This is a genomic window from Rhizobium tropici CIAT 899 (genome assembly GCF_000330885.1).
GTDB lineage: Bacteria > Pseudomonadota > Alphaproteobacteria > Rhizobiales > Rhizobiaceae > Rhizobium > Rhizobium tropici.
Genome location: NC_020060.1, coordinates 169,206 through 216,610, shown reverse-complemented (window position 1 = coordinate 216,610; position 47,405 = coordinate 169,206). Strand labels below are relative to the sequence as shown.

48 protein-coding genes and 1 pseudogene (1 of these 49 only partly in view) are annotated in these 47,405 nt (G+C 61.1%); 21 read left to right on the top strand and 28 right to left on the bottom strand.

Translation table 11 applies throughout. The annotated features are described in order from the left end of the window. From repC to repA, 3 genes are all read right to left on the bottom strand, one after another. Entirely contained in the window at positions 1 to 1,212 is a 1,212-nt protein-coding gene (gene repC, locus RTCIAT899_RS19645; protein WP_013984791.1) for a plasmid replication protein RepC, read from the bottom strand. Between the two features lie 155 nt (positions 1,213 to 1,367). Next, a complete protein-coding gene (repB, locus tag RTCIAT899_RS19640; protein WP_013984790.1) occupies positions 1,368 to 2,393 on the bottom strand; it encodes a plasmid partitioning protein RepB in 1,026 nt (341 codons plus the stop codon). Continuing rightward, the gene (gene repA, locus RTCIAT899_RS19635) at positions 2,390 to 3,604 is read right to left on the bottom strand and encodes a plasmid partitioning protein RepA (RefSeq protein ID WP_013984789.1); all 1,215 of its coding nucleotides are present in this window, start codon (positions 3,602 to 3,604) and stop codon (positions 2,390 to 2,392) included. Before repA ends, repB begins: the two co-directional genes overlap by 4 nt. Before the next feature lie 388 nt (positions 3,605 to 3,992). On the opposite strand from repA, the gene traI reads away from it, so the two are divergent. The 13 genes from traI to RTCIAT899_RS19570 all read left to right on the top strand — a co-directional run bounded on the left by traI (position 3,993) and on the right by RTCIAT899_RS19570 (position 15,177). Then, positions 3,993 to 4,619, top strand: a complete 627-nt coding sequence (gene traI / locus RTCIAT899_RS19630; RefSeq protein WP_015341958.1) for an acyl-homoserine-lactone synthase — start codon at positions 3,993 to 3,995, stop codon at positions 4,617 to 4,619. A 10-nt stretch (positions 4,620 to 4,629) separates the two neighbouring features. Continuing rightward, positions 4,630 to 5,607: a P-type conjugative transfer ATPase TrbB gene (trbB, locus tag RTCIAT899_RS19625; protein ID WP_015341957.1), complete on the top strand. Its 978-nt coding sequence runs from the start codon at positions 4,630 to 4,632 to the stop codon at positions 5,605 to 5,607. Beyond that, on the top strand, positions 5,597 to 5,980 hold the full coding sequence (locus tag RTCIAT899_RS19620) for a TrbC/VirB2 family protein (RefSeq protein WP_013984786.1): 384 nt from the start codon (positions 5,597 to 5,599) through the stop codon (positions 5,978 to 5,980). Before trbB ends, RTCIAT899_RS19620 begins: the two co-directional genes overlap by 11 nt. Then, complete coding sequence (locus RTCIAT899_RS19615) at positions 5,973 to 6,272, top strand: conjugal transfer protein TrbD (protein WP_013984785.1); 300 nt, start codon at positions 5,973 to 5,975, stop codon at positions 6,270 to 6,272. Before RTCIAT899_RS19620 ends, RTCIAT899_RS19615 begins: the two co-directional genes overlap by 8 nt. 9 nt (positions 6,273 to 6,281) lie before the next feature. Continuing rightward, positions 6,282 to 8,738, top strand: coding sequence for a conjugal transfer protein TrbE (locus RTCIAT899_RS19610; RefSeq protein WP_015341956.1), 2,457 nt, complete (start codon positions 6,282 to 6,284; stop codon positions 8,736 to 8,738). Beyond that, complete coding sequence (trbJ, locus tag RTCIAT899_RS19605) at positions 8,710 to 9,513, top strand: P-type conjugative transfer protein TrbJ (protein ID WP_015341955.1); 804 nt, start codon at positions 8,710 to 8,712, stop codon at positions 9,511 to 9,513. The genes RTCIAT899_RS19610 and trbJ overlap by 29 nt, the downstream gene beginning before the upstream one ends. Further along, a complete protein-coding gene (gene trbK, locus RTCIAT899_RS19600; protein WP_013984782.1) occupies positions 9,507 to 9,683 on the top strand; it encodes an entry exclusion protein TrbK in 177 nt (58 codons plus the stop codon). The genes trbJ and trbK overlap by 7 nt, the downstream gene beginning before the upstream one ends. A gap of 4 nt (positions 9,684 to 9,687) precedes the next feature. Then, complete coding sequence (gene trbL, locus RTCIAT899_RS19595; protein WP_013984781.1) at positions 9,688 to 10,866, top strand: P-type conjugative transfer protein TrbL; 1,179 nt, start codon at positions 9,688 to 9,690, stop codon at positions 10,864 to 10,866. Between the two features lie 24 nt (positions 10,867 to 10,890). Then, positions 10,891 to 11,553: a conjugal transfer protein TrbF gene (locus tag RTCIAT899_RS19590; RefSeq protein WP_013984780.1), complete on the top strand. Its 663-nt coding sequence runs from the start codon at positions 10,891 to 10,893 to the stop codon at positions 11,551 to 11,553. 17 nt (positions 11,554 to 11,570) lie between these two features. Continuing rightward, entirely contained in the window at positions 11,571 to 12,383 is an 813-nt protein-coding gene (trbG, locus tag RTCIAT899_RS19585; protein WP_015341954.1) for a P-type conjugative transfer protein TrbG, read from the top strand. A gap of 3 nt (positions 12,384 to 12,386) precedes the next feature. After that, positions 12,387 to 12,827: a conjugal transfer protein TrbH gene (trbH, locus tag RTCIAT899_RS19580; RefSeq protein ID WP_013984778.1), complete on the top strand. Its 441-nt coding sequence runs from the start codon at positions 12,387 to 12,389 to the stop codon at positions 12,825 to 12,827. 17 nt (positions 12,828 to 12,844) lie between these two features. Continuing rightward, the gene (gene trbI / locus RTCIAT899_RS19575) at positions 12,845 to 14,140 is read left to right on the top strand and encodes an IncP-type conjugal transfer protein TrbI (protein ID WP_013984777.1); all 1,296 of its coding nucleotides are present in this window, start codon (positions 12,845 to 12,847) and stop codon (positions 14,138 to 14,140) included. A gap of 323 nt (positions 14,141 to 14,463) precedes the next feature. Then, positions 14,464 to 15,177: an autoinducer binding domain-containing protein gene (locus tag RTCIAT899_RS19570; protein ID WP_041678075.1), complete on the top strand. Its 714-nt coding sequence runs from the start codon at positions 14,464 to 14,466 to the stop codon at positions 15,175 to 15,177. Here RTCIAT899_RS19570 and RTCIAT899_RS19565 read toward each other — a convergent pair. Continuing rightward, a complete protein-coding gene (locus tag RTCIAT899_RS19565; protein ID WP_013984775.1) occupies positions 15,174 to 15,494 on the bottom strand; it encodes a transcriptional repressor TraM in 321 nt (106 codons plus the stop codon). The two genes, RTCIAT899_RS19570 and RTCIAT899_RS19565, sit on opposite strands and share 4 nt — an antisense overlap. Positions 15,495 to 15,679: 185 nt before the next feature. Here RTCIAT899_RS19565 and RTCIAT899_RS19560 point away from each other — a divergent pair, with 185 nt between their 5' ends. After that, complete coding sequence (locus RTCIAT899_RS19560) at positions 15,680 to 15,898, top strand: helix-turn-helix domain-containing protein (protein WP_015341952.1); 219 nt, start codon at positions 15,680 to 15,682, stop codon at positions 15,896 to 15,898. 65 nt (positions 15,899 to 15,963) lie between these two features. On the opposite strand, the gene RTCIAT899_RS19555 is transcribed toward RTCIAT899_RS19560, so the two are convergent. From RTCIAT899_RS19555 to traA, 6 genes are all read right to left on the bottom strand, one after another. Further along, positions 15,964 to 16,875: a nucleotidyl transferase AbiEii/AbiGii toxin family protein gene (locus RTCIAT899_RS19555; protein WP_244441486.1), complete on the bottom strand. Its 912-nt coding sequence runs from the start codon at positions 16,873 to 16,875 to the stop codon at positions 15,964 to 15,966. Continuing rightward, on the bottom strand, positions 16,865 to 17,281 hold the full coding sequence (locus RTCIAT899_RS19550; protein WP_013984772.1) for a DUF6088 family protein: 417 nt from the start codon (positions 17,279 to 17,281) through the stop codon (positions 16,865 to 16,867). The genes RTCIAT899_RS19555 and RTCIAT899_RS19550 overlap by 11 nt, the downstream gene beginning before the upstream one ends. Before the next feature lie 130 nt (positions 17,282 to 17,411). Then, positions 17,412 to 18,023: a TraH family protein gene (locus RTCIAT899_RS19545; RefSeq protein WP_015341950.1), complete on the bottom strand. Its 612-nt coding sequence runs from the start codon at positions 18,021 to 18,023 to the stop codon at positions 17,412 to 17,414. A 17-nt stretch (positions 18,024 to 18,040) separates the two neighbouring features. Then, entirely contained in the window at positions 18,041 to 19,204 is a 1,164-nt protein-coding gene (locus RTCIAT899_RS19540) for a conjugal transfer protein TraB (RefSeq protein ID WP_015341949.1), read from the bottom strand. Beyond that, on the bottom strand, positions 19,194 to 19,760 hold the full coding sequence (gene traF / locus RTCIAT899_RS19535; protein WP_081598417.1) for a conjugative transfer signal peptidase TraF: 567 nt from the start codon (positions 19,758 to 19,760) through the stop codon (positions 19,194 to 19,196). The genes RTCIAT899_RS19540 and traF overlap by 11 nt, the downstream gene beginning before the upstream one ends. Then, positions 19,757 to 23,068 (bottom strand): Ti-type conjugative transfer relaxase TraA, encoded by a 3,312-nt coding sequence (traA, locus tag RTCIAT899_RS19530; RefSeq protein WP_015341947.1) that lies wholly within the window; start codon positions 23,066 to 23,068, stop codon positions 19,757 to 19,759. The genes traF and traA overlap by 4 nt, the downstream gene beginning before the upstream one ends. A 256-nt stretch (positions 23,069 to 23,324) precedes the next feature. Here traA and traC point away from each other — a divergent pair, with 256 nt between their 5' ends. The 5 genes from traC (at position 23,325) to RTCIAT899_RS19505 (ending at position 27,091) form a co-directional block, all read left to right on the top strand. Then, entirely contained in the window at positions 23,325 to 23,621 is a 297-nt protein-coding gene (traC, locus tag RTCIAT899_RS19525) for a conjugal transfer protein TraC (RefSeq protein WP_015341946.1), read from the top strand. Positions 23,622 to 23,625: 4 nt separating this feature from the next. Next, entirely contained in the window at positions 23,626 to 23,841 is a 216-nt protein-coding gene (traD, locus tag RTCIAT899_RS19520; RefSeq protein WP_013984766.1) for a type IV conjugative transfer system coupling protein TraD, read from the top strand. After that, positions 23,834 to 25,807, top strand: coding sequence for a Ti-type conjugative transfer system protein TraG (gene traG, locus RTCIAT899_RS19515; RefSeq protein WP_015341945.1), 1,974 nt, complete (start codon positions 23,834 to 23,836; stop codon positions 25,805 to 25,807). The genes traD and traG overlap by 8 nt, the downstream gene beginning before the upstream one ends. A gap of 364 nt (positions 25,808 to 26,171) precedes the next feature. Then, positions 26,172 to 26,630 (top strand): thermonuclease family protein, encoded by a 459-nt coding sequence (locus RTCIAT899_RS19510; RefSeq protein ID WP_210273583.1) that lies wholly within the window; start codon positions 26,172 to 26,174, stop codon positions 26,628 to 26,630. Between the two features lie 203 nt (positions 26,631 to 26,833). After that, positions 26,834 to 27,091: a WGR domain-containing protein gene (locus RTCIAT899_RS19505; protein ID WP_015341943.1), complete on the top strand. Its 258-nt coding sequence runs from the start codon at positions 26,834 to 26,836 to the stop codon at positions 27,089 to 27,091. 32 nt (positions 27,092 to 27,123) lie between these two features. Here the strand turns inward: RTCIAT899_RS19505 and RTCIAT899_RS33840 are convergent, their stop codons facing one another. The 4 genes from RTCIAT899_RS33840 to RTCIAT899_RS19490 all read right to left on the bottom strand — a co-directional run bounded on the left by RTCIAT899_RS33840 (position 27,124) and on the right by RTCIAT899_RS19490 (position 29,227). Beyond that, the gene (locus RTCIAT899_RS33840; protein WP_167540210.1) at positions 27,124 to 27,297 is read right to left on the bottom strand and encodes a hypothetical protein; all 174 of its coding nucleotides are present in this window, start codon (positions 27,295 to 27,297) and stop codon (positions 27,124 to 27,126) included. Positions 27,298 to 27,614: 317 nt separating this feature from the next. Further along, positions 27,615 to 28,106: a hypothetical protein gene (locus tag RTCIAT899_RS19495; RefSeq protein ID WP_015341941.1), complete on the bottom strand. Its 492-nt coding sequence runs from the start codon at positions 28,104 to 28,106 to the stop codon at positions 27,615 to 27,617. 323 nt (positions 28,107 to 28,429) lie between these two features. Next, positions 28,430 to 28,594 (bottom strand): hypothetical protein, encoded by a 165-nt coding sequence (locus RTCIAT899_RS33835; RefSeq protein WP_015341940.1) that lies wholly within the window; start codon positions 28,592 to 28,594, stop codon positions 28,430 to 28,432. 324 nt (positions 28,595 to 28,918) lie between these two features. After that, positions 28,919 to 29,227: a DUF736 domain-containing protein gene (locus RTCIAT899_RS19490; RefSeq protein WP_015341939.1), complete on the bottom strand. Its 309-nt coding sequence runs from the start codon at positions 29,225 to 29,227 to the stop codon at positions 28,919 to 28,921. A gap of 445 nt (positions 29,228 to 29,672) precedes the next feature. Here RTCIAT899_RS19490 and RTCIAT899_RS33955 point away from each other — a divergent pair, with 445 nt between their 5' ends. After that, a complete protein-coding gene (locus tag RTCIAT899_RS33955; RefSeq protein ID WP_015341937.1) occupies positions 29,673 to 29,849 on the top strand; it encodes a hypothetical protein in 177 nt (58 codons plus the stop codon). Between the two features lie 7 nt (positions 29,850 to 29,856). Here RTCIAT899_RS33955 and RTCIAT899_RS19485 read toward each other — a convergent pair whose 3' ends face one another. From RTCIAT899_RS19485 to RTCIAT899_RS19425, 14 genes and pseudogenes are all read right to left on the bottom strand, one after another. Next, positions 29,857 to 30,783 carry an ArdC family protein gene (locus RTCIAT899_RS19485; RefSeq protein WP_015341936.1) on the bottom strand — a complete coding sequence of 309 codons (927 nt, stop codon included), beginning with the start codon at positions 30,781 to 30,783 and terminating at the stop codon, positions 29,857 to 29,859. 300 nt (positions 30,784 to 31,083) lie between these two features. Then, positions 31,084 to 31,671 carry a hypothetical protein gene (locus RTCIAT899_RS34490; protein ID WP_028753474.1) on the bottom strand — a complete coding sequence of 196 codons (588 nt, stop codon included), beginning with the start codon at positions 31,669 to 31,671 and terminating at the stop codon, positions 31,084 to 31,086. 364 nt (positions 31,672 to 32,035) lie between these two features. After that, positions 32,036 to 32,443 carry a hypothetical protein gene (locus RTCIAT899_RS33950; RefSeq protein WP_028753475.1) on the bottom strand — a complete coding sequence of 136 codons (408 nt, stop codon included), beginning with the start codon at positions 32,441 to 32,443 and terminating at the stop codon, positions 32,036 to 32,038. After that, positions 32,440 to 32,749, bottom strand: a pseudogene (locus tag RTCIAT899_RS34105) (hypothetical protein). The gene RTCIAT899_RS33950 and the pseudogene RTCIAT899_RS34105 overlap by 4 nt, the downstream one beginning before the upstream one ends. A gap of 38 nt (positions 32,750 to 32,787) precedes the next feature. Next, positions 32,788 to 33,672 carry a DUF7007 domain-containing protein gene (locus tag RTCIAT899_RS19470; protein WP_015341933.1) on the bottom strand — a complete coding sequence of 295 codons (885 nt, stop codon included), beginning with the start codon at positions 33,670 to 33,672 and terminating at the stop codon, positions 32,788 to 32,790. Continuing rightward, a complete protein-coding gene (locus tag RTCIAT899_RS19465; protein WP_015341932.1) occupies positions 33,669 to 34,145 on the bottom strand; it encodes a hypothetical protein in 477 nt (158 codons plus the stop codon). Before RTCIAT899_RS19465 ends, RTCIAT899_RS19470 begins: the two co-directional genes overlap by 4 nt. A gap of 92 nt (positions 34,146 to 34,237) precedes the next feature. Continuing rightward, positions 34,238 to 36,022: a ParB/RepB/Spo0J family partition protein gene (locus RTCIAT899_RS19460; RefSeq protein ID WP_015341931.1), complete on the bottom strand. Its 1,785-nt coding sequence runs from the start codon at positions 36,020 to 36,022 to the stop codon at positions 34,238 to 34,240. Between the two features lie 552 nt (positions 36,023 to 36,574). Next, on the bottom strand, positions 36,575 to 41,668 hold the full coding sequence (locus RTCIAT899_RS19455) for a DEAD/DEAH box helicase family protein (RefSeq protein WP_041678072.1): 5,094 nt from the start codon (positions 41,666 to 41,668) through the stop codon (positions 36,575 to 36,577). A gap of 145 nt (positions 41,669 to 41,813) precedes the next feature. Continuing rightward, positions 41,814 to 42,416 carry a DUF1419 domain-containing protein gene (locus RTCIAT899_RS19450; RefSeq protein WP_015341928.1) on the bottom strand — a complete coding sequence of 201 codons (603 nt, stop codon included), beginning with the start codon at positions 42,414 to 42,416 and terminating at the stop codon, positions 41,814 to 41,816. Between the two features lie 72 nt (positions 42,417 to 42,488). Then, the gene (locus tag RTCIAT899_RS19445) at positions 42,489 to 43,511 is read right to left on the bottom strand and encodes a DUF3991 and toprim domain-containing protein (protein WP_015341927.1); all 1,023 of its coding nucleotides are present in this window, start codon (positions 43,509 to 43,511) and stop codon (positions 42,489 to 42,491) included. A 199-nt stretch (positions 43,512 to 43,710) separates the two neighbouring features. Beyond that, positions 43,711 to 43,887: a hypothetical protein gene (locus tag RTCIAT899_RS33820; RefSeq protein ID WP_015341926.1), complete on the bottom strand. Its 177-nt coding sequence runs from the start codon at positions 43,885 to 43,887 to the stop codon at positions 43,711 to 43,713. Between the two features lie 655 nt (positions 43,888 to 44,542). Beyond that, positions 44,543 to 45,184: a dihydroxyacetone kinase subunit DhaL gene (gene dhaL, locus RTCIAT899_RS19435; RefSeq protein WP_013984746.1), complete on the bottom strand. Its 642-nt coding sequence runs from the start codon at positions 45,182 to 45,184 to the stop codon at positions 44,543 to 44,545. A 10-nt stretch (positions 45,185 to 45,194) separates the two neighbouring features. Continuing rightward, a complete protein-coding gene (locus RTCIAT899_RS19430) occupies positions 45,195 to 46,187 on the bottom strand; it encodes a dihydroxyacetone kinase subunit DhaK (RefSeq protein ID WP_015341924.1) in 993 nt (330 codons plus the stop codon). 21 nt (positions 46,188 to 46,208) lie between these two features. Further along, positions 46,209 to 47,060: a sugar phosphate isomerase/epimerase family protein gene (locus RTCIAT899_RS19425; RefSeq protein ID WP_015341923.1), complete on the bottom strand. Its 852-nt coding sequence runs from the start codon at positions 47,058 to 47,060 to the stop codon at positions 46,209 to 46,211. Between the two features lie 229 nt (positions 47,061 to 47,289). Between RTCIAT899_RS19425 and RTCIAT899_RS19420 the strand changes: the two genes are divergently transcribed. Further along, positions 47,290 to 47,405, top strand: the 5' end (the start) of a protein-coding gene (locus RTCIAT899_RS19420; RefSeq protein WP_004130046.1) for a LysR substrate-binding domain-containing protein. The gene runs 814 nt beyond the window's last position; the window shows 116 of its 930 coding nt (coding positions 1-116); its start codon is at positions 47,290 to 47,292; the stop codon falls past the right edge of the window.

Sequence of the window (47,405 nt, the reverse complement as noted above, 5' to 3'; positions counted from 1 at the left end):
TTATCCGGCTTTCAGATCCCCCTGCCCGTTGGCCCTCAACAGTGACATTATCATCGGCCCAAGCGAGAATTCCCCCCGCTCACTGCGCCGCGTCAAATCACGCAGATAACCTCCCGCCGAGTTGATGAAAGTCGCTCTCTCCAGGATGCACGCAACCGCCACCGCCGCATTTTCCGGGCCCAGCCCCTCGCAGGCATCCTGATAGGCGGAAGGGCTAACCCCCAGCACAGATCGAACAACCACCGCAGCAGACATCAGATCACGCCAGCTCGCGATGCCCCCCGGCGCATAGTCCACGATCGTCGGGCATGCCTTGAGCACCAACCCTAATGGGAAAGCCCTTTGCTGTTCATTCTTCGGTTGGCGACCCGCACTCGACTTTGCCCCCTGCTCCTTTCTAGAGCTAGGTTCAAATTCAATGAAGGATTCGGATTTTGAATTCTGTATGTGCTGCTCGCTATGAGCATCATTGGTGCTACTATTTTGAGAATTTTCGAGCATTTCCAATCGATTGAGGACTTCCTCGCGAAGCATCTCCATTTCATCGAGAATAGCCGTCGTGCCGGCAAGGGTCGGGACGCGCGGAATCCGCCCTACAAGCGCCACGTAGACGTCCTCGACCGATTGCCAATCTCCATCGGCGCCCTCTTCCATTGCTGCAGTGATGAGCTTACGGACATCGCGCCGGCAAATGGTTAGGCTTTCCTTGGCTCGCCTCAATGCCGCTCTATCGGCCGTCACTCGCTGCGCTAGCACGGCCAACTCTTCCGCCCGAGCAAGCAGCGGCGACAAGTCGAAGCCGAAGGCGCTCTCGATCTCGCCACCACCGTTCTTACGGGCGTAGCGCTTGCCATTGGCGCTATCCTTCCGAACGATGAGACCCGCTTCCACCAGTATGGCGATGTGTCTGCGTAAAGTCGCGCCCGCCATTGCATGCGCGCGAAGTGAAAGCTGAGCATTCGAGGGGAAGACGATCAGTTGCGCGTCCTGGCGCAACTCAGTCTCGGGATAGAAACTCAACAGTGCGTCAAGAACCGCGAGGCTATTGGACTGAACTCCCAGCAGCTCCATGGCCGTGGAGGCATCTCTGAAGACCTTCCACTTGTCCGCTGTCTTACCTTGCTTTATTTCAGCCAAGGCCGCTTGGCGCCGCACGAGCGCAAGCGTCATCGGCCGCCGCCCGAATGGCGTCGTCACACTTCCCGTCTGCATCGTCTTTCACCTTTCAGCAGGCAAAAGAAATCCGCTCACCAAAACGGCGCCAAAGACTCTTGACGAAGATTCGAGGAAATGCGATTCTGTTCGTGCTAAAGAGACAGAAGGGCTTCCACGACGGCAACGTTGAGGGGGCTCTTTTCTTTTGCGGGTTACTCTCCCTGTTTCTGTTGATGCTTGGCACGGTGCTCTTGATAGAGCGCCGGCAAATGTTCGAGTACAAAGGCGGCAAACTCAGGCGTCTCCTTCCTGTCGATCGTGATCTCCAGCTTGCTCTTGCTCTGTGTCACCTGCGCAAGTCTGTCCCCATCCGGGGTCGACATGACCTCCGGCAGACCGCGCGCAATACGACGCGGCTTCAGGTGTCCGATCACCGCCTTGAACCGGTCCGCTGATGGCAGCGTCTGAGCCTCTGCCGAACTCGCAAATTTGACGACGTCCGCTGGCGACCCTGCTTTCTCGACCAATTCGGCGAGTTGTTGCCAGCTGGGGCGACCGACTCCTGGGGCGGCGCCAATGGCGTCGATCAGCTCAGAGGGGAGGGCGTCGATAAGTAGGAGCATCTTCGACAGATTGCTTTTGTCGATCGACATGGCAGCAATGACGATTTCTCGCGAGAACTGCTTGTTCAGCTGATGCGCGAAACGCGCCTTTTCAATAAATGTGAGGTCTTCACGTTCGTTGTTTTCCTGACCCTGGGCCACGACCAATTGCTCGTCGGTCAAGTCGCGAACGACCGCCTTGACCGGCAGTCCGAGCTCTGACACGGCGCGCAGGCGGCGATGGCCGAAGGCAACCTGGTATCGGCCACCTCCTTCCGGATGAGGCCTCACAAGGATTGGGACCTGCTGTCCTTGCTCCCGGATCGACATAAGGAGACCGTCGATATCACCTTGCATACGATCTTGAACGAACGACGGCTCGATTGATGATGGGTCCAGTTCAACGACGGCCTGACCTTCCGCGAGCCGCCGTTCAATCTCCTCGGCACGGCCAAGACGATCATTTTGCTCACGCAGTGCGTTGCCGATGTTTGCCGTCAGCTTGGTCGCAGGATCACGTTCTTTTCTCGCCACGCCGAGAAGCGGCATCGACCGAGTCTTGGCCGCTCTGTTGTCAGCGACTGATGTAGTGTCGGGCGCGTCTGTGGAGACGCCGAGAAGGTGCTTCCGACTCATGCGGTTCTACCCCAGGCTTTTTTGATCAGAGTCTCGATCTCGTCGTTGACAGCGTTCATCGCCTCCAGGGCGCGATCGTAGGTCGAGCGCGTAAACTGACCACGCTCAACCTCGAAGAGCGTCTGGTTTGTCAGGCCAGCGTCAGAAACAGCAGTTGTCTTGAGCATCGGAAAGTTGAGCACGTTTTCGCCGAAGATCGAACGAAGATAGCCAACCATCTGGTTTTGGGGCCCGTCACTCGGTTCAAAGCGTGTGATGAGATAGCGCATCCAATTAAATTTGAACTGTGCGCCCGCATTCTCGATCTCGCGGAGGAGATTCGAGGTCATCGCCAGGAACTGGTTCATCGACATCACGTCCAACATCTGCGGATGGACAGTGACCAGGATCGACGTCGCGGCGGTCAAAGCCGAAAGCGTGAGATAGCCCAGTTGAGGAGGGCAGTCGATGACCACGACATCGTAGTTGTCCGCGATGTCTTCGATGACTTGACTGATACGACCGTAAAAAAGCGTGTCGCCTTCCTTCCGGCTCATCAGGGCGCGCGGGGTGTCGTGCTCGAACTCCATCAGTTCAAGATTACCCGGAATGAGATGGAGGTCCGGAATGTAGGTTCCTCGCACAACCTGCTCGATCGGAACCTGCTCGTCATCGTACCTGATGGCGCCATAAAGAGTCTCATTCGGACCGACGTCCGTTTCTGGCTGACTGCCGAAGAGTGCGGAAAGGCTTGCCTGGGGATCGAGATCGATTGCCAGGACGCGGTAGCCACGCATCGCCAGATATTGCGCCAGATGCGCGGCTGTCGTCGTCTTGCCCGAGCCACCCTTGAAATTCATCACCGAGATAACTTGAAGCTGCTCACCCTCGCGACGATGGGGCAGGTAGCGCCGGTTCCCGCGGCCGATCTGGTCCAGGTGCTTGCGGATTGCATGGATATCTTCGATCGTGAACGTGCGTCGACCGCCGGGGCTCATGCTCACGTGCAATTCTGGCATTTCCGACGCAGTCTGCCTAAGATAAGACTCACCGATGCCGAGCAGTTTTGAGACCTCTGACGGAGCAAAGGATCGAATGCCTTTTTCAGCCGTGGGCGGGAATACCTTGAGATGATGCGCCTGAAGTTGGCTGGAGAGGGCGTCGGCGTGACGCTCCATCAATGCGGTCAATCCTTCAACGACTGGCGCTGTTTTTGCGGCGGTCTTCGCCATCTCAAAACCCATTTCCTGCAAGTGGCGGTATTTTTCGCGAAACCGGTAAAGTTCCGCCACTAACCATTAGAGCCGATTCTGAATTTTGAGCAAGCGGTTTTAGGTTAACGAAAGGTTAACGCCGCTGCGCCAGAAAAATTGATAGCCGCCGATTTTCCGTTAATATTCGCGGAGTTAACATGCCCGACCTTCGGCTATGTTCTCGATCTGTTTATCTGTGAATCCTGCAAACCTAACTAGCCGCGTTGGGCGTGATTGGACCTGATTTCATCAAACTCCGCGGCCACTGCGGCGCGACTCACGCGCAAAACATTGCAGGATCCTCCAACTACCGCGCAATACCGTTCCATGCTGACTTCTCCGCCGATCAACGACGACGGAGAAATTGATGCAGGTTTTCGCGCTCAACAAACCGCGGAATGTTCACGAAGCTCGGCTCATCCAGCAACATCACCAGCTACGCGCTCGCGTCTTCTCGGAGCGGCTGGGCTGGGAGGTCAACGTCGTAGATGGTGAGGAATCGGACGGCTTCGATTCCCTTGACCCCACCTACATCCTGGCCGTTTCCGACCTCGGCAACGTTAGCGGTTGCGCCCGGCTCCTGCCGGCCGCTGGCTCGACCATGGTGACCAACGTCTTTCCGTCGCTTCTACCGGAGGACGGGCTGCACGCACACCCCGCGATGGTCGAGAGCTCCCGCTTCTGCGTGGATACGACCCTTGAAGAGGGCAGGGGATCGGGATCGGTGCATGAGGCAACGCTGACGATGTTTGCCGGCATCATCGAGTGGTGCCTCGCAAACGGCATCACCGAGATCGTGACGGTGACCGACCTGCGGTTCGAACGCATTCTCGGTCGTGTCGGCTGGCCGCTTAAGCGCATCGGCGATCCGAGCCGTATCGGCGTGACTACAGCTGTCGCAGGGATGCTCCCGGCGAACGTGGAAACATTTCTGAGGCTCCGCCCGTCCAGCTATCGCTCGCAATTCAATGGTCCGCTGGGTCAGGCAGCATAAGGAGAAAACCGTGAACCAGCTTCGCTCTCATCCTCGACTCGTCCGCAAGCTTCAGGAGGCGCTCGGCGATCAGCTCTGCGTCGCGCTCGACGATTCGACTGTTGTCGAAATCATGCTCAATCCGGACGGCAAACTGTTCATCGAACGACTCGGCCATGGCGTTGTACCCGCCGGAGAAATGTCGTCCGCAAGTGCTGAAATGATTATCGGAACCGTGGCGCATTCGCTCCAGTCCGAGGTCGATACCGAGCAGCCGATCGTCTCCGGCGAACTGCCCATCGGCGGCCATCGCTTCGAAGGACTGTTGCCTCCTGTGGTCTCCAAGCCGGCCTTCACCATTCGCCGTCGCGCCTCACGCTTAATCCCGCTTGAGGATTACGTGCGCTCGGGCGTGATGAGCGAGCAGCAAGCGTTGACGATCCGCAGCGCGATTTCGTCTCGGCTCAACATCATCATCTCCGGCGGCACCGGCTCGGGCAAGACGACGCTTGCGAACGCCGTCCTCAACGAAATCGTCAAGTCGGCGCCGGACGACCGCCTCGTTATCCTCGAGGATACCGCAGAGATCCAGTGCACAGCCGAGAACGCCGTCCTTCTCCACACAAGCGATACTGTCGATATGGCGCGGCTCTTAAAGAGCACGATGCGGCTGCGTCCCGACCGGATCGTCGTCGGCGAAGTCCGTGATGGGGCCGCGCTCACCTTGCTCAAGGCGTGGAATACCGGCCACCCGGGTGGCGTCGCGACCATCCATTCCAACACTGCAATGTCGGCGCTCCGCCGCCTTGAGCAACTGACCGCCGAAGCCAGCCAACAGCCGATGCAGGAGGTGATCGGCGAGGCGGTCGATCTAATCATCTCGATCGAACGGACGGCAAGGGGCCGGCGCGTCCGCGACGTTATTCAGGTCGAGCGCCATGCACACGGCCAATACGAAATCGAGTCAGATGAGCTCACGGAAGAACAGGAGGCGCGCTATGTCGCGTAAGAACGCTGCTATCGCCGTCGCGCTCCTTGCAGCGCCCATCGTCCTGGCGTCGTTTGCCCCTGCGCTCGCGAGTTCCGGCGGCAGCCTCCCATGGGAAGGGCCGCTGCAACAAATCCAGGAGTCGATCACCGGCCCGGTTGCCGGTGCCATCGCGCTTGCAGCAGTGGCGATCGCCGGCGGCATGCTGATCTTCGGGGGCGAACTCAACGATTTCGCGCGGCGGCTCGTCTATGTCGTGCTCGTCGCCGGCATCCTGCTCGGCGCGACCAACATCGTAGGCCTTTTCGGTGCCACCGGCGCCACGATCGGCGTGCCGGACGAGCGAGCCACGACCATCGATCCAAGCGGAGCGGGGGAGGGGGCCCATGGCTGAGTCCCTGTCCGGGCTGCAACGCAACCGCATTCACCGTGCCCTTTCGCGCCCGAACCTGTTGATGGGCGCGGACCGGGAGCTCGTGCTGCTCACCGGGCTTGCTGCCGTCATCCTCATTTTCGTAGTGCTGACGGCATACTCCGCCCTTTTCGGCATTGCCATCTGGATCGTCCTCGTCGGCGTCTTGAGGATGATGGCAAAGGCAGACCCGCTCATGCGGCAGGTCTATGTCCGCCACATCTCGTACCGCCATTACTACAAGGCGACCTCCTCGCCGTGGCGTCGGTATTGAGGAGGAGACATGGTCGCTCTTAAACGCTTCCGGGCCACTGGCCCATCCTTCGCGGATCTCGTTCCCTATGCCGGTCTGGTCGACAATGGCGTGCTCCTGTTGAAAGACGGGAGCCTGATGGGCGGCTGGTACTTTGCCGGCCCGGATTCCGAAAGCGCGACGGATCTGGAGCGCAACGAACTGTCGCGCCAGATCAATACAATCCTGTCGAGGCTCGGAAGCGGCTGGATGATCCAGGTCGAAGCGGTCCGCATTCCGACATTCGACTATCCGGCGGATGATCGTTGCCACTTTCCCGACACGGTCACGCGCGCGATCGACGCCGAACGGCGGGCGCATTTCGCGCGCGAGCAGGGACATTTCGAAAGCAAGCACGCGCTCGTCCTCACATATCGGCCGCTCGAGTCCAAAAAGACGGCCCTCAGCAAATACATCTACTCGGATGAGGAGAGCCGCAAGAAGAGCTATGCGGACACGGTGCTGTTCGTCTTCAAGAACGCTGTGCGCGAGATCGAGCAGTATCTTGCCAACACCCTGTCTATACGCCGGATGGAAACCCGCGAAGTCGTCGAGAGGGGAGGGGAGCGGGTCGCCCGCTACGACGAGCTGCTGCAATTCGTTCGCTTCTGCATCACCGGCGAGAATCATCCGATCCGTCTTCCGGATGCGCCGATGTATCTCGACTGGATCGCCACCGCTGAGCTTGAGCATGGGCTGACACCAAAGGTCGAAAGCCGCTTTCTCGGCGTCGTTTCGATCGACGGTCTGCCGGCCGAGAGTTGGCCAGGAATTCTCAATAGCCTTGACCTCATGCCCCTCACATATCGCTGGTCGTCGCGCTTCATCTTTCTCGACGCGCAAGAGGCTCGCCAAAAGCTGGAAAGGACCCGCAAGAAGTGGCAGCAGAAGGTAAGGCCGTTCTTCGATCAGCTGTTCCAGACGCAGAGCCGTTCCATTGACCAGGATGCCATGAGCATGGTGGCCGAGACAGAGGACGCAATCGCCCAGGCTTCCTCGCAATTGGTGGCATATGGCTACTATACGCCGGTCATTGTTCTCTTCGATCACGATCGCGAAGCCTTGCAGGAAAAGGCAGAGGCTATCCGCCGGCTGGTCCAGGCCGAAGGCTTCGGGGCGCGGATCGAAACGCTGAATGCCACTGACGCCTTTCTCGGCAGCCTGCCGGGCAACTGGTACTGTAATATCCGCGAACCGCTGATCAACACCAGCAACCTCGCAGATCTTATTCCGCTCAACTCTGTCTGGTCGGGCAGCCCTGTCGCACCGTGCCCATTCTACCCGCCGAACTCTCCGCCGCTGATGCAGGTGGCCAGCGGGTCCACGCCGTTCCGCTTGAACCTCCATGTCGACGACGTCGGTCACACGCTGATTTTTGGGCCGACCGGTTCGGGCAAGTCGACGCTACTGGCACTGATCGCAGCGCAGTTCCGGCGCTATGAACGCGCCCAGATCTTCGCCTTTGACAAGGGGAACTCGCTCCTGCCGTTGACGCTCGCCACAGGCGGCGATCACTACGAGATCGGGGGCGATGCGCATGAGGAGGGGAGGGCGCTGGCCTTCTGCCCACTCTCGGAGCTCGCGAGCGACGGTGATCGCGCATGGGCGACGGAATGGATAGAAATGCTGGTTGCGCTGCAGGGCGTTGCCATCACTCCAGATCACCGCAACGCTATCTCGCGTCAGATTGGTTTGATGGCGAGCGCAGCCGGCCGATCGCTTTCGGACTTTGTGAGCGGCGTTCAGATGCGCGAGATCAAGGACGCGCTCCATCATTACACGGTCGATGGACCGATGGGTCAGTTGCTCGACGCCGAACAGGACGGTTTGACCCTCCGCGCCTTCCAGACCTTCGAGATCGAACAGCTGATGAATATGGGCGAGCGCAATCTCGTGCCCGTTCTCACCTACCTTTTCCGTCGGATCGAGAAGCGTCTCGATGGCTCGCCTAGCCTGATTATCCTCGATGAGGCCTGGTTGATGCTCGGCCATCCGGTGTTTCGAGCCAAAATCCGCGAATGGCTGAAGGTGCTGCGCAAGGCCAACTGCGCCGTCGTGCTCGCCACGCAATCGATCTCAGACGCCGAGCGCTCCGGGATCATCGATGTCCTGAAGGAATCCTGCCCGACAAAGATATGCCTTCCGAACGGCGCCGCTCGGGAACCTGGAACCCGCGAGTTCTATGAGCGGATCGGCTTTAACGAGAGGCAGATCGAGATTGTCTCAAACGCCACTCCCAAGCGCGAGTATTACGTCGTCACACCTGAAGGCCGCCGGCTATTCGATATGGCGCTCGGCCCTGTGGCGCTCAGTTTTGTCGGGGCCTCCGGCAAGGAAGAACTGAAGCGCATCGGCGCGCTCACCGTCGAACACGGCCGCGAGTGGCCGATCCACTGGCTTCAAACGAGAGGAGTTCACGATGCCGCATCGCTGCTTAACGTCGAATAAACTGCTTGCTGGACTGGCGGCCGTCGCGTTGGCGGCCGGCGCTGCCGTGCCCGCAAATGCCGGAACTGCCACGGGTGCCGCCACCGAATGGACGCAGGTCCTGAACAACGGCGAACTCGTTGCGCTGGTCGGGAAATCGGGCGAGCAAATCCAGAATCAGCTCACCCAGATCAGCCAGCTGGCGCAACAGATCGAAACCCAGCTCAATATCTACCAGAACCTGCTGCAGAACACCGCGACGCTTCCATCACATATGTGGGGGCAGGTCGAAAGCGATCTCAACCAGATTCGCAGCATCGTCGACCAGGGCCAGAGCATCTCGTTTTCAATGGGCAATGCCGACGATGTGCTGCAGCAGCGGTTCCAAAGCTATTCTAGCCTCAGAACCAACCTGCCAGACAATTCGTCGTTTTCTACCACCTATCAGTCCTGGTCAGATACGAACCGGGACACGATCGCCAGCACGCTGAAGGCTGCGAGCCTGACAGCGGAGCAGTTCGATAGCGAGGAGGGTACGATGTCCTCGCTGCGGTCCATGTCCGAAACCGCCGACGGACAGATGAAAGCCCTGCAGGTCGGACACGAGATCGCCGCGCAGCAGGTCGCACAGTTGCAGAAGCTTCGCGGCCTGATATCCCAGCAGATGACCATGATGGGCACCTGGCTCCAGACTGAACAGACCGACAAGGACCTCGCGCAGGCGCGTCGCGAGAAATTCTTCAGCGGAACGGCACCGTCCACCTCCGGCGGCGAAAAAATGAAGGTGGAATGGTGAGAACGAAATTGATCCTCCTCGCGATCGCAGCCCTCGTGTCGGCCGCCAGCGCCGGCATCTGGCTGCTCATCTCCGTAAAGCAGGTTGCTCAGGAGCGTCGTGACCAGTTCTTCGGCACTTCGAAGAAATATCCGACCTCTGGCGGCGAAAAGATGAAAGTCGAGTGGTGAGGAGATGACGGCAATATCTCTTCAACGGCTGAGGGCAGCGATTCTGCTCACCACCTTATGCGTGCTGGCGGCTCAGCCAGCCCTCGCCCAGGAAGGCTCGGTGCTAACCTCGTTGCAAAGCCAGATCACAACGGCCGCGAAGGGTTGGGAAACAACCGTCATGGATGCGGCAAAATCCCTGTTCTGGATTCTGGCAACGATCGAGATCGGCATCGCGGCCGTCTGGCTCGCGATCCAAGCTGCATCGCTCGATAGTTGGTTTGCCGAGCTCGTCCGACGAATCATGTTCGTCGGCTTCTTTGCGTTCGTACTGGCGCAGGGACCGACCTTCGCCAAGGCAGTAGTTGATAGCCTGTTTCAGATCGGCGCCGGAGGCGGCACCGCTTCGCCGGCCGATGTCTTCAATGCCGGACTCGCCGTCGCCACCAAGATGTCGGAAAAGATCCAGTTTGGGCTTTTCGAGGACAATGCGCTGGCGATCTCCGCCGCTTTTGCGATGGTCGTCGTTGTAATCTCGTTCTCGCTCGTCGCCGCGATTTTCGTGTCTGTCATGGTCGAGATGTATATCGGCCTGCTCGCCGGCATGATCATGCTCGGCCTGGGCGGTTCGTCCTATACCAAAGACTTCGCTGTCCGATATTTGATCTATGCTTTCTCGGTCGGAATGAAGCTCATGGCACTGGTCATGATCTCGCGGATCGGATCGGAGGTTCTGATCGGATTGGCAAACCAACCCGACATTGGCGAACAATTCCAGACCGCGCTTGCGATTGCCGGCATTGCCGTCGTCGTTTTCATTGTCGCGATTTATGTGCCGAACATCATGCAGGGCGTTGTCCAGGGCGCCTCGGTTTCGGGCGGAATGGAGGCGATCCGCCACGGCGGCCAAGCGGCATCCTTCGCCACGGGCGCCGGGTTCCTTGCAGCGGGTGCGGCGGGCGCAGGCTTTGCGGCTGCCCAGGCTGCTCGCGCTGCTGGGTCATCCGTTGCAGGTGCAGCTCTTCGTGGTTTCGGTGCAGGAATCGGGTCCGCGGGAAAAGTGGCGGGGTCCGCTGCCAAGGAAAAGGCCATCGGTTCTCCCGGAGCCTATGCCGGATCGATCCTCGGTCTGGCTAACGCCAAGCTCGACCAAGCGCGCAGCGGGCATAGCGGGCCGAAGCCACCTCCCGAACGCAAAGACTAACAGCAATCAGAAAGTGATCGATCGATGGCAGCGAACCGCGCTCCCGAAAACCCCTATCTTGCCGCGCGCCAGGAATGGAACGAGCGATACGGTTCCTATGTGCAGTCCGCCGCCGCTTGGCGCATCGTCGGCATCCTCGGTTTGACCATGGCCGTGATTGGATTCGCATATGCGATGTATCTTAGCACCCAGGTCAAGCTGGTTCCCTATATCGTCGAGGTCGACAAACTCGGGACCGCGGTGACATCAGGCTATCCTCAACAGATCGAATATGCCGATGTTCGGGTGGTGCGCGCGACGCTCGGGAATTTCGTCACCAGCTTCCGTTCGATCACGCCTGATGCTGTCGTACAGAAGCAATATATCGATCGGACCTACGCGCTCCTTCGCACATCCGATCCCTCGACCGAGAAGATCAACGCCTGGTTCCGGGGTAACTCGCCGTTCGAAAAGGCGAAGGCTTCGACCGTTGCAATCGAAGTCAACAATATCGTGGCGCTCTCGAACCAGACCTATCAGATCGACTGGACCGAATACGAACGCGACCGCAAGGGCAAGGAAATCGGCACGCGCCGGTTTCGCGGGATCGCAACGGTGACGCTTACCGCACCGCAGGATGAGGCGACCATCCGCCTCAATCCGATCGGCCTCTATGTCCGGGATTTCGACTGGACAGCACAGCTTTAAGGGCAGGGGATTTCTCAATGCACATAACAAAAATATTCGCGGCCGTCGGCTGCCTGGCCGGACTCGTCTTCGTGAGCGATGCGCAAGCACAGAGCATGTCAAACAACGAGGTGAAGGGTACGAACATTTCCAGGAAATGGCGTGGCACATCGGGACTGGTGACGACTGGCCCCGATGGCAAAGTCATCTTTCTCTTCGGCGAGACGCAGCCGTCGGTCGTCTGCTCGCCGCTGCAGGTCTGCGATATCGAATTGCAAGGCGGCGAGATCGTTCGCGATGTTCTGGTTGGCGATACCGTTCGCTGGAAGGTGGAGCCCGCGACCTCCGGCGCCACCGGCGGACAGGCGATCCACCTGATCGTCAAGCCGTCGGAGGCGGGCCTCGTCACGTCAATGGTGGTCACGACCTCGCGGCGCACCTATCACATCCAGCTGAAATCACATCCGAGCCAGTATATGGCACGCGTCGGCTTCGAATACCCCGAGGACGTGTCAACCAAACTTGCCGATATCAACTCCCGGCTGGAGACCGGAGGCATTCCTGGATCCGCGCCCGACAAGCTGAACTTTTCTTACTCCATCAGTGGGAGCGCGCCCTGGAAGCCGAAGCGAGTCTATTCGGATGGCACCAAGACCTACATCCAGTTCTCGAAATCAGTTTCGAGCCAGGATGCGCCGATTCTTTTCGTCGTCAGCGGTGGCCAGAACCGCATCGTCAATTATCGGATGAAGAACGAGATGATGATCGTCGACTACGCGGTCGACAAAGCAATACTCGTCTCCGGGGTCGGCTGGCGCCAGCAGAAGATCACCATCCGGCGGGGAGGCTGAACCATGCGCAAGCCTCTCATCACTCTCTCCATCGCCGCCGCCATTCTTTCCGGCTGCCAGACCGCCGAGGACGGACTGACCACCGGCACAACCCCAACCACCCTCACAGGTCCGGCCGCAAGTGCGATTGCCGGCGACATGGCAAGCCGGCTTGCCGAGCAGATCGCTCCCGCTGGCACGACGACCATCAAGATGGAGAAGGACTCATCAGACTTTGCAACAGCGCTCGAGGCCGCGCTGAAGGGTTGGGGTTATACGGTCGTAACCGATGGCAAGGTTGGCAAGGACATCAAACCCGTGGAACTCGCCTATTCGATCGACGGCGTCGACGGCCAGATACTTGCAAGGCTGTCGACGCCATCGATCGCGCTTGGTCGGGCCTATACGGCAACGGCCGCGGGCGCTGTGCCGGCAAGCCCGCTGTCGATCATGCAGCGCAAGTGAGGGGAGGCGAGCATAGCATGGTCCAATCTCTGCAACTGGGCACCTCCAGCCAGGCCGACGATCAAAAGGGCATGCGCCGTCTGAACCGGCTGCCGATCATCCTGGCCATCATCATCGTCGCGCTGTTCGTCGGCGTCGTTGTCATCGGCTTGTCTTGGCGCGGGCTCCCTTTCAATCGGAGCTCCGATCTCGACAGCGCTTCGAATGCTCCCGCAACCAACTTCGGCGACCAGCTCAAGCGTGGTGTCACCGACGGCATCATTGGCGATCCGGAACAACGCGAAGTCTTCCAACCGACCCCCGCCGTCGAACAGAAGGTCACGAAGGAAACCGCCGTCGTCGACCGCACGCCCATCCAGCGAGAGGAGCGGCGCCCGAGACTGGAATCAGAAGCGGAATGGAAAGCGCGCCTGAAACGGGAGCAGGATGAACAGTATATCCGTGAAGCGCAACGACAGCGCATGGCCCGGCTGCAGGCACGGGCGACGGCGTTGGACTCGCCGTTGAAGGTGGATATTTCCGACGTCGAGAAGGCCGCCAAGACCACCGCAGATACGGACGCGCAGACAACCACTGCCAACAGCGCCTCGGACCTTTACGCCGCAGCCATGAAGTCCGGTCTGATGGGGCATAATGTCGATCCCAACGCGCAGACGTCGAAGGAGGATTTCTTCAACCAGGACATCAAGGACCTTGGCTACCTGCCGAACCGGGTGGTGCCGCAGATGTCGGCCTATGAGCTCAAGCGCGGCTCCGTCATTCCCGCCACCTTGATCACGGGTCTCAACTCCGACCTTCCCGGCCGGATCACCGCGCAGGTCAGTCAAAACGTCTATGACAGTGCCACCGGCTACCGGTTGCTGATCCCGCAGGGGGCAAAACTGTTCGGCCGTTACGATTCCAAGGTCTCTTTCGGCCAGGAACGTGTCCTCGTCGTCTGGACCGACCTCATCTTCCCGAACGGAGCGACGCTGCAGATCGGCGGCATGGCCGGCACGGATGCCGAAGGCTATGGCGGCTTCAAGGACAAGGTCGATCGGCATCTCTGGCGCACCTGGAGTTCTGCGGCACTCATCGCGCTTATCGGAACAGGGATCGACATGTCGATGCCGCAAAGCTCGACGCTCGCGACGCAGGAGACCGCATCGGATGCGGCCCGCCGCAACTTTGCGGAATCGTTTGGCAGGGTCGCCGAGCAGACCATTTCAAAGAACCTGAATGTGCAGCCGACCATCCAGATCCGCCCCGGCTACAAGTTCAACGTGCTCGTGGACCAGGATATTATATTTCCGTCGACCTACAGCAGAAACTGACGAACATCCTCCGACAGCTTCGCCGCCACTTCAGCCGCTGGCATGGCGCGCTCGCCAGTGCAACATTGCAATCCCCGCAATAACTTTCCTGACTTTGTCATCTTTTTAGTTCAAGGGGACTTGAAACTTGTCTTTTCGCAGGTAGTGCTAGACCTACACGGTTAGAGGGACTGCTCCGCGCTACTCTGGCACCGTGGGTTGCGTCGAGATGCCTGTGGCTGATTGTGGCTATGGCTTGGCCGCCGGGCGGTGAGGCCTGTTCGAGTGTCTCGATGTGCCAGATCATGACCGACCTACAGGTCGATAAGACAGGAGAAACGCTGGTGGATGGAGAATTTCGCTCGCTCGTCGACATGTTGGAAGCTGCGCAGGATGAGCTTACGATCAAGGGTGCCATGAAACGCTTCGCGCGTTCCTGCGGCTACGAGCGGTTTGCCTATCTGCAAAAGGAAGGCGCCCAAATCAAGACCTTCAACACCTATCCAAAGCCGTGGGAACGCACCTATCTCTCGGCCGATTACTCCAATATCGATCCGGTCGTGACGCAAGCCAAACGGAAAGGCGATATTTTCTTCTGGACGGCGGACGATTGGAGACCGCGCGGCTCGTCTGAGCTCAGAAAGTTTCGCAACGAGTCGATCGAGCACGGAATCCGTTGTGGCATGACCATTCCCGTGGAAGGCAGCTACGGAACATCGATGATGCTGACCTTCGCATCCTCCGAAAGGAATGTGGAACTGCCGGTCGCTTTTGACCCGAAACGGGCAGTGCAATTGGTGATGATGATCCATTATCGCTTGAAGATGATCGGCGGCAAGACCACCCTCAATCCAAAGCAGGCGCTGTCGCCGCGTGAAATGGACTGCTTGATCTGGGCGGCAAAAGGAAAGAGTACGCTTACAACCGCCAATTTGGTCGGCATCGCGTTCCGGACTGTGCAGCACCATCTCGATAAGGCGCGTGGCAAGCTCGGCGCCGAGTCGGTGCCGCATCTTGTGGCGATCGCCAAGGATCGGGGTTTGCTGCCTCCCAGCTAGCTGACATCGTCATCGACCGGTACTTCCGGCACGAAGCCGAGTGCGTCGAGCATATCCGAAAGCTCGTCCTGCTGAGCTGCGGCCCTTGTTTGGCGCGCAAAATGCTCTTCCTGGAGCGTCTCCAGAACCGAACTGACGATCGTAGGATCCTCGCTCGCGCGTATCCACTCCTCGTAGACGGCCTGATCGGCGGCGAGCAGACGGCGATGTTCGCGAATGGCGGCCACTGTCAGCGTCTCCAATTCCGCCTTGTCCATCAAATCATATCGAGGTTTCCTCTGGTCTCCTCCGGCTTGCGAGGAACCCGCATCTTGCATTTCTTTTCCTTCCCAGATCGATGGATTGGCGCGACTGCGCCGTATTCGCGCACGCCTCTCGGCTCCTATGTCAGACGATCCTCTTGGAAGAGTAAACATCTGATCACCCGGCAATATCACAGGCTTTGTCGAATCGGAACTATAGTTCCTAGAACAATAGTTCCGATTCTGTTTCCGCTGATGTCATGGATCTCAACGAGGTCATGGCGAGGAATTTGCGTCGTATCCGCCATGGCCAGAAACTGACGCAGGAAGAATTGGCCCATCGCACAGGCCTGAGTGCGCGCCATATCGGTGCCATTGAGCGTGCAGAGATGTCTGCAACGCTAACGGTCCTTGGCCAGATTTCCAAAGCACTGGCTGTCGATCCAAGAGAATTCCTGACGGAAACAAGCTCGACCTGATCGTGCGAAAGCGTCGTGAGGTTCGGTGCTGGAAGCAAGCGTTCTGAATTGCTGCTGATCGACAACTACGCGTCGCGCATCCGGTCAGCGAATTTTTGCACCTTCTCAAAAGCTGAAGCGAAGTCAAGTCTTTCCCCATAGACCATGTCCCCGAGCAACTTCGCATACCCTTCTGCGAACTTCTCGTCTTCAGACATCATCTCGTATGCCCGGAGCGTCTCAGTCTTTGGGTCGGCCTTATAAGCGGGGTATTCTTCGCCCCGGCTTTCGGCGTCCGCCTTCATAGTATCGAAAGCGATCGCCGCGGCCTCATCCAAATCATAGTGGCCGTCCATGCGTGACAGGTCGTAGACATGACGAACAAGCGTGTGGTCGAGATCTCCCAGGCCTGCAAAAGCAAAACCGGCGCGGCGCCCGAGCGCAACGAATTTGTCCGCCGCGGTTTCAACGACACGCACGCAGGCGACGTTTGTTGCTTCCGCCGCAGCGCCGGTGGCTTCGGCGACAAAGGAAGACACCGAGCGCCTTTCGGGACCAGTGCAAATCGGAAATGTCGCCAGCTCTATTTTGATTTCCGGGCGCAGGACGCCTTCGCCTTTTGCGATAGGCTCGTAAGGCAAGTCGTAGCGAACATAAGTACCGTCATGCAGTACGCGGACGTGACCCTCTACGACAAAACCCGCCGCTTCAAGCCGAGCTGTCACCTGTCTCCGTAAACGCTTGAGGGCGCCGCGAGACGGCTTTTCCTGGCCGATGATGCGAAGGTCTATGTCTTCAGACATCCGCTCAAGCAGGCGATAGGCGCGACCAAGCGCCGTTCCCCCGCCGAACGCCAGCGTCAGACCCTCGACCTCCACGTCATGAATGGCAGCCAGTGCACGAACGACAAACCAGTCCTTCTCCACCAGCGCTGCTGAAGGGAGGTTGAAATATTCCTGGACTTCAAGAAGCGTTTTCTCGTCCGGCTTACCGTTCAACGCGAAGCTCCGTGCGGCCATCGGAGAGCCGCCGATTGAAGCGCGCCTTGACCTTGACCGTCGGGTTCACCGGGATCTGGGTGGAGCGGCCTTCGTTGTAAGCTTTCGTGCTCTCGCTCTGCTCCCAGGGCACACCAAGCTTGTTGAGCGCCTGAAGCGCTGCGCTGTGGAAGCCGTTAGCGCTAGAGACCATAAGCCGGCCGGTGATGCGTGATCGTATGGCACGGGCGTAGACACCATAACCCAGCCGCAAAAGGGTGCCATCGTGGACCAAAGACCTGAGCGCGCGCAGAATCTGGTCCTCGCCACTGAGGTCAGCAAAATCCCGTGGAAGAAAGACATCGGTCTTCTTCGTTCTCGCTACTCGGGTTTTTATCTTCTGCTTCAATGTCTTCTGCTGGTGCATGCTCGGTCATTTCTCTTCAAACACCCGACACGCAATATATGCAAAAAACCGACACGGAGCAAGAGCGAATAGACGCAGAAAGCGACCGTTCGAGCGACTGCTGCCTTGAACATGTCCAGCGTCAGTAGGATCATTTTCCCCCAATCCTCGACAGGTCGATCCGCATTTCCGCAGATCCGACACCCTCTTCTTTTTCCGGTCCTTGCGTCGCTAAATCCGTCGCATTGGCGCCTTCCGTCGGATTGGCTTCATCTGGCAACGCTTGCTCGATAGGCGCAGCGGCACCCGGATCTTCGGCCCGAAACACGTTCGTGCCCTCGAACTCTCCGGTCTTCCAGGCATAGACAGCGTCCTCAAAGATTTGCGGGAAAACTTCATGGCTCTTCGGATTGCCGTACCACCTGGCAACGATCCTGAGCACCTTAGCGAACATCGCCGTTCCCTTGCGTAGGTTTTCGCAAGGGTCGACGAGATCGGGCTTCAGATCGGCGACATCCTTGATCCCGACGCCGGCGGGAAACTGGGTCAGGCCGACGCGAACCACCGCCTGGCCGACATACTGCCGCACGATCGCCATCGCCTCGTCAGGGGACGTCGCCTTGGGATTGAGGATCAAGCGACCACCGGATTTGACGGTGACGGACAATGGATCGTTCGAGCCCGCAGCAGTCACGAACTGTTCGACGATCGCAGGTTTCAAAGAAGGGTCGGCGCATTTCTGAATGAGGGCCGCGTCGAGCATGACGTCTCCTTGGGCAATCAGGTGTTGAAGGAAAAAACAATTGGCTTGGCAAAGAGCCGTGCCCAGGCTTTGACGCTGGCGCGCTGAATGGCGACGATGGATGTCCCTTGCGTCCACCAGCCATTGCCGACCGCGACGATGAGATCAGGATCCTCGAGCATGGAGTGCAGGACCGGCCAGACGATCAGTTGCTCGTAGCAGATCAGCGGCGCTATCCGATGGCCAGCGGCAGTCGCAACCGGATTTTCGAAAAAATGCGCCCGCGCACCGCCGCTCTGACCGAGCAACGCGCGCCACGGCTGCCACATCGAACCTGGAACGGGCATGCGCTCGCGATAGACGATCCGCGCGCCGTCGCCGGAGATCGCGACCAGAACATTATCGTATCCGCCCGCATCGATGACGGCAGCGCCGGCGATGACGATGGCGTCAGTTTCTCTCAAAGCTCGCACCCAGAACCGTCCGACGGTCGGCGTCCAGAAGCCCAGGGAGCTTTCGGGAAGAATAATGGTGCGTGCGCCGCCCAGCACCCGATCCTTCACCGTGACAATCAAATCACGGTGACGCTCAAAGCTGGCGTCACGGCCCAGCGATGCGCCCATTTCAAGGTCGACCCCCTGCCACGATTCAGCTAGTTTCGGTTCGTCCCAGGTTGCGGCGGACCAGATCCAAAAGCCTGCCAGGACAATCGCGACAGCTGGCCACATGCGGGTTACGAGGCCCATGAGGCCGGCTGTCGCGGCAACCAGTCCCCACCATCCCCACCCTGGAAACAGTACGCCCGCGGCAGTGATCGGATGAGCCCAGCCGGGGATGCCGAATGGCGGAATGGCCATGAGCAAGCCTGCCAGGAGATAGTGACACGGACGAACACCCTTCCTCTTCGTCCAGAGGACGGTGTGCACGATGACGAAGCCGGTGGACGCACAAAGCCAGAGCAATAATCCAGGCCAGAGGTCCGACGAATAGAAGTTGGCAACACCCTGTGGCAGACCGCGTGACGCAGCGAGGAAATAGCCGGCAGAGACAACCGCGGCGGTCAGTCTCGTTCGCGCCAGCGCCCAGAGAACCGGAAACGTGAACGCGGCCGGAAGAAGCAGGACGTGGCCACTCCATCCCACCGTCCCGGCGACGACTGAAACAGCAATCAATACTATTGGCTGGAGCTGCTCACGGCGCATAGGTGAGCACCGGTTGCGCCAGGCCGAGGATTCCGGACGCGGGCAGGGGGCCGAAATAGCGGGAGTCATAGGAGCTCCTGAACGGCGAATGGAGAAAGACGCTTTCGTCAGGCACGACGCCGCCGGGAAACGGCGTCATCGCCCGGCCATTGCCGTCCCGTTCAACCAATTCGGAAAAAGCGATCGGGCGCCCATCGATCGTCACGCCGGCGCCGATTTCGACATGCTGCCCAGCGACTGCGACGACGGTCTTGATGAGCGGCGCAACGCCGCCTGGGCAGGTTCCGGACCGGAGATAACCACGCTCTCTCGCCTGCACCATCGCCACCGTTTGCGGAGGGCAAATGAAAACCAGATCCCCGCGAGCTGCCGGGCGATCGAGCGCCACGATACGCCAGAGGCCGAGGGGCTCGCTCGGCGTCAAGTTGATGCGTAAACCGCCGACGACTGCAGCAGCAACTCCGCCGCCAACGATGGATATCGCCAGGGCCAAGAGCACGACTGCACGGGTCCTTTGAGCGGCTCGCGTACCGAACGCAAACACGGCTGTTTTCATTTGAGCGAGAGCCCCTGGCTCTTCGTCTGACGCATTGTCTCCGCGTGTTTCAGCGCCTCGGTCGTGCGCTCATGCGCGGCGAGCTGCTGCACCGTCCGCATCATATTCCACGCCGATTGCACCTCGGCCTTCTGTCCAGCCGTCATTCCCGACGTGACGGCATTGAAGGTCTGTCCATTGGGGTCCTTTGCAGTAAGCGACAGGAACGTTCGCTCGCCGAACCGCTCCGATACCGCCTTGGCGAAACCCTCCAGTTCCGCCTTCACCATTTTGTCGGCGAGCGCATAGTCGAGGCCGGCGGGCAGGTCGTTGCGGTCGATCGCATCGCGAACGCGCTCGAGGGTCTGCTTGGCACTTTGCGACAGCGCGGGAATATCGATCGAGACCTTCAGACGGACAGCGCGTTCTTCGACCTCGAACTTCCGTTCCGCCTCCGCCCGCTGGCGCAGATAGCGCTCAAGGTTGCGGGCCAGCGCCGGCGCATTCGTTTGCGCCTTTTCCCGCTCCTCTCTGTCGGAGCGGCTGGCGAGTATCCCGGTCTTGCCCTTCAGCGCGCCGAAGTGTTCGGGCTCCGTCCGGAGCTTGGCCAATGTGGATTTCTGAGCGGTCTCGTCCTTCAGTATCGCGTCGACGTTGACGGCTTTGAACGCACTTTCCGGCTGGGCGTAGACGAGGTGGAAGCGGGTCGAGACCTCCTCCCATTGCTTCTTCAATCCTGGATCGGCAGCGACCTTGTCCTCGATCGCCTGCTCGACCGATTTGGCGAAGGTTGTGATGCCCGAGACCATCGGCTTTGCCTCCTTGGTTCTGTTTTGGGTTGGGGACTGCGCGGCGACGCGGACAAGCCCGAGCTTGCCGGCGATGGCCGCAAGGCGGACACCGAGTTTGGCAAGTTTTTGCTTCTGACCGACGACCCATTCCAGCCGGTCGCGAACCAGGGTGCGGGCGACATTGGCGAGATTGAGACCGCGGGCTTCTGCAAACCGAAGCGCCTCGCGGTAAAAGGCGCTCTTCTCGTAATCGAGCGTCGTTTCCTTCGCATTCCTTCGCGACAGGATCGGGATCAACCCGCCGTTCTTCGCGAAGGATCTGCGGCCGTAATAGACGGCCAGATCCTCGCGATGCCGGGTCATCGCGACATAGGTGAGATGGCGGTCGAGCGAAAGGGAAGCGAGCACCTTGACCTGGTCGACCGTCGCACCCTGGCTCTTGTGGATCGTCGTGGCATAGCCGTGATCGAGGTTGTTGTAGAAGCGCTGTTCGACCAGCACCTGGCGGGCATTCTCCCCATCGCCGATCCGCGCGATGATGCGTCCCGCTCCAACCTCCATGACCTTGGCCAGCATGCCGTTCTTGACGCCCAGCGATCCCTCGTTCTTCAGGAACACGATCTGGTCACCGACGGCGAAGTTGCGTTCGCCGTCGGCGGTCTTGAACATGGTTCCCTGATCGAGAACCCCGCGTTCGATGAGTTTGATGCGCGCCATCTGGTTGAGCATGTGAACGTCACGGCGCAGATGAGCGAGGATGAGCGACGTCTTCGCCGGATTGTAATCGCGGTCCCAGGCAGCGATGAGGTTGTCGACGGCGTCGGCTTTGAGATCCGACCCGATGACCCTGCCATTGGCGCGATAGGCGTCGACCGCCTTGCCGACCTTGCCGCGTGCAAGATCAAGCGAGGCGTCACGCATCCATTGCTGGCGCTGGCGATAGATGGTTTCGAGTTCGGCATAGCCGATGCGATCGGCAATGGCGCGAAAGGCGGCACCTGCCTCGATCGGTTGAAGCTGCTCGGGATCGCCGACGAGAACGAGCTTGGCGCCAGCCTTCGTCACCGCTTCGACGAACAGCGCCATCTGCCGAGATGACACCATGCCGGCCTCGTCGAGAACGAAAACCGTCTTGCTATCGAGCTGATCGCGGCCTTGGTTCCAGCGCAGCTCCCATGACGCAAGCGTGCGCGAGATGATGCCCGCTTCCTTCTCCAGGCCCTCGGCCGCCTTGCCGGCAAGTGCGCCGCCGACGACGTGATAGCCGGCCGCTTCCCAGGCCTCACGCGCCGCCCTCATCATCGTCGTCTTGCCGGCGCCGGCGCGGCCGATCACAGCCGCGATCCGCTCAGGTCCCGCCACATGTTCGATCGCCGTTTTCTGCTCGTCCGAAAGACGCTCATGGCGCTCGAATGTCGCCGCCAGCACGACGTCGCGAACACCATGCGACGACCGCTGGGAAAGCCAGACCGCTCGATTGGCCATCTCGGCTTCGAGCCGGATCATCTCGCGCGTCGTGTATTTGGCCGGCACTCGGATGCCGCTGGCAAGGTCGATCCCTTCGCGCTCGATGCGGAAGGTTTCGGGGCAGAGCAGGATCCGGACCATCAGGCTTTGGAATAACGCCGCGTCATCGACATAGCGGTGCAGGATCTTTGCGACGTCGCGCTCGTCAAAGACGCTCTTCTCGCGCATGATCAGGGCAAGGACGAGCTCAGGATTCCTGTCGATCCGCCTGACGTTTTCGCTCCGCCTCGCCTCCTGCAGATCGAGGCGTTCGAGCTCGACCGGCTCGGACGCAGCATCGGATTTTCGTTCGATCGCCTTCGTGCCGACGCCGAGATGGATGGTCGGTTCCAGGTCAATTCCCTGCTTCTCGAAGGAGCGCCCATCGACGCGGATGTCGAGACCCGCAAGCGCCAGGTGCCGGTTCTGGCAGGCAAACCAGCCGTCGCGAAATGCATTGAAATCGTCGATGCTCCCCGCCCAGAGTTCATAGACGATCTTGCCGGCGTCGTTGCGGATCGGATTACCGTCCGGTCCTGTTACCGCGATCTTCTTGGCGCCAAAACCGTCCGCGGTCAGCGGCCGCAAGGTGGTCATCAGATGGACATGCGGATTGCCCGGTGCGTCGTGATAGACCCAGTCCGCCACCATGCCCTTCGCCGTGATGTGCTGCTCGACGAAATCCCGCACCAGCGCGATATTTTGCTCGGGCGTCAGTTCGAGCGGCAAAGCAATCGTGACATCCTTGGCGAGCTGCGCGTCGGAGCGCTTCTCGAAATCTTCGACCATGTTCCAGAAGGCTTCGGAGGCGCCGGAAACCGATCGGTCCGCAATCATCGAGCGCAGCCATTCCGGCGCATCGGCAGGGATGACGAACTCTTCGTGGAGCAAGCCCTGCTTGCGGGTGTAGTCGATCGTCCGCGCCTCGCGCTCATACTCCATCTTGGCGCAGTGGCGGTAGGCCGCCGACAGAACCGCGCTGCGGCCGGAGCCGCGGGCGACGACGCTGACGGAGAAATGGGGGACGGCCACGGCGGAATTCTTTCCCGGTTGCGAACAATATCAATGGGTTCGGTCCAAGAGCCCCGGCCCCGCCAGAGCCCTAAAGCAGGGCGTCGCGACAGCGACGTATAATTGCGCCCTTCGGATCCGCTCCTCCGGAACGGCCGGGATCATTCCCCAAAGCTTGCGCCTTGGCGATTGCATGATCCGCCTAGTGCGTTCCGCACCTCGATCGGAAAGACTGGCCTCGCAAGACCAAGCTTTCTCACCCAGGAGACGTCAGCCCATGAAGAAGCCATCCTCGAAAATCCGCGACGAGATCGCCAGGCTCCAAGAGCAACTCAAGACGGCCGAGACCCGGGAGGCCGAGCGCATCGGCAGGATCGCGCTCAAGGCAGGCCTCGGCGAGATCGACGTCGATGAGCCAGAGCTGCAGGCAGCCTTCGAGGACCTGGCGAAGCGGTTTCGCGGAGGAAAGGTCGCGGCGACCGGAGGGAAGAAGGGGGGTAACGCCGGCGAAAGCAGCGCATCGTCCACGCAGGACGCGGCTGGCGCGACTGCGGGCGGGACTGCTGAGGCTTGAGCGGATGGCGCGCACGGCAACATCCGACGCCCGCAAGAAGGACACGCGGGAAAAGATCGAGCTTGGCGGCCTCATCGTCAAGGCCGGGCTGCGTTACGAGAAGCGGGCGCTGCTGCTCGGGCTCCTCATCGATGCCGCTGGCCGCCTGAAGCAAGACCAGCAGGAGCGCGTTCGGCTCACTGCGATTGGTGCTGCGGCGTTCGGAGAGAGCGATGAATAGGATCCTTCTATACGTCGCACCCTGCGCATTGATGATGCTGACGGCGATCGGCATGGCGGGGGTCGAACACTGGCTTTCCGCCTTCGGCAAGAGTGATGCCGCAAAACAGATGCTCGGCCGGACGGGCATCGCTCTACCCTATGTCGTCGCCTCCCTCGCCGGCATCGTCTTCCTGTTTGCGAGCGCCGGCTCGGCAAGGATCAGGTCAGCCGGTTGGGGCGTTTTCACGGGCGCGATCGCCACGCTCGTCGTCGCGATCCTGCGTGAGACGATACGGCTCTCCGCGTTCCGGGGCGAGGTGCCGGCCGGCAAGTCGATCCTGAACTATCTCGATCCCGCAACGACGATCGGCGCGGCCGCCGTGCTGATGTCCGTGTTGTTCGGCATGCGGGTGGCGATCGCCGGCAACGCCGCTTTCGCCAGGTCCGAGCCGAAACGCATTTACGGCAAGCGGGCTCTGCACGGCGAGGCCGACTGGATGAAGCTGTCGCAAGCCGAAAAGCTGTTTGACGCGGATGGCGGCATGGTCATCGGCGAGCGCTACCGGGTCGATAGGGACAGCGTCGCGGCATACGCGTTTCGCGCCGACAGCGCCGAGACGTGGGGAGCAGGCGGGACCTCACCACTGCKCTGCATCGACGGCTCGTTCGGCTCGTCGCACGGCATCGTCTTCGCCGGCTCCGGCGGCTTCAAGACGACATCGGTCACGATCCCGACGGCGCTCAAATGGGGCGGGGCGCTCGTCGTCCTCGACCCGTCGAATGAGGTCGCTCCGATGGTGTCGAAGCACCGTGGCGACGCCGACCGAGATGTCTTTGTCCTCGATCCGAAGCGCTCGGAGATCGGCTTCAACGCGCTCGACTGGATCGGCCGGTTCGGCGGAACGAAAGAGGAGGATATCGCCTCGGTCGCCTCCTGGATCATGAGCGATAGCGGCGGCGCGCGCGGCGTTCGTGATGATTTCTTCCGCGCCTCGGCCTTGCAGCTGCTGACAGCGCTGATTGCCGATGTTTGCCTCTCCGGCCACACGCCGGAGAACGACCAGACGCTTCGGCAGGTGCGCAAGAACCTCTCCGAGCCGGAGCCGAAACTGCGGGAGCGGCTGCAGTCGATCTACGACAACTCAGACTCGGACTTCGTGAAGGAAAATGTCGCGGCTTTCGTCAACATGACGCCCGAGACCTTTTCCGGCGTCTACGCCAACGCGGTCAAGGAAACACATTGGTTGTCCTATCCGAACTACGCCGCCCTGGTCTCGGGTACGAGCTTTACGACGCAAGATCTTGGAGAGGGAAAGACCGACATCTTCATCAATGTCGATCTCAAGACGCTGGAAACGCATTCGGGCCTGGCGCGCGTCATCATCGGCTCGTTCCTGAACGCGATTTATAATCGCAATGGGCAAATGGAGGGCAGGACTCTCTTTCTCCTCGATGAGGTCGCGCGCCTCGGCTACATGCGCATCCTTGAGACAGCCCGCGACGCCGGTCGGAAATACGGCATCACGCTCCTCATGATCTACCAGTCGATCGGCCAGATGCGCGAGACCTATGGCGGTCGCGACGCGGCAAGCAAATGGTTCGAAAGCGCGAGCTGGATTTCCTTTGCCGCCATCAACGATCCCGAAACCGCCGATTACATCTCGCGCCGTTGCGGCATGACGACGGTCGAGATCGACCAGGTCAGCCGCAGTTCTCAGGCGAGCGGATCGTCTCGCACACGATCGAAGCAACTGGCCGCCAGACCTCTGATCCAGCCTCATGAGGTCCTGCGCATGCGTGCCGACGAGCAGATCGTCTTCACGGCGGGGAACGCACCGCTGAGATGCGGCCGTGCCATCTGGTTCCGGCGAGAGGATATGAAGAGGTGCGTCGGGACGAACAAGTTTCACCAGCTCAAAGGCAGGCCCGACGCGCATCCGATCGAGCCGGCGCGCAGTGCAACGAGCAAGGCCGATCGAGCATAATGAAGAGTATCGGAGAAATCAGCATAGCGGCCGCCCAACGGGCGGGATTTCCGGAATTCTCGTCGTGCGAGGGGCGGGAAACAGCGCAGCCGCAGGAGCCTCAACATGGTGGCCCGAAGGGGAGGCGGGACCGACTGCGCCCCGCCTGCGCACACCATCCTGCCGGCCCGACTTCAGGTCGGGCCGTAAACGCAGATGAAACCAGGTCCGAGATAGCTTGAGGCAAACAGAAGAGGACGGGCAAGTGGCGAAATCGAATGTGGTTCCGTTAAGAAGGCCGCGGAAGTCCGGCAGTAGGAATGATCGATATCGCCTGCGGGGAAAGTCACCCCAGTCCGGACAGAAAGGTCCGCGCACATCGCTGATGGCGTTGATCTCAGCCATCATTGTTGCTGCTGGAGGCTGGTTTGCCTTCGGCGGCGGCGATCTCTCTGGCGTACTCGCTTTGGCCAGAACGCCGGCGGCAGATAGATTGGCGGCCGCGTTTGCGTTTTGCGGCGAGAGCGCGCGCATGAACTGCGTCGTCGACGGCGATACCTTCTGGTTCGAGGGCCAGAAAATCCGCATCGCGGATATCGACACGCCGGAACTCAGCCCGCCGCGCTGCGAAGCGGAACGCATCAAGGGCGAGGCGGCGAAGGCACGCCTGCTGGCGCTGCTGAATGCCGGCAACTTCTCGCTTTCCGCTGGCTTGCGCGATGAAGACAAGTATGGTCGCAAGCTCCGGACCGTAACACGATCCGGGCACTCGATCGGGGACAGACTTGTCGATGAGGGCCTCGCCAGGCGCTGGGACGGTGCCAGACATGGATGGTGCGGCTGAGGACCCGCGAGAGGATCGTTGCCGGATGGCCGAAACCGCCCGGCGGGTTCGGGGAGCGTGAGCGAGTAGAGCCGTGCGCCGAAGGCGTCTCGCACCAAGCCTGTCTCGTCCCCTCGCTTATCATCACCGTCGTGAATCGATCAGCGCCGACCGATTCATAAGTGTCGTTGGACGCGTTTCCCGGGATCGGCGATTCTACCCTCATGATCGCGCAACCCTACCATCTTTATGTCGAACGCACCGATGTAGCGAAGAACATGGCGCGCTATTATGCCATGTCAATCGAGCCGAACCTGTTCGGGGACGTCTGTCTCCTGCGCAAATGGGGCCGCATCGGAAGCAAGGGACAGATGATGATCCATCATTTCGGTCGGGAAGAGGAAGCTGTAGACCTGTTCCTCGATCTGCTCCGACGAAAGCGCAAGCGCGGCTATCGTCCGCGCGCCTCAGTGGCACAATGAGAACGGCCCGCCGAAGCGGGCCGTAAGGCGCCTCATCGGCGCAGGTTCCAATCGGTCTCGAACGACACTTCGATGTCAACGAAGAACGGGATCTTGATCGCAAGCTTCAGTGCGAGCTTGCCCTTGCGGAAGAAGTGGCTGATCACCTTGCCGAGGGCGCGGAGTTGGCGGCCGGTGGCGGCGAGGAATTGAGCGAGCTGTTGCATGATGGATCTCCTTGTCGATTGCGTCATTGCGGGGATCGACAGCAGACCGGGAAGCAGGGTTGCACCTTGCAAGGCCGAAACGGATGTGGAGGATCTGGCGGCGCCTGAATTTTGACGCGCGAGGAGCCGCAGAATGCGGCGGGGAAAATTCCGGCGGCGCCAGGTTGCGGCCGGACGGACGGGCTGCAATATCCCCGATGAGAGATGACAGCTTGTCGACAAGGAGACGTTGAACTGGTCGCGCTCGCTGCTATCGAAAGCTTGCCAATGCCCTCACGCAGCCGCTCTCGCCGTCCGCGGAAATCGCAAAAGCCGCCTCAGGAGCTTTCGTACGTTGTGTAGACGACACGGGCCGCATGAATGACGATGCCTGTTTCCTGGCGGATATCCCTGACGATCGCTGCCAAGGAACCCAGTTCGGTCTCGCACATCGCGACCAGCCTTGGATAATCGATATCGACGCCGTCGCAATCCGCCGACAAAGCATTGGTCCAACCGCCACCGTTGATGCGGTATTCGTGCGTGTCGAAATCGATCTCGAGCTCATCCTGCAAGTTGATGGTGAAACGCTCGAACATCTCGTTCTCGCCTGCGAGCCGATAGGCGGCATAGTCGTCGTCGCCGGCAAGAACGCTCCGTTCCAATGCCATGATGGTGCGGAGGCGAGCGTGAGCCGCATCGAGCCCTTCGATCAGGCGGTCATGAAGCGCTCGTGAAAACGTGGTATCGCAGCCGAAGCGGTTTGCAAGCACGACGAGCCGGAAACCGGAAAGCTTCGTGTGGAGCATAAGGTTCTGATCCGTGGTCATGATGTGATCTCCTTCATCTTGATGACGGAGATCGGCCACTCCGTGGCAAAGAGGGGTCAAGGAGCGCGGAACGCGACTTGCAAGCGGGGGAGCCGATTTTTCGGGTAGCGCAGCGACGGAAAAATTGGGGGAGACCGCGCCGTTCTTGACGCCGGATTTGCTGGAGTAAAATGGGACGTCAGAGAGAGAAGAGACCCGCGGGCCAGAAGGGGCCGCGACCGTATCCGGCGGGAGCCGGCGCGAGTGTCGAGGGGTGAAACCCCCGACAGCCGATAAGCCGGTCAATCCGGCAAACCGGCACACGTGCCGTAGAAAGAGCCGCCTCAAAAAGGCGGCTCGGCCACGATCGCACCCTCCTGTTCGGCAAGCGTCACGGCCAGATCAGCCTGGGCGAGTTCAAGCTCGGCCTCGATCTGGCGGCGCTCGGCGGCATCGCAGGCGTTCCTCAGTTCAGCCCGCAGTTCTTCGATGTGCTGTTCGATCGTCATCGTCTAATCTCCTTGAGTTCGTGAAAGACGAGACCGCGGGGCGGGAGGAGATGACGGGGTCAAGGAGCGCGGCAGCGACCGGCGGAGCCGGCGCGTGGGGGAGCCGATTTTGTTGGAGCGCAGGTACGAAGCGGAGGCAAAATTGGGGGGAACCGCGCGTCCTTCGACGCCGACATTTTCTCCCGACACGATACCCCGATCTGAGCAGACAATTGTCCCTGTCCGTATCGCACCGAAAAAGCCGGCGGCAGGCTCGATGCCTGCCGCAGGCTTGTCTCTGTCACCGGTTTTGACCCCGCCTTTCGGCGGGGCCTTGTCCGGGTCTCAGTCCCGGTTGGGGCGGGACCAGATCAGCTGGTAGCCGTCCTCGCCTTCGACCTCGGTGAGCGTTGCGTAGATCGGGGCGGGGAAGCTCGGATCGTCGAGCTTGACCGAGAGGTAGTCGCGGTCCTGCTCCGAGCGCTTCTGCCAGGCCGCGCCCAGCTCGACATTGCCTGCGTAGATGCGGAAGTGCGGGCCCTTGTCGGAGGGGTTTTCGATGCGGGCGATGCGGGCCTTGACGTTGAGGGCGAGCGTGCGGATCGAGCCGTTGAAGCCGGTTTCGGAGGTGGTGAAGGTGCCGATGGTTGCCATTGTCGTATTCCTTTGCTGTTTCGGGCCGCGCCCATCGCGGCCTCGATGGCTGTCGCAAGGATCGGGGACGATCGGACCGCACCTGAAAGGCCGGAATGAAATGGAGGGCGGCCAGGAGAAGCTTTGTTGCTTCGCGAGGAATGAGCGCATCGCGCTCAGGGGAAGAAAGTTTCGCAAGGCCGTTGCGGGAAGACGATCGAGGTGAAGCCGGTCTTCGATCAGACATGCCTCATCGAGCCCGCGAAGGTCGTGGCCTGGTGCAGTAGTCGAAGGGATATGGCAATGGCTGCCAATCCACGAATGCCCGTCCGACCGTTACAACCATCGCTCCGCTGTCCTGTCCACATGCCAGACCCAAGCCTCGCTGAACCCCCGAGCGTAGGGCGTTGCATTGCCCATCCTCCGCGCTATCGTCGCGCCTTGCGATTCGTCGCCGGGAGGATTTATGCGTCAGCAGACAAAACCGTTTATCGTCGAAATCAAGCCGTCCCGGAAGCTCAAGCCGATTGCCCGGAAAACCTCGATCTGGGGCAAACTGGACCTTGCAACTGATCGTGACGCGCCCACCGCGGCTGACGACCGAGAGTTGCCGGTCGCTGGCGAGACCAACGACCGGCGCTGACAAGTCGTTACGCAGCAAGGCGCTCGTCGGCTGAGTCGGGCTGCAGCGAATGCAGGAACGTTACGGCCCGTTGCGCATGCGCTGCCGCCTGGAAGATCGCCCGTCTGTCGTCGGTCAGGACCTTGAGCCAGGAGTCAAGATAGGACGCGTGATCGGGTCGTGGGTCGAGTTCGGGAACAATGCCGAGGTCGGCGCAAAGGAAGCAACTGCCGAGCTCGGCAATCAATTCCTCGCGCGCACGCTCGCTCTTGTCCTTGGCGTAGCGGCTGAGGTCGCGACCGACACGGTGGTCCGGCGCGGTCCAATGGGTGACCTCGTGACTGAGGGTTGCATAGTAGCTTGCAGCGTCCTTGAAGCTCTCGAACAGCGGCATCTGAATGAGGTCGGCGGCCGGCGAGAAGAAGGCCTGGTTGCCGCCGTGGCGAATGGAAGCGCCGGTGTTGCGGAAGAACCAATCGGCATGCTCGATGCGCTGGACCGGATCTGGAACCGGTGCGGGCCGCTGATGATTGTAGTGGTCGGGAAGTCCGTCGATCTGCTCGATGTTGAACACGCTATACGCCTTCAGGAAGGGGATTTCCCGCTCGACTTCGCCGCCGTTCCCGTCGGTTTCGGACTTGGTGAACCGGCTGGCGAAGACGACGGTCGTGCCGGTCTCGCCTTTGCGCACCGCGGCGCCCAGTTCAAGGGACTGCTTGAACGTCATCCATGTGGATGACGTATAACCCCGTGCGATGCCCTCCGACCATAAAAGCAGTACGTTGACGCCAGAATAGGGTTGCCCGTTGTAACGCAGCGGCCGGGTAATGCGGCCTGCCGTGTTCGCCGCATTCCATGGTTTCATCCAGGGCCGCACGCCCTTCGCAAGATCTTCGATGATCTTATCGGTGATGCGGGTATAAAGATCGCCCCTCTGATTTTCTGTCGTGCTCATATCAAAACCTCCGTTTCGAGGCCGCGCCCGTCGCGGCCCGTTGCGGAGGGTCGAAGGCAGGAGCAGGTCAGTCGGCGGATGCACCGGAACGGCCGCAACAAAGTGGAGGACGGCAAGGCCGTTGCGTCCGCCGGCGGCTCCTGCAGACCCGACGAACGGAACGGGCTGCGCTGCGCGCGCCATCGGCTTCATTTCATTTTGCTCGTTTCCGCCTCCGCGACACGAAAAAAGCCGGTCCCGCCATGGAACCGGCCGTTCTTGTGTCGACTGAAAAGCCGGGCGGAGCCCCGCCCGAGCTATCTAATCGAAGGCTGAGATTTGCGCTTCGGCCGCCTTGCGGCTGAGCGACGTGCCCGGCTGCTCGACCGGCCGGTCGAAAGGCTTCCAGGTCTCGCCGATGACCTGGGCATAGGCAGCGACGGCACCTTCGGCTGCCATTCTGAGCGAATGGGCCTGTATGCCCATGTCGGCGGCAAACTCCCGCTTACGCTGGGCGGCGCTGTCATAGCCGACGGGGCCGTCGAGGTCCTCGTCACGGGCATCGTTCGCGGCCTTGGCCGTGGCATCGCGCGCTTCGGTGACGGCGCGGCTGTAGAACTGGCCGGCGCCATGGGCAGAACCGACATAGGCGCCGACGATCCGCTGCAGGTGGATCTGCATGGCCTTGTCGCCAAGGCCATCGCCGAGCGCATCGGCTGTCTCGATGATCAGGCGCTCATGCAGGTCGCGGATGCCGTCGCTGTCGATGACGGCGGTCCCGAAACTCTCGGCGATCTTCAGCGCCTGGCTGGCGTCGGGGCAGGTGAGCCGGACCATTTCGACGGTGGCGCCCTTGCGAAGTTGCACGACGCGTGGGGATTGGCGAGGAGAGGATGCGGGCTTGGCCATGGTCGTTTCCTTTCGAGGTCGTCCGAAGCGGCTGCGGCCCATGCCGGCTTGCCCTTCGGTGCGGTCAGCCCGAACCGGCGGAAAGACGGGCGCTTCAGGGTCCGGCCCCACCTGGACGAGCGGAGCCGGTTTGCGTGCGAAGAGGGCAAGCTGCCCTCGACGGAGCACGCGAGCCTGCTCCGAGAAGGACGGCGGGGTCCGGCCGCACCGCGGCGCGACAGCGGCCTTGAAGCGCACGGCCGCCGGTTCAGACCGCAGCAAAACCGAAGGGCAAGCCGGCGTGGAGAGGGAGACGACGTCCTCGAAACGAAACTGGAGGCTCCCCCGCAAACTCCGTCTTCCCCACGCGGGCGTGAATGCTCCCCTACCGCTCGGGCGGCTTGGGCAACCGGTAGGATTGCAGCCAGCTCGGACCGTGCGAGTTGCGAAGGCCCCGCAGCAGACCGCCGTCATCATGCGGCGGACCGCCCATCCACGCATTGCTGAGGATCGATTTCCAGCGGCGGCCATGCTTGGCGGCATAAGCCTGAAGCGCCGCTTGCTGATCCGCCGTCAGGGGCGGCATTACTTCATGGCGAAAACGGGCAACACGCGTCTTTGGCGAGGCCTCGGACACTGCTTCCCTGGCCGCGATCAGGCGCCTGAGTTCCGCAACCCCCGCGTTGACGCAGGCTTCGCCCTCGAGGTGATGGAACTGGCGCCAGAATGCGGTTCTCTCGGCTGGCGATGTGCCGATACCGGCTTTTCGCTCCAGTTCTCCGATCGTGCTCATGGCGACGCTCTCCGGGCGGTTGCGACGGGTGGATCGGATTCTACTCGCACCCGAAATGCCGTGATTGCCGCGTCCTGCCGGGCAAGTTTTCGGGTAAGCGCGTCGAGCTCGGGCTGGCGCTCGGCCGTCAGAGCTGCCAGGTTCGCGCGGTAGCGTTCGAGGAAGGCGCCCCGGCTCCGGCGGCTTGCCCCGGCGAAAGCCAGCCTGACGTCGGCCAAGCTGCGGAATGAGCGCTGTCATGCGGCGCGTAATCTGCCGCTCGATGAGAGCGAGCTGGTGCTGTGTCTTTCGCCGCGCCGCTTCCATTCTGGCAAGCGAGCCGGCCTGTCGTTCGGAACTGGCCATTACGACGCCCTCCCACGCCAACCGGCGAAGCTGGAGGGTCCGTCATAGACGGCATGCCTCGCCTCATCGATGACAAAGCCGAAGCGGCCGATTGCATACTCATCGCTCGGCACCAGGAAGCGACGCTCTTTCACGCGCTCGCCGCGCTTGCCGCCGATCGTGGCGATCACCTCGGTCATGCCGGCGTTATGGTCTGACCGTAGCGCCGAGATGACGATCCAGTCGCCAGCGTGCTGCCGCGCGAAGGCTCGGGCATCCTTCTCGTAGCACTCGCCGGGTGCAAGGGGGCGACCGGAGATCGCCTCCCAGACATCCGGCCAACTGTCGCGGATCGTCTTGTCCGAGCACTTGCGTTCGTAGGCCGTGAACAGGTCCGGAAAGGTCAGGGCGACGACCGCCCACGCGGCATCCTCCTCGTACCAGCCGCCGTCTGCCCTCAGCATCGGATGGACCCTGGCGTTGCGAGCAGAGGAGAGTTGGAAGCCGCCATGGCCAGCCGTTGTGTGGGAGACGATGCCGTCGGCGTAGACGGTGGCGCTCTGCGACGCACCCCAAGGCGTGCTGCAGGTCATTCGCACGCTCTGTCGGGAAAGCAAACCCAACTCGCGGCTGCGTTCCGCCTGTTCGATCATACGGTCGCGAAACGCCGCTTCGTCGGCGACCGCGCCATGGTGGGAATAGAAATCATCGCGCTTCAGCGCGGCAAGCGGCCGCGACACCCGCCATGCACTGGCGAGCAAATATTGCCCGCCACCGGCAGGAACCATTGCGAAGACGAGATCGCCGATCCGCGCGACAGCCATGTCGTCGGCGGCTCTGGCGAATTCCACCCCTAAATCTTCAGGGGTGGAGGCCTCTATTTGGGGCGTGTGTGCCGGGTTCATGCCGCAGCCCTCCCTTCCATGTGATCGGCAGCAATCTCATCCTCAGTCACCTCGTCGAGAACGGCATGAGGATAGCCGTGCTGGGTGAGCCATTCCTCGGCCGCGTGCCGATCAACGGCGAGATGCACGAGCTCGGCATTGGCGCCGGCGCGATCGAAAACGCGAACCGATCCGAGCGGCGGCCGCTCGATCACTTTGAATGTCAGCGTGCTCTCGAGCGAGAAGGTGCGGTGGATGCGGATGGCGATCACGCCACTTGCGCCGAGATCGCCCTCGTGAAGCGTAAAATTGGGCGACAGGCTCGTGGCGCCGAGGCTGCGCTCGCCCTCCTTGCGGACCAGCCGGCCCTGACTGTTCCGGGTCTTCCAGGCGGCGAGCTTCTTGCTGAAACGCTCGGGCGGTCGGGGAGTGCCATCCGACCAGGCGACGATGGAACCAACAGGGGCGAGGTCATAGATCAGAGACGCGGACATTTGCGCATCCTCCTTTGAGTTTTGATGGTGGTGGAAACGAAACCGCCGCCGGGGCGGCCGGCGGCGGAGGTTCATGCGGAGAAGAGGGTCTGCTATTCCGCCGCGATCGCGTAGGCGGTTTCCTCGTCGCTGGAGGGGTCATCATTTGTCGTCACCGCATCAGCGTCAGGATCCCCGTGATCCAGATCCTGTGCGTCTGAAGCGTCGGCGTCGTTGCGAGCGTCCGGCTGCGCATCGCCGCCGATATCGCCGATCGCCTCTTCGACCGGGGCATTCTCCTCGTCGAAGCAATCGCGATGTTTCAGGAGATCGGCGATGTCCTTCGGGTCAGGCGCAAACAGCGCCGCCGGATGGACGAAGGTTGCCTCAGTCGATGTGAAGTGGTCGACGAGGGCTGCGCGGGTTTCGCGGACCCGCGCCCGGGGCTGGAGGTTGGCCTCCTTTGCCGCAGTCTCCAGGGCCTGGCGCGACAGGCACAGAAGGAAGTCCTCTGTTCCCATATTCGGTAGGAAGCCTTCGGCGCCGATCGCCTCGCCGGCGATCCTCGAGACGACGCCGCTGTTCGACATACCACGGCGGCAAGAAAGCACGTCGATGAGGACCGAACGGGCGGCGACACGCACGCTGTCCATATCGACCGACAGCCTGCCATCGGCGGAATAGAGGCGCGCGGCATGACGTTGGAACCGCCTCAGTCCGAACATGGTGTCGTTGGCGCCGGAATCGACCCGGACATTGGTGCCGGCAAAGGCCATGACCAGGAGAGCCATCAACATGTCGTCCTCGATCGGCGCGCGGGCCAGCGCCTCATGCAGCGCATCGGTCCGGAAATCACCGATCATGTCGAAGCCCTTCTGCGTGACGTCGGGCCTTGTCTTTCCGGCGACCGCCGCCTCGTCGTTGGCCTCCTCCGTCCCATCGGCCGCGGTGCCGGTCTGGCCGGCGGACTTCCTGACCTCCGGCATCCGGTAGTGAACGCTCTGCACCTTGCCCTCGCGATCGAGGTACATTGCGGTGCAATCGCCTTTGCCTGGCTTGCCGTAGACGCGTTCGGCCTTCTTCGGCAGGTCCGGCTGGCCCCAATTGTTGACCTCGACGATCGCACCCTTCTTCGGCAGGTTGCTTGCCATCCACTCCTGCTGGGCGCCGAGGAACGCCTCGACATTTGTGGTGTAGCGATTGTCCTGATCGGCCGGGCCGAACAGGTCCTCGGACCACTCGATACCGTAGGCCAGGCGAAGATCATCGCCGAAGCTTGCATCGCGAGCGTACATGCGGGTTTTCGACAGCCCGTTGGCGATCTGCCACCAGGCTGCCGTATCGCCCTTCTTCGGCTTGTGGGCTTTCCAGACCTCTTTCTGCTCCTCGGACGAGGCAGCGGCGATCGTCCTCAGCTGCTGCTCGTTCGGCATGTCTCCCTTCGCCATCTGGTCGAGCATCGAAGGCAGAACGTTGGCGAGCAGACGGAGCTTGCGGATCTGGCGGACGGGGAGGGCAAGCGCTACGGCGATCGCCTCCTCGGTCCAACCAAGCGCGACCAGCCGCTCGATGCCGCGCCATTGGTCGACGGGGTTCAACGGCTCACGCGCGATGTTCTCGATCATCGAGCGCATGGCGCCATTGTCGTTGGCCGCCTCGACGACGATCACGTCGATTTCCTCGAGACCGGCGGCGACCGCCATGCGTGTGCGCCGGTGACCCGCTTCAATGACGTAGCCGTTGCCACCGGCTTCCGGGAAAATGACGGGCGGCTGGATAACGCCTACAGCCTTGATGGTCGCCAGAAGCAGGGCGTCGGCCTGCGGCGTCGACTTCGACTGACGCGTGTTGTCGGGGTTGTCCTTCAGCGCACGCGGATCGACCTTCATGAGTTGCATGGGATGCTCCTTCTCGGGGATTTGGACACGGCCCTTCTGCCTGTCCTTCTCGCGTCTTCATTTTTCCGAAGACATCTCCCGGACCGCGGAGCGGGCGGCCGGGTGCAACTGCGGCCGAGCATTGCTGCCGCGAAGGACGAGCGGGGCTGACAGCCCTGCGAAGGCGAGTGGCCGGGATGCGGAGGCGGCGGTTGAGCGGAAGCGGCGACCGGCGAACTGCTCTGCGACGGTTCCTCTTCCTTCCTTCCTTCCTTTCTCCCTTGCTACCTTCTCGTGTCGGCGGCAGAAGCGGCGGCTTGCACGCGACTGGACGTCGATTTTGATAAGATGGAAAATAAAAAAATGGGCCAGTGGAAACCGCGGCCCTTGAAGTGTGAAGGTCAATAAACCTCCAGAGGGGAACAGCTGCTGCGGCGGCACTGGGAGGAGAGGCCGTCATGTGCATCAGCTGCGTGCAGTATGAACATTATTTGAGCAGACGGAAGTCATTTATTGTGCAATGCAGCTATGCACATGCTGCACCGCATCCAAAAGACCGCAATCGGCCGATGGTCAAGCTGCCTCTGGCCTGACGGCCGCTTCCTCGCGCGCCGGAGTCGCCAATTCCTCCTCAACGTCTCGAAGCTGCCGCCGCTTGTCGGTAAGCTCATCTGCAAATGCGAATACGCCGCCTTCGCGCGAGCGATAGGCGCCAAGACGCCGCTCGGCTTCATGCAGTCGATGCCGATACCGCGCCTGTTCATCATCAAAGCCTGCAAGCGCGTGCTCCAGCCGCGAGATCGCGCCGATCGGCGTCACGGTGACGGCAAGATCGACCTCCTGGGTGGCGCCGGTACGCTGGAGGAGGGTGGCGTAGTGATAGCCGTCACCCTTACCGAACCGCTCGCCGGAATAGATCACATCGAAGCCGCCGATCGAAGCAATGGCGACATCACCCTCCTGTTGAAGCTGGACGAGGGTCAGGATTTCCTTCATCAGCGCCCGGCCGGCAAGCTTACGCTCCTCATAGGTCTCGCCCTTGACCACCATCACGAAGGCATCGCCAGCAGTCGGAATGAGCTGTTCGATGTCCCTGGCAATCTCGCCGATACGCCGGATCGAAACCTCGATGTCGCGCTCGGCATCACGGATCTGCCGGCGCACGGCATACTGATCGTCATCATGAGCGGCGCGCAACCGTTCGAGCCGGGCAATGTCGGCCTCGAGCCCCGCCTTCTGCATTAGCCGTTCGTCACCGCTCGCGATCGCCTTGGCCATGGCGAACTGGTTGGCGGCTCCTTCGCCGAGGTCTTCCAAGCGGCGAATCGAAGTATCGCCTGAAAGTGCCGCGGCAATGAAGCGGGCCTTGCGCTCGTTGTTCTGCCACATAGCAGCGTCGAGCGAGCCCTGGGTGGCATAGGCGAAGATATCGACCTCGTCATGCTGATTGCCCTGGCGGACGATCCGGCCCTCGCGCTGTTCGATCTGCGAGGGCAGCCAGGGAACGTCCAGATGATGCAGCGCCTTGAGGCGAAGCTGGGCGTTGACGCCGGTCCCCATGGTTTCGGAAGAGCCGATGAGGAAGCGGACCTTGCCAGCGCGCACGTCGGCGAACAGACGCTGTTTCGCCTCGCTCTTCTTGTAATCCTGCATGAAGGCGATTTCGGAGGGCGGAACGCCCATCCGGACGAGTTCGTCGCGGATCCATCGATAGGCGGAAAAGCCTCTCGTCTTCTCGACATTGATGGTGCCGAGATCGGAAAAGATCATCTGCGCCGCCCCGGGCAGATCGAACTGCTTGCCGTCCGGTCGCACAAACGTGCTTTGCGACGTTTCCCGCCAGATGCGGAAGGCGTTCTGAACGAGCAGGTTGAGTTTGTTGTCCGGCTCGTTGTCGTTGTCCGCATCGACCAGGCGAAGATCTATGGCAGCATGGCGACCGTCGGTGATGACGGAGAGCAGGATATCGTCGCCGGGCTGTGCCGGCCCCTCGCGCATCTCGATCGCCTTGATACGGGCGTCGAGGATCATCTGATAATTCTTGAAGGCCTGCGTCGGTTTGGCTGTCAGGATCTGCCGGCGGCCGGTCGAGATATCAGGCACCTTGACGTATTCGCGAAGATCCTCCGGCATGACCACATCGGCGAAGGACCGAAACATCGCGATCAACTCCGGCACGTTCACAAAGGAGGCAAAGCGGCTGACGGGCTTGTATTTGCCTGATGGCTGGATCTCCAGTTCCGTCGTCGTATCACCGAAGGTCGAGGCCCAAGCGTCGAATTCATGCAGGCCGCGTTCGGCGAGCGCCGCGTGCCCGAGCAGGCGTTGGACCGAGAACATCTCTCCGAGCGTGTTGGTGATCGGCGTGCCGGAGGCGAGAACCAGAGCCCGGCCGGGATTCTTCGTCTCGATGAAGCGGGACTTGACGTAGAGGTCCCAGGCACGCTGCGATCCATTCGGATCGATGCCTTTCAAGGTCGACATGTTGGTGGCGAAGGAGAGCTTGCGGAATTCCTGCGCCTCATCGACGATGATCTGGTCGGCGCCGATTTCGGAGATCGTCAGCAGATCGTCCTTGCGGGTGGACAACGCCTCCAGTCGTTCCTTCAGCCCTTCCTTGAGCCGCTCGAGACGCTTGCGCGACACGCGATCCTCACTGTCGACCTTGGTCAGCAGCTCCTCATAGAGCTCGAGCTCATCCTGGATCATCTGTTGCTCGAAACTCGACGGCACGGCGATGAACCGGAATGCCGAATGGGTGATGATGATCGCGTCCCAGGTCGCCGTCGCCGCCCGCGACACGAACCGAGCGCGTTTGTCCTTGGTGAAGTTGGTCTCATCAGCGACGAGAATGCGGGCGTTGGGATAGAGCGCCAGGAATTCGCGCGCCGCCTGCGCCAGGCAATGTCCCGGGACAACCAGCATTGCCTTGGCGATCAGCCCGAGCCGACGCTGTTCCATGATCGCGGCCGCCATCGTCATCGTCTTGCCGGCGCCGACGGCGTGGGCGAGATAGGTCGAGCCCGACGAGATGATGCGCCAGATGCCACGCTTCTGGTGCCCATAAAGAACAAAGGCGCCGGAGGCGCCAGGAAGGTTCAGATGCGAGCCGTCAAACTTTCGAGGCGCGATATTGTTGAAGCGATCGTTGTAGACCCGCGCCAGCCGGTCGGTGCGATCGGGGTCGGTCCACACCCAATTCTGGAAGGCCGTCTTGATCTTCTGCAGCTTGTCGCGGGCGGCTTCGGTGTCGACGACGTTCAGCACCCGCCGCTCGCCGTCCGCATCCTTGAACACGTCGAAGATCTGCGGCACCCGGCTGTTCAGCGCATCGGCAACCAACTCGCCGGCGTGGCGTCGGTCGGTGCCCCATTCGGATGTGCCGGCCGCCGTCCATCCGAGTTGCCGCGCCTCGACCGTCCATGAGCCGAGTTCCGGCATGTGTTGGATCCTGATCTCCGCGCCCATCGTCTCGTGGACGAAGTCGACGATATCGGCCGCCGGAATCCAGGGGGCACCTAGCCGGGCGGTGATGTCAGACGGGCGAAGGTCGGCGGGCTGCACCGCCTGAAGCGCACGGACGTTTCGCTCATAGGCGGCATCGAGCTCGGACGCAGCTGCCGCGGCGGCAAGTTTGGTGCGCACGGCGCCGGAAAGATAGGCGTCCGAAGTTTGCCAGGAGCCGTCGGTTGGATCGCGGAAGATGGCGTCACCGAGCGCATCGAGAACCGCATCCAGGTCGCAATGCAAGAGCTCGGCGATATGATCGAGGTCGATGCGCCCGCGCTCGTTGAGGACCACGGCCAAGGCGTCGGCGGCGGAGGTGATGACGGGCGGGGAAGGGGGCGCGATGACGCGTTCTGAGAAAATCGGCCCGGGCCTGGCCGTGTCGGTTTCGAGGTCATAGTCCTCGATGGAGGCGACCAGCCAGCAGTCCGGATCATCGCGAAATGGCAGAAGGTTCGGCTGGCGATGGGTCTCGCGAACCTCCCCCGTCGTCTCATCCTCGACGATCGAAACCGTGGTGTGGTTGATTGGGCCGAAATCGCGCACGAAGTTCGACCAGGCGATGCGCAGCCGCACTTGGCAGTCCCGCCACGGCCGGTCCAGTTCCTGGGCTTTCAGGACCTCGCGCACGGCATCGCGGATCGGGATCAGTTTGCGAATGATCCGGACATGCTTTTCCGAAATTCCCTCGCCGCTGCGTGCCTTGCGCACCAGCACCGCGACAGGCGCGCCATCGACGACCTGCATGAGACCATGTCTGACGTCGACTAAATAGCTGCCTTCGCGCACATGGGCATTGTCGGGACTGAGATCGACGATCTCGGCAAGCTCATCCTCCAGATCGATGTCGATGGTGGCCGGCTCACCGTCATAAAGGCCTTCCGGAAGAAGCGCGACGGCTGCCGTCAGCGCCGCGTCGAGCTCCTCGCCGGCGCGTGGCCGGCACGTATAGGTCTCCCCGAAGGGGCCGGGGGTCAGGGCATGATCGCCGAGCACGAACTCCGGATGCTGCGCGAACCACCTGTTCACGCGGATCGCCCCCTCGTCCTCCACAGCCGGCCGGACTTCCGCCAATTCAACCCAGGAAAGGTCGCCTTCTGACTCGCCTGCCTTGCGCTTGCGGAAGAAGAGGATGTCGACCACGACATCCGTGCCGGCGTCACGCCGAAAACTGCCTTCAGGCAGTCGGATCGCGGCAATCAGGTCGGCGGACTTGGCAATATGCTCGCGGGCAGTGCGATCGGCCTTGTCCATCGTGCCGGCGCTGGTGACGAAGGCGGCCATGGCGCCCGGTTTCAGGAGATCGATCGATCGGGCGATGAAGTAATCGTGCAGCCGAAGACCGAGCGAACGATATTGCCGGTCAGAGCGAACCGTCCGATCGGAGAAGGGCGGGTTGCCGATGGCAAGATCGTAGATCGCATTGAGGTCGGTGCGCGCGAAATCCCCGTTGATGATGCGCGCCTTCGGCTGCAGCAACTTGACGATGCGGGCGGTGACCGGATCGAGCTCGATGCCGGTGACGTAGCTCAGTTGGCGATACTGTTTCGGCATCAGCGCCGGAAACAGGCCTGTTCCGATCCCCGGCTCCAGCATGCGACCGCCGCGCCAGCCGAGACGTTGAATGCCCATCCAGATTGCCCGAATGACGAATTCGGGGGTGAAGTGGGCATATTGCGTGCAGCGGGCGAGCGACGCGTATTCCCCCTCGCTGACAGCTGTTTCCAGCGAGTTTCCGAGATCGTCCCAGCCTATGCGGAAGTCGGCTTCTCCCGGCCGGCGGAACATGCCGTTTGCCAGCTCGCCGGCGCCGAAACCAGTGAAGCGGATCAGCCTCGCCTGCGCGCCCGGGGTCGCCGGCAGGTTCAACTTCTCGATTTCGTTGGCGGAGAGGATGGCCGCGACATTGATGCGTGCTCGCTCCTTCCAGGTCGCGGCGAGCTCGCGGTCGCCATTGTCCAGATAGAAGTTGGCGCCCTGCCCTTGCTTTCGCGGGACCGGCCGGCTGGCCGCCGGCACAGCCGGCGCAGGAGAGGGCGGCGTCGGGTTAGGCTCGTCGTCGTTGGCGGCAAAACCACCGAACGCAGTGACGCCAAGACCAAGTCCTGATGACAATGCGCTGCTACCAAACATATCGAGGATAAAGGGATCGGTGCTCATCGAAAGCTCCTTGTGAGCGAGCGTCATCGATCCGCCGCAAGCGGCAGTCGAGGAACGCGAAGGGGTGGAGGAGGCCGCCTGCATGGGCTGCGCGGCTATCGTGGGCCGAGCGCGATTTCTTCGCGCACGGATGCAAATTGCACTCTCAAGCCGCGATCGGCGAGGGGAGGTGGCGCAGTTGTACCGGCAGCTTGGCGGCGATCTCGTCCTCGCTGAGATCCTCAAGCAGCTTCAGAACAGTGCCGCCTTTGCCGTAGATCATAATAGTGCGCTTACCGCGCGAAGCCTCCGGCCAGCGCTCGCCGGCATAGCCGCGATAGTCGTCCGCCGTGCTGCTCCAGATATGCTCGAGGCGTTCATCGCGCGTCATGGCCCGGACTGGACGGCTTTCGCGCTCAATTATCGCGACGCGCATGGCCTCGACGGACGCTTTGTCGGAAAGGTCGCAATAGCCGTGAAAATAACGGATCGCCTCGTCGATCCGGAGTGCGAAGAACACTGATGTCACCGAGCCGGTCAGGAACTCGCGCATCGCAAACATCGAACCGCGGATCCAGAGCGGCGGCAGGATTTCGAACATATAGTCGTGCTCGGCCTCGCCGATCTCGAACCATTCGCCGGCATAGAGCGGCGTTGCGTCGTCTTCCCAACGGTTGGACCGCTGGAGATGACGGTCGAACATGCGGAACATCTGCGGCCGGCTTGCGACGCCCTGGAAGACTTTTCGGATTGCGGGAGAGGGGTTCATCTGCAACTCCTTCGGAGGTTTCGGGCCGAAGCGCGGCACTGTCCTCTCGACCTTGCCTTCCTCTTCAGTCCTTCATGACGCCTGGCTGTCGCCGGCATCGTGACCGTCTGGGTCAAGGGCCGGCTCCGCCGGGCGAAGCCTCCCTTGACGCGGACGGCGCGCATGCGGCACGCCTCCTTCTTCCATCGTTTCCCTCTTTTCCTTTTCCCTGATCTTCAGGGTTTCGTTCCAATCCTCCTCGGACGGCCGAAGTCGAAGCCAGTCGCAGCCTGCATCGTCGGCAAGCGTCCGCAGCCGTTCGGCAAACATCTCGCCCTGCGGATTGGCGTCCGTCGCCGCTACCATCTGGACGGCGGGCTTCGCCGCTAACTTCCGCAACGCGGCCTCCGTGGTCGGCGACCATCCGCCGCCAGTACTGAGATAAAGCGTCCCCTCCCGCAAATCTTCGATCGCCGCGAGGCTCATGGCATCGATCGCCGCTTCCGTGACGGCCAGGCGCGAAGCGCTGTCCGAACCGAGACGGAAGAGAACCTTGGTTCCTCCGGATGCAAAACCCCGGTATTGCGGACCCCGCGCTTCCCAGCCGGTCAAGACCCCGGCCTGGTCCCGGTGCGCCGCCCACATGCTGCCTTGCGGGCCTTCGCGCAGAAGGTCGCCTTTGACGGTCGCTCGCAGCACGGTCGCTGGCAGATAGCGCTCGCCGTTGAGGTACCGCCACGACGAGGAACCAGGCCAGGGTCGCCTGCGGGACTGCCAACGATCGGGAAGAGAGAGGTCGGATCTCTGACCATCTTTCGCGGGCTGCCACTCCGGCCCCGTGATCTGAAACCCGACCAGAGCCGCGACCCGTTCTGCACCTTCGGGAAAACCGACCCGATCGAGATGCTCGACGAGCCGGAACACATCGCCTTTCGCGTCGGACAGGGGATCGAACCACCCACGCCCTTCATAGGTGACGATAATGATCTCGCCGCCGCGGCGGAACTTGACTGCCCGTCGCGTGCTTTCCTTCGCGTCTATTGCAAAACCGGCATGCTCAAGCACTGCCGCACAACTGACCTGATCGCGCAGCGCTTCAATCTCTCTTCTCTTCATTTTTCATTCCGATCGCCCAGCGATCGGCCTCCATAATCCTTCCTTGCCCGTCGGTTCACCGACGCCTTTCGGCAGGCCCCGAAGAGCAAAGACCGCAAGGGCGCGGCTGGCAATTGTCGGATCATGCAAGCTGACGTCGGACGCGGCGAAGCCCCCCTTGCGGCCTGCCGCTCGCAAGGGGCACCCACGCGGCGCCGGCTCAATGAGCCGGCCATGGCGTATACTCGTGCACGATCGCCAGATCGTCGTCGGCGTCGATCTCGTCAGAAGGAAGGACGCCGTATTCTCCGTCGACCTCGAAGAGGGTGACCGGGACCATCAGGTCACGGGAAAGCTGGAGGGCGTGGGACTGTGCGAGAGAGAGATCGTGCGACATTTGAGAGGCTCCTACGGGAGCGGGCCAATTCCCGCTCGATGGCTCCTCAAAAGGCACGGGGTCCGGGCGCGATCACCGCGAGGCGAAGCCGACGCGGCCGCAGCTTGCTAGCGGACCCTTTATGGGTTGATCGTGGAAGATCCGGAACCGGGCCAGGACGCCATCACAGACAAGCGGGATTGGCTTGCTTCCGTTTGGGCCACCGTTCGACGCACGATTTTCGAGCTTCGTGCCAGGTCGTCGCTGCCCGCAGGCCGATTACTCGTGTCTTCGATTTAGCGGGTCAGGTGTTGGCTGAGCGAAGGACTCTGCGTCGCCGCGTGACCGAATGTCGCGTCAGCTTCAGTCGTGGCACCGCCTAAGTTGCGATGAGTCGTGCCTTTCGCGGTTTGCGGAACCCGACCCTGCAAGCGAGAGCGATGGTGCCCGGAGACCGAATGCATAGTTCGCCGCCGACCCAATCTGTCCGCCAAATTTGATTCCCGGATGGCCGCGAAAGCGGGTGTCCACCCTCGGGCGGCACACGGAGGACTGTTGCCGGATTTCTATCGCGGCGCGTTTCACATCAATAACCGAGCGGCACTCTGGATTGGCTTCCCCTTAAGCTCGGCATCACTTCGGTTCTCACTATGATCACGCTCAAGAAGCGATGACACTATTGAAGCCTATTACGGGTTCCCTCAGACAACTCCTTGAGGATCAGCGCGCAAGACGTCGCACCAGCATCCAGCACGCCGAGCGATCGTTCGCCCAGCCTGCTGGCTCGGCCGATCCGCGCGATCAAGTTCACCGTCGAATCGCGGCCACTTTCGGCTGCCGCAACGAGGAGTTCCAATGCCTCGTCGAAGGATTTTCCTTCTGATGTCGCATTGTCAAAAGCTTCAACAGCAGGCACCAACGTGTCAAGCAATGTCTTGTCGCCGACTTTGGCCGAACCAATTTGTTGAATACCCGTCAAGCCAGCATGCAGCATTCGGCTGAACGTCTTGTTGTCGATCTGGTCGACCTGATCGATCTGCTGGGCAAACTCGGTGAACATCACACCGTAAAGCGGACCCATAGATCCGCCGATCTCGGTCATCAGGACTGTTCCGAGGGTCTCAAGCGCTTTTGCGAGCGATAGCTCCTTGCCGCGTATCCGGTCGGCCACTAAACCGAAACCTTTCGCCATATTTATTCCGTGATCGCCGTCGCCAATCTTGCCGTCGATCTCGCTGAGGTAGGCGCGGTTATCGATGATCGCTCTTGCCATGGAGACTACGATTTCTCCGGCTGCCGCGTTATTCATTTTTTGCATTGTTCCCTCCTTAAAGCGTCGCCGCGCAGCGAACCTCGACCTCCAGTAGCGACTTTAGCTCTTCATCGAGCGCCATGACCGTCAAAGTCGCTCCAACCATCTCAAGAGACGTGAAGTAGTTACCAACATACGCTTTGTGGATCCTGAGGCCGCGGCCGGAGATTTCCTCCTCGACGGTGTCGAAGAGAATGTAAAGTTCGTTCAGCGGTGTCGCGCCAAGGCCAGATACCAGTACGGCCACTTCTGTCCCCGAGCCGAGATCATGATCATCCAGCACGATCTGGCACATATCCTTGGCGACCTCTGATGCGCTCTTGAGCGCTTCTACTCGCACGCCCGGCTCGCCGTGATGGCCGATACCGACTTCAATGGTGCCAAGCTCGATCTGGAAGTTCGGATGTCCGACCGCTGGAAGAGTGCACGGCCCCAATCCGACACCGACCGAGCGGCAATTGTCGATGGCCTTCTGTGCTGCGTCACGAACCTCGGATAGGCTGGCGCCCATCGACGCTTTCGCTCCGCCGACCTTCCACATGAAGATCTCTCCGGCAACGCCTCGGCGCTTCTCCCGCTCCTCGGCGGAGGCGGAGCACACGTCATCGTTCGCAACCACCGTGGCAACCTCGATGCCGTCCTTCGCGGCGAGTTTCATCGCCATTTTCACGTTCATGTTGTCTCCGGCATAATTTCCGTAGAGGACAACGACGCCGTTTCCACCATTCGCTTCGCGTATGGCATCATGAAAGCTCTTTGCCGTTGGCGACGAAAACAGCTCGCCGACCGCGACCGCGTCGAGCATGTTGCGGCCTATATAGCCACTGAAGGCAGGCTCGTGTCCGGAGCCACCTCCAGTTACGACACCCACTTTTCCTTGCGTGGGCCGGTCAATCGCCGTCACCACGCGTTGGTTTTCGGCGAGGCGCACGATGTCTCGGTGTGCCTTCACAAAGCCCTTGATGGTATCTTCCACGACCTCATCGCGGTTGTTTACAAAACGTTGCACTGCGTCCTCCTCCAGACACGGTCATTGATTGTGGTTGAGCGCTCGCCGGACGACCTTGAGCGACCGAGCCAGCGAGTCCTCGATCGTTGACAGCGGCACGGGATCTTGGCGGCGAACGGGCTGCGCCTGCCGATTGCGATGCAGTCTCAAGGGAAGTTCAATACTGACCGGGAGGCTGTCGAGCTTTGCGATTGCGGCCAGGAGGCGCTCGCACCCGACCTTGCCGTCGCCGATATCGCAGAAAAACCAACCTTCGTCGGTTTCACGGACATCCTTGATATGGGCGTGCGCCGATTCCGGCAGCGCCAGGATTCCATCACCTGCGAGATCGTCCATGTCCGGTCGATGTGACGCCGTGTTTGCAGCGTCGTAATTTAGCTTTAGAAAGGGCGATCCGAATTCCTCAACAAGAGAAATACCGTCCCGCGCGATGTTGATCAGGCTATCGCTGCCGTCTCCTGGGTTTTCCAGGCCAACGATGATATCAAAGGCTTCCGCTCTTCTCAGTATGGTTTCGACGTTGCGACGGAATGTTGCCTCTCTCTGTCGGGCAGCCGCGTTGGTCGCAATAACCTTGGCTCCAATCGCCGCGGCGAATGCCATGCGGCCCGTGAACACTTCGACCGAATCTTCGAAACCGAGGTCGATGTGCGACGACATTGCATGACACAAGAGCCCCGAAGACCTAAGCGCGCTGCGCCAACTGGTCATCTCGGAAGGTGTGAAGGCGGTCTCATCGAAGGGTTCTGTATATCCAACGATAAAGGCCGGCTCGAAATGCGTGAACCCGAGGGTTGCCGCGCTCTCCAGTGCGGCCTCTCTGCTATGCCCGTCGTACGGCGCGCCGGACACGGAGATCACCCGTTCAGCCATGCATTCCTCCCTTAGCAAAGAACGGCGCAAAGGCCGTTCCGAAGGGCAAAGTGTTAAAAACGCTTCATCCGGACAAGCGAATTCCACCGGTCAATGCATGAATCCATCTCAACAAATGCATCATTTGCGTTAAATTTCCTCATGGAATATAGAGGAAGGGCGTCCTCCAGCGTACTGAATGTCTCAAGTAGGAAAGGTGGCGAGGCACGCATAAACAGGAGGAGGGGTGATGAGCGCGTTGGAGTTTCCTTCGCTGCGATCGCTACAGGTGTTGGAAGCTGTCGCACGTCTTGGATCTTTTGGAAAAGCCGCCGAGGAACTGAGCATCAGCCCCTCGGCCGTGAG

Excerpts from the sequence above, each read along its gene's own strand:
- RTCIAT899_RS19455 (WP_041678072.1), bottom strand. The coding sequence starts at position 41,668 with ATGAGCACCGATCCCTTTATCCTCGATATGTTTGGTAGCAGCGCATTG.
- RTCIAT899_RS19615 (WP_013984785.1), top strand. The coding sequence starts at position 5,973 with ATGGCTGAGTCCCTGTCCGGGCTGCAACGCAACCGCATTCACCGTGCC.
- repB (WP_013984790.1), bottom strand. The coding sequence starts at position 2,393 with ATGAGTCGGAAGCACCTTCTCGGCGTCTCCACAGACGCGCCCGACACT.
- RTCIAT899_RS19545 (WP_015341950.1), bottom strand. The coding sequence starts at position 18,023 with ATGCTCGACGCGGCCCTCATTCAGAAATGCGCCGACCCTTCTTTGAAA.
- traI (WP_015341958.1), top strand. The coding sequence starts at position 3,993 with ATGCAGGTTTTCGCGCTCAACAAACCGCGGAATGTTCACGAAGCTCGG.
- RTCIAT899_RS19590 (WP_013984780.1), top strand. The coding sequence starts at position 10,891 with ATGGCAGCGAACCGCGCTCCCGAAAACCCCTATCTTGCCGCGCGCCAG.
- RTCIAT899_RS33950 (WP_028753475.1), bottom strand. The coding sequence starts at position 32,443 with ATGAGCACGATCGGAGAACTGGAGCGAAAAGCCGGTATCGGCACATCG.
- traC (WP_015341946.1), top strand. The coding sequence starts at position 23,325 with ATGAAGAAGCCATCCTCGAAAATCCGCGACGAGATCGCCAGGCTCCAA.
- RTCIAT899_RS19470 (WP_015341933.1), bottom strand. The coding sequence starts at position 33,672 with ATGAACCCGGCACACACGCCCCAAATAGAGGCCTCCACCCCTGAAGAT.
- RTCIAT899_RS33840 (WP_167540210.1), bottom strand. The coding sequence starts at position 27,297 with ATGCAACAGCTCGCTCAATTCCTCGCCGCCACCGGCCGCCAACTCCGC.
- RTCIAT899_RS19565 (WP_013984775.1), bottom strand. The coding sequence starts at position 15,494 with ATGCAAGATGCGGGTTCCTCGCAAGCCGGAGGAGACCAGAGGAAACCT.
- traD (WP_013984766.1), top strand. The coding sequence starts at position 23,626 with ATGGCGCGCACGGCAACATCCGACGCCCGCAAGAAGGACACGCGGGAA.
- RTCIAT899_RS19560 (WP_015341952.1), top strand. The coding sequence starts at position 15,680 with ATGGATCTCAACGAGGTCATGGCGAGGAATTTGCGTCGTATCCGCCAT.
- trbG (WP_015341954.1), top strand. The coding sequence starts at position 11,571 with ATGCACATAACAAAAATATTCGCGGCCGTCGGCTGCCTGGCCGGACTC.
- RTCIAT899_RS19495 (WP_015341941.1), bottom strand. The coding sequence starts at position 28,106 with ATGACCACGGATCAGAACCTTATGCTCCACACGAAGCTTTCCGGTTTC.
- repC (WP_013984791.1), bottom strand. The coding sequence starts at position 1,212 with ATGCAGACGGGAAGTGTGACGACGCCATTCGGGCGGCGGCCGATGACG.
- RTCIAT899_RS33955 (WP_015341937.1), top strand. The coding sequence starts at position 29,673 with ATGCGTCAGCAGACAAAACCGTTTATCGTCGAAATCAAGCCGTCCCGG.
- trbK (WP_013984782.1), top strand. The coding sequence starts at position 9,507 with ATGGTGAGAACGAAATTGATCCTCCTCGCGATCGCAGCCCTCGTGTCG.
- RTCIAT899_RS33820 (WP_015341926.1), bottom strand. The coding sequence starts at position 43,887 with ATGTCGCACGATCTCTCTCTCGCACAGTCCCACGCCCTCCAGCTTTCC.
- RTCIAT899_RS19450 (WP_015341928.1), bottom strand. The coding sequence starts at position 42,416 with ATGAACCCCTCTCCCGCAATCCGAAAAGTCTTCCAGGGCGTCGCAAGC.
- RTCIAT899_RS19445 (WP_015341927.1), bottom strand. The coding sequence starts at position 43,511 with ATGAAGAGAAGAGAGATTGAAGCGCTGCGCGATCAGGTCAGTTGTGCG.
- RTCIAT899_RS19510 (WP_210273583.1), top strand. The coding sequence starts at position 26,172 with ATGGCGTTGATCTCAGCCATCATTGTTGCTGCTGGAGGCTGGTTTGCC.
- RTCIAT899_RS19465 (WP_015341932.1), bottom strand. The coding sequence starts at position 34,145 with ATGTCCGCGTCTCTGATCTATGACCTCGCCCCTGTTGGTTCCATCGTC.
- RTCIAT899_RS19485 (WP_015341936.1), bottom strand. The coding sequence starts at position 30,783 with ATGAGCACGACAGAAAATCAGAGGGGCGATCTTTATACCCGCATCACC.
- traF (WP_081598417.1), bottom strand. The coding sequence starts at position 19,760 with ATGAAAACAGCCGTGTTTGCGTTCGGTACGCGAGCCGCTCAAAGGACC.
- RTCIAT899_RS19460 (WP_015341931.1), bottom strand. The coding sequence starts at position 36,022 with ATGCAACTCATGAAGGTCGATCCGCGTGCGCTGAAGGACAACCCCGAC.
- RTCIAT899_RS19425 (WP_015341923.1), bottom strand. The coding sequence starts at position 47,060 with ATGGCTGAACGGGTGATCTCCGTGTCCGGCGCGCCGTACGACGGGCAT.
- trbJ (WP_015341955.1), top strand. The coding sequence starts at position 8,710 with ATGCCGCATCGCTGCTTAACGTCGAATAAACTGCTTGCTGGACTGGCG.
- trbL (WP_013984781.1), top strand. The coding sequence starts at position 9,688 with ATGACGGCAATATCTCTTCAACGGCTGAGGGCAGCGATTCTGCTCACC.
- RTCIAT899_RS19490 (WP_015341939.1), bottom strand. The coding sequence starts at position 29,227 with ATGGCAACCATCGGCACCTTCACCACCTCCGAAACCGGCTTCAACGGC.
- dhaL (WP_013984746.1), bottom strand. The coding sequence starts at position 45,184 with ATGCAAAAAATGAATAACGCGGCAGCCGGAGAAATCGTAGTCTCCATG.
- RTCIAT899_RS34490 (WP_028753474.1), bottom strand. The coding sequence starts at position 31,671 with ATGGCCAAGCCCGCATCCTCTCCTCGCCAATCCCCACGCGTCGTGCAA.
- RTCIAT899_RS19620 (WP_013984786.1), top strand. The coding sequence starts at position 5,597 with ATGTCGCGTAAGAACGCTGCTATCGCCGTCGCGCTCCTTGCAGCGCCC.
- RTCIAT899_RS19550 (WP_013984772.1), bottom strand. The coding sequence starts at position 17,281 with ATGCACCAGCAGAAGACATTGAAGCAGAAGATAAAAACCCGAGTAGCG.
- RTCIAT899_RS19540 (WP_015341949.1), bottom strand. The coding sequence starts at position 19,204 with ATGCGCCGTGAGCAGCTCCAGCCAATAGTATTGATTGCTGTTTCAGTC.
- trbI (WP_013984777.1), top strand. The coding sequence starts at position 12,845 with ATGGTCCAATCTCTGCAACTGGGCACCTCCAGCCAGGCCGACGATCAA.
- repA (WP_013984789.1), bottom strand. The coding sequence starts at position 3,604 with ATGGCGAAGACCGCCGCAAAAACAGCGCCAGTCGTTGAAGGATTGACC.
- RTCIAT899_RS19505 (WP_015341943.1), top strand. The coding sequence starts at position 26,834 with ATGATCGCGCAACCCTACCATCTTTATGTCGAACGCACCGATGTAGCG.
- trbH (WP_013984778.1), top strand. The coding sequence starts at position 12,387 with ATGCGCAAGCCTCTCATCACTCTCTCCATCGCCGCCGCCATTCTTTCC.
- RTCIAT899_RS33835 (WP_015341940.1), bottom strand. The coding sequence starts at position 28,594 with ATGACGATCGAACAGCACATCGAAGAACTGCGGGCTGAACTGAGGAAC.
- RTCIAT899_RS19610 (WP_015341956.1), top strand. The coding sequence starts at position 6,282 with ATGGTCGCTCTTAAACGCTTCCGGGCCACTGGCCCATCCTTCGCGGAT.